This is a genomic window from Kitasatospora sp. NPDC057904 (assembly GCF_042887925.1).
Taxonomy (GTDB): domain Bacteria; phylum Actinomycetota; class Actinomycetes; order Streptomycetales; family Streptomycetaceae; genus Kitasatospora.
In genome coordinates this window covers 1-57,671 of sequence record NZ_JBHVOL010000024.1, presented here as the reverse complement: position 1 = coordinate 57,671, position 57,671 = coordinate 1, and the positions used below count along the sequence as shown (strand labels likewise).

The 57,671-nt window shown below is 72.0% G+C and carries 48 protein-coding genes and 1 tRNA gene (1 of these 49 running past the window's edge); 13 read left to right on the top strand and 36 right to left on the bottom strand.

All coding sequences use genetic code 11. The annotated features are described in order from the left end of the window. The 5 genes from ACFVSN_RS37635 to ACFVSN_RS37615 form a co-directional block, all read left to right on the top strand. Positions 1-710, top strand: partial view of an ABC transporter permease gene (locus ACFVSN_RS37635; protein WP_387957918.1) — the end only. The gene continues 919 nt to the left of window position 1, outside the view; 710 of the gene's 1,629 nt are visible here — the last part of the coding sequence; its start codon lies beyond the left edge, outside the window; the stop codon is at positions 708-710. Between the two features lie 130 nt (positions 711-840). Continuing rightward, complete coding sequence (locus tag ACFVSN_RS37630) at positions 841-1,404, top strand: hypothetical protein (RefSeq protein WP_380435654.1); 564 nt, start codon at positions 841-843, stop codon at positions 1,402-1,404. A gap of 165 nt (positions 1,405-1,569) precedes the next feature. Continuing rightward, on the top strand, positions 1,570-2,397 hold the full coding sequence (locus ACFVSN_RS37625; protein WP_387957916.1) for a CPBP family intramembrane glutamic endopeptidase: 828 nt from the start codon (positions 1,570-1,572) through the stop codon (positions 2,395-2,397). Position 2,398: 1 nt separating this feature from the next. Then, positions 2,399-3,757 carry a histidine kinase gene (locus tag ACFVSN_RS37620; protein WP_387957914.1) on the top strand — a complete coding sequence of 453 codons (1,359 nt, stop codon included), beginning with the start codon at positions 2,399-2,401 and terminating at the stop codon, positions 3,755-3,757. After that, positions 3,709-4,377, top strand: coding sequence for a response regulator (locus ACFVSN_RS37615; protein WP_380435648.1), 669 nt, complete (start codon positions 3,709-3,711; stop codon positions 4,375-4,377). The genes ACFVSN_RS37620 and ACFVSN_RS37615 overlap by 49 nt, the downstream gene beginning before the upstream one ends. A 211-nt stretch (positions 4,378-4,588) precedes the next feature. Here ACFVSN_RS37615 and ACFVSN_RS37610 read toward each other — a convergent pair whose 3' ends face one another. Then, on the bottom strand, positions 4,589-4,903 hold the full coding sequence (locus ACFVSN_RS37610; RefSeq protein ID WP_387957912.1) for a hypothetical protein: 315 nt from the start codon (positions 4,901-4,903) through the stop codon (positions 4,589-4,591). Between the two features lie 161 nt (positions 4,904-5,064). Between ACFVSN_RS37610 and ACFVSN_RS37605 the strand changes: the two genes are divergently transcribed. Next, positions 5,065-5,430, top strand: coding sequence for a hypothetical protein (locus ACFVSN_RS37605; protein WP_387957910.1), 366 nt, complete (start codon positions 5,065-5,067; stop codon positions 5,428-5,430). A 98-nt stretch (positions 5,431-5,528) separates the two neighbouring features. Here the strand turns inward: ACFVSN_RS37605 and ACFVSN_RS37600 are convergent, their stop codons facing one another. Next, positions 5,529-5,717, bottom strand: a complete 189-nt coding sequence (locus ACFVSN_RS37600) for a hypothetical protein (RefSeq protein ID WP_380504131.1) — start codon at positions 5,715-5,717, stop codon at positions 5,529-5,531. A gap of 386 nt (positions 5,718-6,103) precedes the next feature. Here ACFVSN_RS37600 and ACFVSN_RS37595 point away from each other — a divergent pair, with 386 nt between their 5' ends. Then, the gene (locus tag ACFVSN_RS37595) at positions 6,104-9,037 is read left to right on the top strand and encodes a BTAD domain-containing putative transcriptional regulator (RefSeq protein WP_387957908.1); all 2,934 of its coding nucleotides are present in this window, start codon (positions 6,104-6,106) and stop codon (positions 9,035-9,037) included. 17 nt (positions 9,038-9,054) lie between these two features. Here ACFVSN_RS37595 and ACFVSN_RS37590 read toward each other — a convergent pair whose 3' ends face one another. From ACFVSN_RS37590 to ACFVSN_RS37530, 13 genes are all read right to left on the bottom strand, one after another. Then, positions 9,055-9,207: a hypothetical protein gene (locus ACFVSN_RS37590; RefSeq protein WP_380435638.1), complete on the bottom strand. Its 153-nt coding sequence runs from the start codon at positions 9,205-9,207 to the stop codon at positions 9,055-9,057. A 416-nt stretch (positions 9,208-9,623) separates the two neighbouring features. Continuing rightward, the gene (locus tag ACFVSN_RS37585; RefSeq protein WP_380435636.1) at positions 9,624-10,676 is read right to left on the bottom strand and encodes an aspartate-semialdehyde dehydrogenase; all 1,053 of its coding nucleotides are present in this window, start codon (positions 10,674-10,676) and stop codon (positions 9,624-9,626) included. A 165-nt stretch (positions 10,677-10,841) separates the two neighbouring features. Next, positions 10,842-12,059, bottom strand: coding sequence for an ATP-grasp domain-containing protein (locus tag ACFVSN_RS37580; RefSeq protein WP_380435634.1), 1,218 nt, complete (start codon positions 12,057-12,059; stop codon positions 10,842-10,844). Further along, positions 12,056-12,577 carry a flavin reductase family protein gene (locus ACFVSN_RS37575; RefSeq protein WP_380504175.1) on the bottom strand — a complete coding sequence of 174 codons (522 nt, stop codon included), beginning with the start codon at positions 12,575-12,577 and terminating at the stop codon, positions 12,056-12,058. The genes ACFVSN_RS37580 and ACFVSN_RS37575 overlap by 4 nt, the downstream gene beginning before the upstream one ends. Next, positions 12,564-13,826 (bottom strand): methylaspartate mutase, encoded by a 1,263-nt coding sequence (locus ACFVSN_RS37570; RefSeq protein ID WP_380435630.1) that lies wholly within the window; start codon positions 13,824-13,826, stop codon positions 12,564-12,566. Before ACFVSN_RS37570 ends, ACFVSN_RS37575 begins: the two co-directional genes overlap by 14 nt. Positions 13,827-13,839: 13 nt before the next feature. Next, a complete protein-coding gene (locus ACFVSN_RS37565; RefSeq protein WP_387957906.1) occupies positions 13,840-14,340 on the bottom strand; it encodes a cobalamin-dependent protein in 501 nt (166 codons plus the stop codon). 135 nt (positions 14,341-14,475) lie between these two features. Then, complete coding sequence (locus ACFVSN_RS37560) at positions 14,476-15,726, bottom strand: MFS transporter (protein ID WP_380435626.1); 1,251 nt, start codon at positions 15,724-15,726, stop codon at positions 14,476-14,478. Between the two features lie 13 nt (positions 15,727-15,739). Further along, positions 15,740-16,981, bottom strand: coding sequence for an acetyl-CoA carboxylase biotin carboxylase subunit family protein (locus ACFVSN_RS37555; protein WP_387957904.1), 1,242 nt, complete (start codon positions 16,979-16,981; stop codon positions 15,740-15,742). 48 nt (positions 16,982-17,029) lie between these two features. After that, positions 17,030-18,100, bottom strand: a complete 1,071-nt coding sequence (locus ACFVSN_RS37550; protein WP_380435622.1) for an LLM class flavin-dependent oxidoreductase — start codon at positions 18,098-18,100, stop codon at positions 17,030-17,032. 11 nt (positions 18,101-18,111) lie between these two features. Then, positions 18,112-19,287 carry a hypothetical protein gene (locus tag ACFVSN_RS37545; RefSeq protein ID WP_387957902.1) on the bottom strand — a complete coding sequence of 392 codons (1,176 nt, stop codon included), beginning with the start codon at positions 19,285-19,287 and terminating at the stop codon, positions 18,112-18,114. After that, positions 19,277-20,497, bottom strand: a complete 1,221-nt coding sequence (locus tag ACFVSN_RS37540; protein WP_387957900.1) for a hypothetical protein — start codon at positions 20,495-20,497, stop codon at positions 19,277-19,279. The genes ACFVSN_RS37545 and ACFVSN_RS37540 overlap by 11 nt, the downstream gene beginning before the upstream one ends. Further along, positions 20,494-21,897, bottom strand: coding sequence for a diaminobutyrate--2-oxoglutarate transaminase family protein (locus ACFVSN_RS37535; protein ID WP_380504113.1), 1,404 nt, complete (start codon positions 21,895-21,897; stop codon positions 20,494-20,496). The genes ACFVSN_RS37540 and ACFVSN_RS37535 overlap by 4 nt, the downstream gene beginning before the upstream one ends. A 130-nt stretch (positions 21,898-22,027) precedes the next feature. Then, positions 22,028-23,314, bottom strand: a complete 1,287-nt coding sequence (locus ACFVSN_RS37530) for an acetyl-CoA carboxylase biotin carboxylase subunit family protein (RefSeq protein ID WP_387957898.1) — start codon at positions 23,312-23,314, stop codon at positions 22,028-22,030. Between the two features lie 371 nt (positions 23,315-23,685). Here ACFVSN_RS37530 and ACFVSN_RS37525 point away from each other — a divergent pair, with 371 nt between their 5' ends. Further along, entirely contained in the window at positions 23,686-23,838 is a 153-nt protein-coding gene (locus ACFVSN_RS37525) for a hypothetical protein (protein ID WP_387957897.1), read from the top strand. A gap of 46 nt (positions 23,839-23,884) precedes the next feature. Here the strand turns inward: ACFVSN_RS37525 and ACFVSN_RS37520 are convergent. From ACFVSN_RS37520 to bldG, 13 genes are all read right to left on the bottom strand, one after another. After that, positions 23,885-23,961 (bottom strand) — tRNA-Thr (locus ACFVSN_RS37520). Between the two features lie 80 nt (positions 23,962-24,041). Continuing rightward, positions 24,042-24,701, bottom strand: a complete 660-nt coding sequence (gene leuE / locus ACFVSN_RS37515; protein ID WP_387957895.1) for a leucine efflux protein LeuE — start codon at positions 24,699-24,701, stop codon at positions 24,042-24,044. A 102-nt stretch (positions 24,702-24,803) separates the two neighbouring features. After that, positions 24,804-26,396 (bottom strand): alpha/beta hydrolase, encoded by a 1,593-nt coding sequence (locus tag ACFVSN_RS37510; RefSeq protein ID WP_380504077.1) that lies wholly within the window; start codon positions 26,394-26,396, stop codon positions 24,804-24,806. A gap of 82 nt (positions 26,397-26,478) precedes the next feature. After that, the gene (locus ACFVSN_RS37505; RefSeq protein ID WP_387957892.1) at positions 26,479-27,624 is read right to left on the bottom strand and encodes a hypothetical protein; all 1,146 of its coding nucleotides are present in this window, start codon (positions 27,622-27,624) and stop codon (positions 26,479-26,481) included. Between the two features lie 223 nt (positions 27,625-27,847). Further along, positions 27,848-29,059, bottom strand: coding sequence for a DNA polymerase III subunit delta' (locus ACFVSN_RS37500; protein ID WP_380496686.1), 1,212 nt, complete (start codon positions 29,057-29,059; stop codon positions 27,848-27,850). A gap of 374 nt (positions 29,060-29,433) precedes the next feature. Then, entirely contained in the window at positions 29,434-32,838 is a 3,405-nt protein-coding gene (tmk, locus tag ACFVSN_RS37495) for a dTMP kinase (RefSeq protein ID WP_387957890.1), read from the bottom strand. Positions 32,839-33,098: 260 nt separating this feature from the next. After that, positions 33,099-35,993, bottom strand: a complete 2,895-nt coding sequence (gene topA / locus ACFVSN_RS37490; protein ID WP_387957888.1) for a type I DNA topoisomerase — start codon at positions 35,991-35,993, stop codon at positions 33,099-33,101. A gap of 367 nt (positions 35,994-36,360) precedes the next feature. Further along, positions 36,361-36,819 carry a DUF3592 domain-containing protein gene (locus ACFVSN_RS37485; protein ID WP_387957886.1) on the bottom strand — a complete coding sequence of 153 codons (459 nt, stop codon included), beginning with the start codon at positions 36,817-36,819 and terminating at the stop codon, positions 36,361-36,363. A gap of 214 nt (positions 36,820-37,033) precedes the next feature. Next, positions 37,034-38,566: a methyltransferase gene (locus ACFVSN_RS37480; RefSeq protein ID WP_380445073.1), complete on the bottom strand. Its 1,533-nt coding sequence runs from the start codon at positions 38,564-38,566 to the stop codon at positions 37,034-37,036. Positions 38,567-38,647: 81 nt separating this feature from the next. After that, a complete protein-coding gene (locus ACFVSN_RS37475; RefSeq protein WP_380499073.1) occupies positions 38,648-39,418 on the bottom strand; it encodes a hypothetical protein in 771 nt (256 codons plus the stop codon). 198 nt (positions 39,419-39,616) lie between these two features. Further along, a complete protein-coding gene (locus ACFVSN_RS37470) occupies positions 39,617-39,985 on the bottom strand; it encodes a cyclophilin-like fold protein (RefSeq protein WP_380499072.1) in 369 nt (122 codons plus the stop codon). A gap of 224 nt (positions 39,986-40,209) precedes the next feature. Then, positions 40,210-40,629, bottom strand: coding sequence for an ATP-binding protein (locus ACFVSN_RS37465; RefSeq protein ID WP_380445076.1), 420 nt, complete (start codon positions 40,627-40,629; stop codon positions 40,210-40,212). A gap of 158 nt (positions 40,630-40,787) precedes the next feature. Beyond that, positions 40,788-41,129: an anti-sigma factor antagonist BldG gene (bldG, locus tag ACFVSN_RS37460; protein ID WP_049659132.1), complete on the bottom strand. Its 342-nt coding sequence runs from the start codon at positions 41,127-41,129 to the stop codon at positions 40,788-40,790. Between the two features lie 223 nt (positions 41,130-41,352). Between bldG and ACFVSN_RS37455 the strand changes: the two genes are divergently transcribed. After that, positions 41,353-43,710, top strand: a complete 2,358-nt coding sequence (locus ACFVSN_RS37455; RefSeq protein ID WP_387957883.1) for a DEAD/DEAH box helicase — start codon at positions 41,353-41,355, stop codon at positions 43,708-43,710. Here the strand turns inward: ACFVSN_RS37455 and ACFVSN_RS37450 are convergent. The 7 genes from ACFVSN_RS37450 to ssd all read right to left on the bottom strand — a co-directional run bounded on the left by ACFVSN_RS37450 (position 43,705) and on the right by ssd (position 49,514). Beyond that, complete coding sequence (locus ACFVSN_RS37450; RefSeq protein WP_387593370.1) at positions 43,705-44,169, bottom strand: Rv3654c family TadE-like protein; 465 nt, start codon at positions 44,167-44,169, stop codon at positions 43,705-43,707. The two genes, ACFVSN_RS37455 and ACFVSN_RS37450, sit on opposite strands and share 6 nt — an antisense overlap. Beyond that, on the bottom strand, positions 44,157-44,558 hold the full coding sequence (locus tag ACFVSN_RS37445) for a TadE family type IV pilus minor pilin (RefSeq protein ID WP_380445079.1): 402 nt from the start codon (positions 44,556-44,558) through the stop codon (positions 44,157-44,159). The genes ACFVSN_RS37450 and ACFVSN_RS37445 overlap by 13 nt, the downstream gene beginning before the upstream one ends. Further along, entirely contained in the window at positions 44,548-44,820 is a 273-nt protein-coding gene (locus ACFVSN_RS37440; protein WP_380445080.1) for a DUF4244 domain-containing protein, read from the bottom strand. The genes ACFVSN_RS37445 and ACFVSN_RS37440 overlap by 11 nt, the downstream gene beginning before the upstream one ends. Before the next feature lie 124 nt (positions 44,821-44,944). Further along, positions 44,945-45,505, bottom strand: coding sequence for a type II secretion system F family protein (locus ACFVSN_RS37435; protein ID WP_380499067.1), 561 nt, complete (start codon positions 45,503-45,505; stop codon positions 44,945-44,947). Positions 45,506-45,708: 203 nt separating this feature from the next. Next, positions 45,709-46,851, bottom strand: a complete 1,143-nt coding sequence (locus ACFVSN_RS37430) for a type II secretion system F family protein (protein ID WP_387957879.1) — start codon at positions 46,849-46,851, stop codon at positions 45,709-45,711. Between the two features lie 159 nt (positions 46,852-47,010). Then, entirely contained in the window at positions 47,011-48,318 is a 1,308-nt protein-coding gene (locus tag ACFVSN_RS37425) for a TadA family conjugal transfer-associated ATPase (protein WP_387593384.1), read from the bottom strand. Positions 48,319-48,389: 71 nt separating this feature from the next. Then, complete coding sequence (gene ssd, locus ACFVSN_RS37420) at positions 48,390-49,514, bottom strand: septum site-determining protein Ssd (protein ID WP_380499064.1); 1,125 nt, start codon at positions 49,512-49,514, stop codon at positions 48,390-48,392. Between the two features lie 713 nt (positions 49,515-50,227). Here ssd and ACFVSN_RS37415 point away from each other — a divergent pair. Then, positions 50,228-51,127 carry an HAD family hydrolase gene (locus ACFVSN_RS37415; RefSeq protein WP_380445085.1) on the top strand — a complete coding sequence of 300 codons (900 nt, stop codon included), beginning with the start codon at positions 50,228-50,230 and terminating at the stop codon, positions 51,125-51,127. 431 nt (positions 51,128-51,558) lie between these two features. On the opposite strand, the gene ACFVSN_RS37410 is transcribed toward ACFVSN_RS37415, so the two are convergent. After that, positions 51,559-52,449 (bottom strand): oxidoreductase, encoded by an 891-nt coding sequence (locus ACFVSN_RS37410; RefSeq protein ID WP_387957877.1) that lies wholly within the window; start codon positions 52,447-52,449, stop codon positions 51,559-51,561. Positions 52,450-52,682: 233 nt separating this feature from the next. Between ACFVSN_RS37410 and ACFVSN_RS37405 the strand changes: the two genes are divergently transcribed. The 3 genes from ACFVSN_RS37405 to ACFVSN_RS37395 all read left to right on the top strand — a co-directional run. Continuing rightward, complete coding sequence (locus ACFVSN_RS37405; RefSeq protein WP_380445087.1) at positions 52,683-53,690, top strand: ATP-binding protein; 1,008 nt, start codon at positions 52,683-52,685, stop codon at positions 53,688-53,690. Between the two features lie 440 nt (positions 53,691-54,130). After that, positions 54,131-56,584 (top strand): SulP family inorganic anion transporter, encoded by a 2,454-nt coding sequence (locus ACFVSN_RS37400; protein WP_387957875.1) that lies wholly within the window; start codon positions 54,131-54,133, stop codon positions 56,582-56,584. Positions 56,585-56,916: 332 nt separating this feature from the next. Then, positions 56,917-57,671: AMP-binding protein (locus tag ACFVSN_RS37395; RefSeq protein WP_387593392.1), on the top strand; the 755-nt coding region annotated here is incomplete at its 3' end.

Here is a 57,671-nt window from a genome sequence, read left to right as displayed (position 1 = left end):
CCGGCTCCCCTGCCTCCCCCGGCGCGCCCGCGTCCGGTCCTACTGCCTCCGGACCGGCCGCATTCGACCTCGACCCGGCCCGGATGACCCCGGCGGAAACGGCGCCCTCCCGGGCCGGCGGCACCCTGCTCGCCGCCACCGCCGGCGAGTTGCGCGTGCTCGTCCAGGGCCGGCGCCTGTGGTGGGCCGGCACGCTCGGACTCGCCCTGCTCGCAGCCGTCACCCGGCCCGACGGCCCGACCCACGCGGTGCTGCCGTTCGCGATGCTCTGGCCGGTGCTGCTCTGGTCCCGGATGGGCCACCGGACGGACGGCGGCAGCGTCGGCGAGCTGCTCGCCGCCTGCCCGGCCCCCGCCCGTCGGCTGCTGGCCGGCCTGCTCGCCGGGGTCGTCCTGGCGCTCGCCGTCGCCGCCGCCCCGATCGCCCGGCTGCTCGCCGCCGGGCAGCTCCGGGCCGTCGCGGCCGCGCTCGCCGGGGTGCTGCTGGTGCCCGCCCTGGCGCTGCTCTGCGGCAGCGTCACCCGCGGCCCGCGGCTGTTCCAGTCGCTCTACCCGATGCTCTGGTACGGCATGGTCAACCACCTCGCCGGGCTCGACTTCCTCGGCGTCGACCCCGATCGCGGCCCCGCCCCGGCCGCCGTCGCCGCCACGGCGGCCGCCCTCGCCCTGGGCGCGCTCGCTCTGGAGGCGATACGGGAGTCCACCCGGTGAGCGGGCGGTTCCCCCGCGCGGGGGAGGCGGTCCGTCCTCGGGGTGGAGGCCCAAGTCCAGTCCTTCCAGGGATCTTTGACGTGCCGAGGGGAGCGAGTCCCGTTCCCCTCACCGATCCGGAGGAACGACCATGCGCAAGCTCATCGCCGGCCTCGCGCTCACCACCGCCGCGGCCGCCGTCGCCGCGGTGACCACCGCCCCGGCCCAGGCCGCCGAGGCCGCCCACCCGCGCCACCAGCACCTGCACGCCTGGACGCTCCTCAACTACCGCGGCCCCGGGCCCCTCCCGAACGAACGGTTCACCGCACAGGTCGACGCCCGCACCACCACCGGCCACGACGCGCGCGGCCACGCCACCGTCCAGCACGTCTTCCCCGACAAGTCGGCCGTGCGGGCCGAGATCGCCGTCGACTGCCTCGTCACCGGCGCCGACGGCGCCGTCACCGTGACCGGCCCGATCGAGTCGCTCCACTTCACCGTCCCCGCGGGCCAGGAGGAGCCGAAGCCCGCCCCGAGCACCTGGCACCCCGAGACCGGCCTCACCTTCTACCCCGCCGACGCGAGCGGGGAGCAGCGGGTCGGCTGGGCGGGCGCCGACGCGCTCGACTACAGCGCCCCGGCCCGGGGCGCCAAGTGCCGGGCCACCGCACCCGACTCGTGGGTGTTCCGGGGCGGCTACACCCTCCGCGGCTGAGCGGGGGTGCAGCTGGCTGCACCCCGGCCGGACAGCTGCACGCAATGGCCTCCGGTCCACGCACCGGAATCGTCGTCTCCGAGAGGTACGGGCCGCTCGGAGGCCCGTACGGCACACAGGACGACGATCACCTAGGGGGCGTACGACATGCGGACGGAGAAGGCAGTGACAGCGGGCAAGGTGGCGTGGAAGGCGGAGGCGGGCGTGTTCCTCGCCGTCGCGTTCCTCGCGGCGGGGGCCCTCGGTGCGGCCCAACCCGCCACCGGCATACCGACGGTGGTCATCCAGCTGACGCAGTTCGGTCCCGCCCTCGGGGTGGCGGCCGTGGCCCTGCTGTGGCCGTCCCGGATCCGGCGTCGGCTCTCCGGTGCCCTGCCCGCCCGCCGGGCCGTCGACCCGGCGGGGTCGACGGCCCGGCGCCACGCCCGCGGCGCCGGGCTGCTGCTCAGCGCCGTGCTGATCATCGCGCTGGGCGCCGGCGCGTACGCGTGGGTGGAAGGCGTCCTCCGGGTCACCGATCCGGGCACGCTGGGCAGCCCGTTCGCGCTCATCGTGGCGGCGCAGCTGGTCGGCGCGTGCGGGGAGGAGATCGGGTGGCGCTGCCTGCTCCAGCCGCTCCTGCGGACGAGGTTCGGCCCGTTCACGTCCTCGGTCGCGATCGGGCTGCTCTGGGGCGCGTGGCACGTGCAGGTCTTCGGCCAGGACCCGGCCTACGCGGGCGGGTTCCTGCTGGCCACCGTGGCGATGTCGGTCGTCCTCGGGCTCGGCCTGGAGCGCGCCGGAGCCAACCGCCTCCTGCTCGCAGGCGGCTTCCACACCCTGGTCAACCTGGGCATGCTGCTGTTCATGGACGACGGCTCCGGCAGCGCTCCGGCCGCCGACGCCGACCTGTCCATGGTGCTGTTCGGCCTGGCCGCCCTGGTCACGGCCGTCCCGTGGGTCATCCGTGAACTGACGGCCGATATCCTGCCGATCGCGGACGGGGCCCGCTGACATGCGCGCCGACATGCGGGCCGACATGCGCGCCGACATCGGCGCCGACCGACGATCCGGGGGAGAGCACGTGCTGACGGCTCGGGGGGCGGTGCGCCCGCTCGTCGACCGCGCGACCGCCCTCGGCCGCTGCCAACTGCTCTCGCTGAACGGCCTCCTCGTCTCCGCGACCGGCTCGCTCGTCGTGGGCGCGCTCCTGCTGCTCCCCGTCGGCGCGGGCCTCCCGCTGCTGCCGCGCGCCGCGGCGGCCCTGCGCACGCTCTCCGACCGGTACCGGTCCTGGACCACCCGGTGGAGCGGCACACCCATCAGCCCGCCCGGACCGCTCGGCGGCCACGGCACCGGCCGCCGGACCGGGGCGGCCCGTGTCCTCGGCGACGACGGCTTCTGGCACGACCTCCGGTGGGCCTGGCTGGAGCCGCTGGTCGGCGGGCTGCTCGTGGCCGGCCCGCTCGCGCTCGTCGACTTCGGGCTGTTCGGCGTACTCGTCCAGCCGTTCGTCTGGCGCCGTCTCGGCCCCGACAACTGGTACGCCTTCGTCCCCGTCGAGTCCACCGCCACGATGCTGGCCGCCGCCGGCCTCGGCCTCGGGTCGATCGCGGCCGGACTCCTCCTCGCCCCCGCCACCCTCGACCTCCACGCCACCTGGAGCCGGCGCATGCTCTCCGCACCGCACACCGCAGAACTCGTCCGCCGCATCGAGCACCTCACCGGCACCCGGGCCGACGCCCTCGACGCCCAGGCCGCCGAACTCCAGCGCATCGAGCGGGACCTGCACGACGGCGCCCAGGCCCGGCTGGTCGCCCTCGGCCTCACCCTCGACCGGGCCACCCGCCTCCTCGACACCGACCCGCGGGCCGGCCGCGAGCTCCTCCTCGACGTCCGGGCCGCCTCCGCCCGCGCCCTGCAGGACCTCCGCGACCTCGTCCACGGCATCCACCCGCCGATCCTCACCGACCGGGGCCTCGGCGACGCCGTCCGCTCCCTCGCCCTCGACAGCCACCTCGACGTCCTCGTCGAGAACGGCCTGCCCGGCCGCCTCCCGACCCCCGTCGAGTCCGCCGCCTACTTCGCCGTCGCCGAACTGCTCGCCAACGCCGGCAAACACGCGGACGCCCACGAGGTCCGCATCCGTCTCGTCCACACCGACGGCGTCCTGCGCGTCACCGTCACCGACGACGGCCACGGCGGCGCCGACCCCGCCCGCGGCGGCGGCCTGCACGGCATCCGGCGCAGGATCGGCAGCTTCGACGGAACCCTCGCCCTGCAGAGCCCGCCCGGCGGGCCGACCACCGCCACCCTGGAGATACCGTGCGCGTCGTCATCGCCGAAGACCTCTTCCTCCTCCGGGACGGCCTGATCCGGACCCTCCAGGACCACGGGTTCGAGGTCGTCGCCGCCGTCGACAACAGCCCCGAACTCCTGCGCGCCCTCCGCGAACACGAACCCGACGTCGCGGTCGTCGACATCCGCCTGCCCCCGACGTTCACCGACGAGGGCCTCAAGGCCACCCTCGAAGCCCGCCGCGCCCGCCCCGGCCTGCCGGTGCTGATCCTGTCCCAGTACGTCGACCAGCTCTACGCCCACGAGCTGCTCGCCGGCGGCCGGGGCGCCATCGGCTACCTCCTCAAGGACCGCGTCACCCACACCGCCCAGTTCGTCGCCGCCGTCCGCACGGTCGCCGCCGGCGGCACCGTCATGGACCCCCAGGTCATCGCCAAGCTCCTCGCCCGCAGCGACGCCCGCGGCACCACCGCCGCCCTCACCCCGCGCGAACACGACGTCCTCGAACTCATGGCCGAGGGCCGCTCCAACGCCGCCATCATGCACACCCTGCACATCAGCGAGAGCGCGGTGGCCAAGCACACGGCCAACATCTTCGCCAAGCTCGGCATCGAGGCCTCCGCCGACGACAACCGCCGCGTCCTCGCGGTCCTCGCCTACCTGAAGAACGCCGAACGGATCACCCAACCGTCCTGACCCTCCGCCCGTCCGACCGCGCGGAAGCCGCCCCAGCCACCAACCGGCGTCGGGCCCTCCCCCTCCCCGCTTTCACCCAGAAGCCCTCACGATCACTCAACCCCGCAAACCGAAAGGGGCCCCGATTGGCGGAACGTCTTGTCCGATTCCCACAATGCGCCAATCGGCCGATGGAAGCCAACCGCCGGAAAGGCCACCCGAGAGAGGGCCCTTACGAAAGGCCGGGTGCCCTCTCCCTTACAGCCCAGAAGCGTTCAGGTGCCATCGCGATCGCGAATGAGCTTGGTAATCGGCACCACTCTTGGCCGGCCCCACCGCTGACCCCGAATTTGAGCCCGTGGCGATATATCTCGGGAATCCAATAGCGATCGTTCTCGCGGAAGAGCGCGCCACTGGCTTCGAGCAGTCGAGTATCCGCCGGCTCCAGCTGAACGGACTCCAGCGCGAAGGGGACTTTGCGAACTTCATCCGGCAGGTCTCGCCGATCGCGGAACAGCTTGCCGACCGGAGCGTTCTCCAGCTCCATGGCGGCGATCTTCTGCGCGCTGCAGGTCGGAAGGGCTCGGCGCATCGCCGGCGGCGTCAGCAGTCGATCCGACCAGCGCTTCGGGTCGCCCACAGAGTCCTCGACCGCCTCACCTGGGAAGACGACGATGTCGCGAGCCTGAATCCGCGCTCGTACGCGCGATGACGTTCCAGGAACTGCTGGGCGTTCTGCTGAACGGAGTTGAGCAGAAGGTCGCGCTGGATGAACGCCACCAGGCCCAGCGGGCGCCCTCGAATCGAGCGAAGCCATTCGGGGCAACCGGTCAAGAGCGCCCTCAGAGCACGCTGCTGAACAGCATCGTTACTGAACTGTTGAAACGGGTCCTCAAGACCATCGATGACAAAAGTCGCCCGCCGGCTCCGTGCGAGGCCAGTGAGTTCCGGTTCGGCAGTTTCAGGCGTAGTACCTCGGAGACCCGCGGCCCTGGCGAGACAGGCCGGCCAGACGCGACGCCAACCAACCTCACCCAGGTCCGCACTCAGCGCTTCCGTGACAAGATCACGTAGCTCAAGGAATGCAGCGGGCTCGGCTCCGGTCAGCTTTCGGGCTGATGGCCGCTGCACCCTCGACCTCGGCGCCCACAACGGGGCCCGACGTTGAGCGGTCAGCTCTGATTCTCGTCGCGGTGGCCCTCTTCGGCGCGGGGGCCCACCGCGCGGGCCGGCTCCTCCATCGTCAGCTCCACGCGCCGGCCTTCGGCGACCCGGCGCTCCACCGTCTCCTCGTCCGGCCACTGGTCGGGCTGTGCGCCGACTCCCCACTGGCCGTCGGCCACCATCGCGATGTCGCCCACGGCAGACGTCCTTGCCGAAAATCGACTACGCACTTCGGCATGTCACATGCCAAAGTACGCATGTCGGGAAGACCGCAGCTCAACGAAGGGATCCGTCCAACCGTGAGCACCTCTGCCACCCTCCTGCCCGCCGTTGTCCGTCCCAAGGCGGACGCTCTCACCTGGGCCTAAGGTGCTGTTGACCAGCGCGGCAGATGGCTTATGATCCCCAAACCAAGCCTTTGACCTTGGGTATTCTGATGGGCGATAGAGGATCGATGACAGTCGCAGACTCGGGAAAGGATGGGTTTCCGTCCGTACAGGAACTCCGGTTCCATGTACTCGGCTCGCTTGAGGTATGGGCCGGCGGCATACGAGTGCGTCTCGGCGGAACCATCCAAGAGCGAGTGCTGGCCACCCTGCTCCTCGAACCCGGGCGGGTAGTACCGATTGCCAGACTGGTCGAGGCCGTCTGGGCGGAGGACCCTCCTGCGACTGCGTCGCACCAGGTGCGCAAGGCCGTCGCCGATCTCCGCCGACGCCTGCCGTCCGGTCGAGAGATGATCAGCACGGACGGCCCGGGCTACCGGGTGATCGCGTCGGTCAGCCAACTCGATCTTCTCGACTTCAACGCACGGATCCAGACAGCGGCACAAGCCATGGGCGTCGGGAGGCTGACCGATGCCTGCGCAGAGCTGCAGGGTGCTCTCGATCTGTGGCGGGGACCCGTCCTCGCGGGTGAGGGCGGCCCGGTGATCTGCCGCGCGGCAACTGCGCTGGAGGAGCGCCGTCTCACCGCAGCCGAACAGCTCCACGAACTGCGCCTCGAGCTCGGCGCAAGCAGCGAGCTTGTCGCGAGTCTGCGGGCACTCGTCGATGCACACCCCTTGCGTGAGACGCTGCGCGGCCAACTCATGCTCGCCCTGTACCGCTCGGGACGACAGGCGGACGCCCTGGAGGAGTACGGGAAGGTACGCGAGTTGCTCGCCGACGAGCTCGGCATCGATCCGGGGTCTCGACTGGTCAAGCTGCACGAGGGGATCCTGCGGGAGGGTCCGGAGCTGACAGCCCCGCAGGGTGGGCCGCCCGCCGCCGCCTCCGGAATGCCGGCCGAGCAACGCGGTCCGGTCTCCACACTGCCGTATGCGCTGCCGGATTTCACGGGCCGGGCCAAGGAGCTGGCAATCCTGCTCAGCCGGGTCCGGGCCGAGAGATTGCCGGATGAGCACGGCGCCCGGGTCGTAGCCATCGACGGGATGGGCGGCGCGGGCAAGACCTCATTGGCCGTACGCGCCGCTCACCAGCTGACCGAGGAGTTCCCCGACGGGCAACTCTATGTGGACCTGCGCGGGTTCACCCCTGGTGAGCAGCTCCCCATACCGGCATCGACAGCACTGGACATCCTGCTGCGCGCGATCGGTACGCCGAGCGAGCAGATACCCGAGGACCTGCCTGGCCGCACCGCCACATGGGGGTCCGCACTGGCGGGGCGCCGGATGCTACTACTCCTCGACAACGCCTCCGACGCCGCTCAAATCCAGCCGCTGTTGGCGGCTCCCCCCGGCTGCCTTGTGCTCATCACCAGCCGGGTGCGGTTGCTCGACCTCGACGGCATCGAGTGGATCTCCCTGGGGCTGATGCCCCCCGAGGACAGTGCCACGCTGGTGGCACGGACGCTGGGCCCGGCCCGTGTGCAAGCCGAACCGGAGGCGGCCGCCGAGCTCGCCGAGCTGTGCGGCCATCTCCCCCTGGCGCTGCGTATCGCCACCGCACGGCTGCGCAACCGGCCCCGGTGGACCGTGCGGCATCTCGTCGAGCGACTGCAGGACGAGAGCCGCCGGATGGACGAGCTGAGCTCGGGCGAACGCAGCGTCGCAGTGACGCTTCAGTTGTCATATCTGGCCATGGACAACAGGCACCGCGCCGCGTTCCGCGTCCTCGGGTTGCACCCCGGTGATGGCATCGACGCACACTCGGCGGCCGCGCTGCTCGACACCGATGTCCGGGACGCCGAGGACATTCTGGAACTTCTGCTCGACGTACATCTGCTCCAACAGCCCGGATTGGGCGAGTACACCTTCCACGACCTCGTCCGCAGCTTCGCCCAGGGCCAGCACGGACCGATGACGGAACAGACCGACGCGGACGCCGTCCAGCGGTTGCTCAGCTACTACCTGACAGCCACCAACGTGGCCTGCGACGTACTGTTCCCAGGCCGTACCGCCCGCTCAACCGGGATCCCTCCGTATCAGGGAGAGCTCCCGGAACTGACGGAAGAGAAGATCGTCAGCCTCTGGTTCCGTCGCGAACATCAGCGGCTGCTGGCGGTCGTGGACCTGGCCGATCGGCTCGGCTACGACCGGCACACCGGCTGGCTGGTCCGCGACCTGGTCTTCCATCTGAACGCGGGTGGTCATTTCGAAGAGTTCCGAGCACTCGGCCGCCTCGCGGTCCAAGCCGCGCGCCGGCTCGACGATCCGGTCCTGTTGAGTATCAGCCTGTCCAGTCTTGGCGCCGCTTGCTGGAAGCTCGGCTACTTCGAGGAGGGCATCAACGTCGCCCGCGAGGGACGCGAGATCGCGGTACGCCTCGGCGACCGTGACGCCGAGGCGAACAGTGAGTCCACTCTCGGGCTGCTCATGTCGATGCTGGGGCGGTACAACAAGGCCCTTCCTCTGTTGGAGCACGCGGTCGAACTGGCCAGGGAACTTGGCACCGCCCGCGCTGAAGCGGAGACTCAGACGAATCTCAGCTCGCTGTACGCACGATGGGGCCGCTATCCGGAGGCCGCGGCGTCCGCCCTCCGGGCCCTTGAGCTGGAGCGGGACACCGCGAACCCGGTCAACGAGACCATGGCTCTGGCCGATCTGGCTTTCGCCCAGCTGGGCATGGGTCAGTACGTGGATGCCGAGGCGAGTCTGCGACGGGCCCGCGAGTTGTGCGACGAGAGCGCGCCCCAGGGCGATGTCGCCCTGGTGCTGGCTCTGTCCGCCGAGGTAGCGCACCGTCTCGGCGACAGTGACGCGGTGTCCGAGCTCGCGGAACGTGCCCAGATCCTCGCACGGTCCGGTGGTACGCCGGTCCGCCAGGCGAAGGCCGAGAACATCCTCGGTCGGCTGCATACCGCACAAGGGCGGTACACATCGGCGACGGCGCTGCACGCCCACGCGCTTGAGGTCGCCTCGGCCATCCAATTCCGCTCTGAGCAGGCATCCGCGTACCTGGGTCTGGCCCAAGCGGCCGCGGGACTTGGCGACGGCGCGACGGCTGGGAAGAACCATCTGGCAGCAGCCGAGTTGTTCGACCTCATGGAGATTCCGGAGGCCGGCCGCAGTCATTGAGGAAGGTGGCGCGGACCTCATGGCGTGGAGGTTGCCGGCCCCTTGTTGTCCGCGAGGATCTGCTGCCCGGCTGACTGGCCGGTTGCGGCGACCTGCACGGTCGCGCCGAGCCCGAGCGCCAGGATGGCAGCCGCCAGGATTCCAGTCAGTCTGATCAGCTTGGTGTGCATGGTCCGTCCCCCTGTGAGCATACGGGCGGATAAGGCGCCGCGTGGCATTGTATCCGTGTCCGTGTTCGACATCCGTGATGGTGTCGCAGGCCGATCCCGGAACGTTCCCGCCTGCATACCTTGGAGGGAAGCACCTGGTTGAGGCTTCCCCGGGATGCGGAGGAGCCGCTCACGAGTGGGTCTCGGCCGGCGGGAGACGCCGGGGCAGCAGTGGATCGGGGAGGGATCAGAGACGATGCCTCGGCAGGCACGGCTTCCAGTCGGATCACGGGGCGTCGAGAACTCCATGATCTTGGAAGCCCGTGCCTGTTGCGCTCCCGGCCCCCTCAAGCCGGCAGACCGTCACGAACCGGACGGCACAGAACTACGCCGAAGCCCTGAGCCAGACCCTGCGCGGTGTGGCGCTCTACGCCCTACTACGCGTTGAGCAAGTTCGCCGCGACCAGCTCGGCGAGTTGGACCGCGTTGAGGGCCGCACCCTTTCGCAGGTTGTCGTTGCTGATGAAGAGTATGAGGCCACGCCCCTCCTCGACGCTCTGATCCTGGCGAATCCTGCCCACGAAACTAGCGTCCTGGCCGCAGGCTTGGAGCGGGGTCGGAATGTCGGACAGCTGGACACCAGGGGCATGCTCAAGCAACACGGATGCGCGTTCAGCGGAGATAGGACGGGCGAACTCCGCATGCACCGCGAGGGAATGGCCGGTAAAGACCGGGACCCGGACACAGGTCCCGGCGACACGCAGAGACGGCAGGCCGAGAATCTTCCTGCTCTCATTGCGCAGCTTCTGCTCCTCGTCGGTCTCGGCGGATCCGTCGGTCACAATCGAACCGGCCATCGGCACGGCGTTGAAGGCGATGGTCCTGGCGAATTTCACCGGAGGCGGGAAGTCCACCGCCGCCCCGTCGATCGCCAAGCCGGCTGCTCGGTCGATCACTCCGCTCACCTGAGACCTGAGCTCTTCCACTCCGGCGACCCCGCCGCCGGACACCGCTTGGTAGGTGCTCACGGTGAGCCGCACCAGACCAGCCTCGTCATGCAACGGCTTGATCACCGGCATCGCGGCCATCGTCGTGCAGTTGGGATTGGCTATGATGCCGCGTCGCGCCTCGGACACGGCTTCCGGGTTGACCTCACTGACCACCAGCGGCACATCGGGATCCATCCGAAACGCCGAGGAGTTGTCGATGACGACGGCTCCGGCCGCCGCGAACCGGGGTGCCAGTTGCAGTGCTGTCGCTCCTCCGGCGGAGAAGATGACGACGTCCAGGCCGGATGGGTCTGCCGTTTCGGCGTTTTCCACCACGATGCTGTCGTCGCCCCATGGAAGCCGCACACCCGCCGATTTCGCGGAGGCAAAGAAGCGCAGCTGTCCGATCGGGAAAGCACGCTGTCGAAGGATGCTGCGGATCACTACTCCGACTTGCCCGGTCGCGCCCACTACGCCGACTCGGAGACCGTGGGTGGTCATGACTTCCCTACTTTCTTGTCTTGGGTTCGAACTGGTCACTCGTAAGAACAGCGGCGGTCAATGTCCTGTGGGTCATGATTCGCGACGGAGCATGCCATCAAGCCGCACCGTCTGTTACAACTACGGCTTGATGGCAGCACTGGAAAGCCTTTCGGCTATTCAGGGTTACACGTCGTTTACAGCGGTGTTGGTCTGCGCGGAATGCGGCGAAACGGTGGTAACGACCAGTGTCTGCTGGACGAACGCGATGGCACTCTCGAGCTCGGGGGAGGACGGAGCGGCCAGCACGACCTCGCCCGTCCGATGACCCGAACTCCGCACCGCCAGGACCGTGTCCCCGGGCTCGACCTCCACGCCCGCCTGGAGCACCGACGGGTGACTTCGCACTGCGTCCAGACCGCGGATGTCCTGCACCACACCCGGTTCCGAGATCGTGAAGATGCTGGCGGCATGCCGGAACGGGCCGACCGGCGGCTGGGGCAGCGGCATCCCCACCGCCATCCGGACCACCATCTCGTACCAGTCGATGCCGTACGTGGCACCGAGGAGATCCATCAGATAGTCGCCTGGAGTCCGGACCGCAACCTCGATGGGAACCGGCCCAGCGGCGGAGAGGCGAAACTCCATGTGCACCAAGCCGGTCCGTATCCCCATGGCGCGCAGCACCCGGGCACCGGTATCGGCTACCTGCCTGGCACTCGGTTCCGGCAGGTGTACGCCGGTGCGATGACCCACCTCGACGAACTGGGGCGGCCCGGTGGTCTCCTTGGCGGTGACGTTGGCAAACCACACCTCGCCGTCGCGGACCAGTGCCTCCCAGCTGTACTCCGGGCCGTCGATCGCCTCCTCCACGATGACCCGCTCACCGGCGCGGGCCTGCGCCACGGCACGGAAGCTCTCGGCATCGGTCACCAGTTCCACACCGGCGCTGCCGGCGGAGGACAGCGGCTTGACGATCACCGGCCAGCGCTCGGCGGCCCAGGCCATCTCCTCGGCGAGGGAGTCGGTCACGGTGTACGCCGGCTGAGTGATCCCGGCCGCGGTGAACAGCGCTCGTTGCAGCGCCTTGTTCCGAGAAGCCGTCGCGGCGTGCAAGGACGGCCCGGGGAGACCGAACCGATCCTGGATCATGGCCGCGGCGATGACCTGGGGCTCGTTGAAGGCGATGACTCCGTCGAACGGGCCGTCCTGAAGGGCGAGGCAGGCACCCTCCATCCAGTGCTCGTCGAGCTCGCCCCGGGCCTGCGCCACACTCGCCGTTCCCGTCACCCGATCGGCACGGGAGGCCGCCTCGACAGCATGGACGCTCACCCCGAGTCGACCTGCGGCGGCGACGTACGGCCGACCCATCTGGCCGACCCCTATGAGAAGGAGCTTCTTCACAGGGCTCCCTCCAACACGGGCAGCGACGCGTCATGGTGAGACGACCAGGCGCTGTATTCGCCGCGGCGATACATCAGCGGGACGCGGGGGAAGACAGCCGTGCCTTCCACCCGGGCGATGAAGAGCCAGTGGTCGTCAGCACGGGTGGTGCTGACGATCCGGCACTCGGCGTAGCCCAGGGCGATGTCCGTCAGGAGCGGCGCCCCTGCCGCGAGGGCGGAGGGCTCCCAATCCACGTGCGCGAACTTGTCGGTTGCCTTGCTCGCGAACAGCTCCGATGCCGCCTGGCCTTCCACCGAGAGGAAGTTCACCGCGAACGCCTGCGAGGCGACGATTGCCGGCAGCGTCCGCGAGCCCGCACCCACCGAAATCAGTAGCGATGGCGTCGCTGCCGACACCGCGCACACCGCATTGCTGGTGAAACCGAACGGGGTGTTGCCCGCACCCATCGCAGTCACGATTGCGACCGGGGAGGGAAAGGAACCGAAGAGTTCCCTGAAGCGGTCAGAACTTTCCATCATCGCCCTTCTCTCTGTTTGGCTGACCGTGGTCATAGCGATGGGCGACATGATTCAACATGCGATAGAGCTCGCTCGACTGGAGCTGCCCCCTCGCATTCTGCCGCACCGATCCCCGGAATGGTAGATTCCCAATGTCGCCCCACTTGAGAGCACCCTGATCGTCCAGCACACACGTTGTCCTGTTCTGGTTATCGGCGTGCAGACAAAAGGGAATGTCGAGCAATCCCAACGCGAAGGCACGGGTCAGCGCCGCGCCAACGTCGGCGTCCAGATTGAGGACTCCTTCGATCAAGCATCGGGCTTCTTCCATTATTTCATCGAAGTATTCCTTTTCCTGCGGGACGGCAGCTGCCGGCGGCCCACCGGCGGCAGCGGATGCCACCCGCAGCGCGTCCAGGTTCTCCGCCACGCTCGGTATCTGCCACGCCTCGGACACCGTTTTCACGATGAGGCGTTCACAGCGCGTATCACGGGCCAGCCGCGCGCTGCTGCGAATCAGCTCCGTGGCACCGTCAGGAGTACTCGGGAACAGCCCCATGTAGGTGTAGAGGACGACATGCCACGTGACCGAAGGAAGATATTCCTGCGCCAATGCCCGCAGCACGCGCACAGCCGCTCTGTCCTGATCGTCGTGCGTCCCCTGGGCGTAGCTCAGCGACATGGACCGCACGCCGTGCTGTGCGAAGAACAGTCCTTCGAGCACCGTCATGGCGATCAGCAGCGACGGCGGGCACAACTGCCCCAGCAGGCACCCTCCGAAGCTCTCGATGTGCCCGTGCTCCACCTCGCCGACGAGGTAGCGGCAACTCTCGGCCCACGCCGACACCGCATGCTCGAGCGGGAGACGGCTGTACGGCATGCAGTAGGAGACCGGCCCGCCCTCCGTCGTGTCCAGGCCGGCGAGCACCAAGCTCTCGATCACCCGCAACGGCAGGGCAGTGCCGTGCCGGACTTGAATGGGGAACCCGGGCCCGTACAGTCCGGCGAGCATTTCTCGGGTTTCTTCCACCGGGTGGGAGACGATGGGGTACCCGTTGAGTTCCTCCCCCGCCCGCAGCCGCTCGATCGAGCTCACATGGTCGCCGACGCGGGTATAGCTGTCGACGGTGATGGTTCCGACGACCGGGATATCGAGGTCATGTACGTCGCGCAGGCCCGCGCGCATCGTGGCGATATTGCCGAACCCCATCCGGGGCTGCACCACCAGGGTTTCACGTCGGCGAGCGTCGGCGATGAACCGATCCATGTAGCCGGACATGCTACTGGGCCACGGACAGGCTGGCGGCGTACCCGTCCCACGGCGCGACCACCGGAACGCCGGGCTGCCAGGCAGCGAACCCGTAACGGGCGCCGAAAGCCAGGAATTCCCGGAAGCGATCGACGGCATTCTCGCCCAGGAAGACGTCGGTGCAGCCCTGGGAGAGCAATTCCCGGCGCACCCGGTCATTGTCCGACGGTGCCGTGGTGAGTTTGCCGCCCGCAACGCAAGGAACGTTGACGCCGGCGCGCTTGAGCTCCGTCAGCACGACGCTGGTGCCGTAGTAGCCATGACCGTTGACGCTGGAAACCACGAGCAGATCCGGCTGAAAGTCGTTGACCTCCTTGACGACCAGGTCCGCGGGCGTGCAGCCGCCCAGATTGCGAACCTCCCCGCCGTTCTCGGCAATGAACTTCTCCAGAAAGATGAGGTTCCAGAAATGCGAGTCGGATTCGACAGTGGTCAGCAGGCAGCGAAATACTCCGCCTTCCCCAATGCTCATGGTACGGGCTTTCTCCTATGTGGAAAGTGCGAAACTGAGCGAACATGCCGTCAGCAACGAATGAAATGAGCCGACCCCATCAAGCGCGACCGCGGAGATCCCGATCGATGGCTGCAGCCGGCGGCTGGACGTCGCCTAGCTGTTCAATGCGCGATGGAAGGAACGCATCGTCAGCGGGAACAGGACAGCGGCGACTCCACTCAGCGCGATCGCGGAAACCGCGATCAGCGACTGCGGCCCGAGACTGGAGCCGAGGCCGGCCAGCAGCAGTCCACCGAGCGGTGCCGCCAGGAGATTGATCATGTAGAACGGCCCCATGACCTTGCCCAGGTGCTCCGGCGCGATCACCCTGATCCGCTGGGTGCGGTTGTAGACGTTGAAGTAGGTCACCCCGACCATCGCCATGACGAGAGCCGGACCGTAGATCAGCAGCGACGGCGCGAAGCCGAGCACCACCAGACAGGCACACAGGACGGCGAGTCCGACCACCCCGACCACCCTGACGCTGAACAAGCGCAGCAGGAACGGGATGGCCAACAGGTTGACCAGCCCGACCACGCCGATACAGACGTTCAGGAGAGCGAATGCCGATTCCGGGCCGGCGAACACGTCGGTCACCAACGCCGCATTGGCGCTGAGCGCCGTGCCGAAGACCAGGTTGATCGAGAAGTTCAGACCGGCCAGCAGGACCAACGGCCTGCTCCTGGCCAGAAGCTTCCAGCCCAGGCCGAGCTCGGCCATGGTCTCCCTCGCGGTGCCGGGCTTTGCGGCCCGCGGTCCGCGGGGTATCGGCAGCCAGCAGCAGGCAGCGGCCATGAACACCGCTCCGGCGACGCCGAGGAGCATGGTCTTGTCGAAGAACATCACGCCCAGCAGCGCGAGCGCGGGGCCGACGGCCATCGCCGAAACCTCCATGCTCTGGACCAGCCCCTGCGTTTTCGGCAGGTCCTCGCCCGTGGCCACTTGTGGCACGACCTTCTCGATCGCCATCTGAACCGGCGCCATGAGCAGGGTGAGGAGCGCTCCGCAGGACATCAGGATCGGGGTCTGCCAGTCCGACAGCAGCAGGCAGCCGGCCAGGGCAAGGACGAGAACGACCGACCGGCCGGCGGTGACGACGGAGAACAGCCGGGGACCCCCGTCCCGGTCGGCTATCAACCCCGCGAACGGATAGGCCAGCAACGCCGGAAGCCATTCGATGGCATAGGCGAGGCCCAGGAAGCCGACATCGTTCGTCTTCTGGAAGACGAGCAGGGGAATGGCGAAGGCCACGACCTGTTCTGCCACGGCGACCAGCAGGACCCCGGTCAGGAAGAGGGGGCGTTGCCGGCCGGCGCGCTTCGCCACTGCCGGAATCGGCGTGACGGTCTTTACTGGCGACGACATCTCTCTCCCCCCTTCACGCCGGAAGCAGACTGGTCTCGATACGGAAGTTCTCAATGATGTACTGAATGTCCGCTTCGACCTGTGCTTCGTCCCCGACGAGGATGTACCGCCCGCTGTGGATGGCGTCATAACTGCCGTCCGGGTCCAGCACCTCCCCCGGGCTGGGCACGAGTTCGCGCCAGACCGTCGGGACCGAGGACCGCATCGAGGTCCGATGGAGCACCTTGGCAGGGAGCTGGTCACGCTTGGGAATGATCAGCCAGCCACCGGACGGGTCCGACGTCTTGGCCGGGAGGGAAACGGGCTCTCCGCAGATCGCCTTCAGCCAGACCCAGCTCAAGTTGACGCCGAAGAGCCGGTTGATGAGATGCGGCACCTCGGCACCGCCGACCCGCCCGGCGATCTCCAGGAAGACGATCTCCTCGTCCTTGGTCACGAAGAGTTCCAGGTGAATCGCCATCGACCTCATGTCGAGCGCGGCGACACAGGCCCGGACGAACTCTTCGACCCTTTCCCTCAGCGCGGATTCCTGCACGACCACGGAACCGAGTGGTGCTCCCGACGTCTCGAAAGCAAGGCAGTCGTTGATGTAGCGGGACACCACCTGGAAGGGCACCCGCGCCTCGTGGTCGGCGAATCCGTCCACGTGGTAGACGGTCCCGTCGATCAATTCCTCGATCTGGTAGTCGGCACTGTCGACGCTCGCCAGCCACGACCGGAGCGACGCTTCGTCCGCCACGCGGTGTACGCCCTTGCTGGCCGCCCCGGCGACCGGCTTGAGGATCAGGGGATAGCCGATGTCCCGGGCGATCCGGGTGGTCGTCTCCACATCCGAGCAAGGGGCGAACCGAGGCACCCGTACACCCGCGTCGGCGAGGAGCTGCTTCATGGTCAGCTTGTTCCGATAGGTACTGACCTCCGCCGGGCGCGGACCGGGGATCTCCAGTTCCTCGCGGACCTGGGCGGCCACGTCCAGCAGATACTCCGACAACGCCACCAGCTGATCGACGGGTCCGACGCGATCGGCTATTGCCCGTACGGCGGCACACACCGCGGCGAGATCCGTCAGATCTTCGAGCATGACGAAATCCGCGATGTGCGAACGATCGGCAAGGACTCCGGTAGCCCCTTCCGCGTCGACCACATAGCTGATCCGGTGCCGGTCATGGTCGAGATCCTCGAATCGCTCAAGTTCGTTGTCCCAGCGCCGTTCGTCGGAGAACCTGGGCCAGCGGTTGAGAACCACGATGTGCATGGGGATCCCTCTTTCAGTGAGTTGATTTCAGCGGGCTCGAGCGAGCAGTCATGACTGCGGCTGCGCGTCACGCTCCAGCTCACGGATGAGGGGCACCACGTGGGTGAAGAAGGTCCTCATCTCAGGCCGGGTCGGCCAGCCGGAGAAGATGAACTCGCTGATGCCGGCGAGCTTGTACTGGAAGAGGTAGTCGGCCACCTCCTGGTAGCTGCCGACCAAGCACAGCGCCGGGCCTCCGCGGTAGGGGACGGCGCCGGTGTAGATGTAGGGCGAGAGCCAGTTTCCGTTCGCCTGATCGGCGAGCCGGAAGGAGGACTTCACCGCCTCGGAGTCGACGTTCTTGACGAATTCGCGGATCCACGCTTCGTGTTCGAGGTCGGGATCGCCCATCAGCTCGGCGAGTTCGGCCAGCGCCTCCTCGCGGGTCTCCCGGGCGAGCACATGCATCCGGGTGCCGACCCGGCAGCCCCCCTCGATCAACGGCAGGCTCGCCTGCCGCATCCCTTCCGGGGTGTCGGCGTAACGCATCCAGCAGTCGCCGTAGCTGAGGGCGGTCTGCTGCGCCACCTCCGAGGCACCGCTGATGTAGATCTGGGGACGCTTGCCACCCTTGTAGCCGAGGTGCAGTTCCGCGTCCTTGATCGAGTAGTGCTGCCCGTCGAAGGTCTGCGGGACCTCGCCCTCCCAGAATTCCCGGAGGATGTGGAGGAACTCACCCGCCCTGGCGTACCGCTGGTCGTGGTCCAGGAAATCACCGTAGCCGGCCTGCTCGGCCACCGAGATCCCGGCGACCACGTTGAGGGAGAGGCGGTCGTCGGACATCCAGGAAAGGGTGTTGACGATCTGCGTGAAGAGCGTCGGCGAAAGGAGCCCCGGGCGGTACGCGAGCATGAACTTCACCCGCTCCGTCTGCTGGGTGAGGGCCGCGATGATCGGCACGGGATCCGGCAGGTAGTGCCCGATCCCGAACAGGAGGCTGTCGACGCCGAGTTCCTCGGCCTCCTTGACGAAGTCGGTGATCTCGCCCATGTCCAGGGCGCCCAGCTTGTACTTCTCCGTGGGCTTGGCCTGGCCGCCCCCGTCCGTCGGTACGTCCCAATGAATGCGCAGCGGTTCCACTGTTGTTCTCCTCACTCCGAAAGGTTTACGGGTCGGTGTCCGGCGGAGCCGATGAGCAGCCCGCTGTTGGCCGAGCGGGCCTTCGGTGCGAGGCGCGCCGGATCCGTGGAACCGGGCTGCTGATACAGCCGGGCGTGTTCGCGCCGGACCTGGGCGTCCACCTCGTCCAGTGGGGCCAACCACCGCCGGGCGGTGCCGTCCGGTTCGACGACCGACATCAACCCGGTTCCGTGCACGGCCTCGGCCATGACCCCGGCGCCGGCCAGGGCTTCGGCCACACCACGCTGGTCACCTGTGAACGCCAGGACGGGCTCGGCGGAGGGCACTGCCACGGCGACGAGTCCCGTCTCCCGCATCAGCGTGGCGACCTGGTCGGGATCGACACCGGTCGCGAGCCGGAAGACCTGGGCCTTCCGGTCACCGACCACCGCGGTCGTGCCCGCCCCCGGACCCACGACGGTTCCTCGGTCGTCGCCCAGGGACCGGCACGCGATGGCGACGCCGTACCGCCTGGCCGCCGCCACCGACCCGCCGAACAGGACCTTGGCCCCGCTGTCCGACATCGCTTCGCACTGCGCGTAGGACAGCTCCGGCATCAGCCGAGCCGCGGGTTCGGTGTAGGGGTCGGTGGTGTACACACCGGGGACATCGGAGTAGATCTCACACTCGGTGACGCCGAGTGCCCCGGCGATGGCGACCGCGGTGAGGTCCGAGCTGTTGCGGCCGAGCATGGTGATGCGGCCATCGGGCCGTACCGCCTGGCCACCGGCCAGCACGACGACCTGATGCTCGGTCAGCGCCTTGAGCACGGGCGCGGGGTCGATCGTGACGATCCTCGATCGGGTGGCGGTGTCATCACCGACGATGCCCAGCTGGTGCGCCCAGAGGTCGATCGCCGTACTCCCCTGTGCGTGCAGGGCGGCCCGGAGCAGAGTGGCGCTCAGCATTTCGGCGGTGGCCAGCGCCTGGTCCTGCACCTCCGGCTTCAGGTCCGGATCAACCGCCAACGCCGCCTCGAGCAGACGTCCGGTGGAGCCGGACATCCCGCTCACCACGGCGATCACCCCGGTGCGGCCATCGCCGGTCAGCTCGATCAGATGAGCAGCGACCCGGGCGTAGTCCGCCAGCTCCACGAAGGATGATCCACCGAACTTGACGACACGCAGGTGCTGGGGGTCACGCGGCATCGTTCACCATCCTCGACGACGAGTTCGCTGCCTGCGCGCCCTCGGACGTGCGCCTCTTCTCGCCGCCGAGCCCCCATTCGGTGGGCTTCTCCTGGCTCAGAATCGTGAACACCCGGCCGATGGCATCGCCCATCCCCCAGACGTCGGTGTACGCGGGCCACTTGGGGTGTCCGGCGTCGATGTCGTGCTGACGGGCGTACGCCGCGCGGACCCACTCCTTGGTCGAGGGCCGCCGGTGGTGGAAGTCGTGCTGAGCGAGATCGCCGGGTACGACGAGGACTCGAGCCGGGATGTGGTAGCAGACGAGGCGGGCGCCCCATCGGAACCAGGCGCGGAACGCGGCGGCCCCGCCGAGGCCCACCGGCGGCAGCGGATCACCGCAGAACCGTCCCCAGGAATGCGACACGTGGAAGGCCCGGCCGCTCAGGCTGCCGTCCTTGGCCTTGAACCAGGCGTGCTCGCTGAGGAACTCCAGCAGCGCGACGACGTGGTAGATCGGGAGCATCGGGACCAGCACGGCGACGGTGAACTCCCACCACACCCCCTGCCAGGTCACCACGCCGAGAACGGCGGCCAGGTAGGCGAACCCCATGACCCGTCGGTACGGCGCACAGCGGACGAGGTTCTGGGCCAGCCGGGTGTACAGGAACTCGGCGTGGAACCGCGGGGACACGATCATCAGAGCCAGCCGGCGCCGCAACGCCCGGGTGGTCATCCCGGGCCGGAAACCGAGCATGAGCAGGTGCTGGATGGTGGGATCGGCGAGGGTCGCGAAGGTTTCCTTGCGATGGTGGAGATTGACGTGGTCCTCGTAGTACTGATCCGCGTCGTCGGTGCAGACGAGCGTGGACAGCACTTGGTGGATCAGTCGGTCCTGCCGTATCCGCCCGGTGAAACGGGTGTGGATGGCGTGGTGCGCGATCACTGTCGAGCACACGCGCGCCGCGGACGCGGTGAGGCACCAGGCCAAGGGCAGCAGTGCGAGCGTCCAGAGCGGACCCCGTGCGACGATCCACCAGGCACTGCCGATACCGGCCGCGAGTGCGACGAGGTCGCAGATCAGGTACGTGACGGGGTTCAGGCGAACCAGTGGCTGCTGGCCGGGGAGCGCCTTACCGGTGATCCAGGTCCAGCCGTGTTGCGTCCACCGGGGGAAGCGCTGATAGGAAGCCCTGATCTCTTCCGAACGTGCTGCGGATGTCGCCGTCATACGTGGATCCCTTCCTTCTCGTGACTACCGTCTTGGCGGCCGACGGGGGCACCGAGCGCTTCGGCGCTCACTTCGGCGAAGGCCGCGCCCAGGATGTCCAGGGCCTCCTGGGCTTCCCCGCGGCTGAGGTTCAGGGGCGGCAGGAACCGGGCGACACAGTCGTCCCGTCCTGCGAGCTCGAAGAGCAGCCCCCGGCGGAGCGCAGCCATCCGGACCCGGCCGGCGACCTCGCTCGCGGTCCAGCTACCGAGCGGATTCAGCTCGACACCGAGCATCAGCCCGCGCCCCCGGACCTCGCCGATCATGGGGCCGATGGCGTGGTTCAGCTGCAGCGCGTCCAGTCCCGCCCGGAGGAACTCCCCGATCTCGCGCACATGCGCCAGCACGTCATCACGCTCGACGATCCGCATGAGGGCGGCACCCGCGGCGAAGGCGAGCTGGTTGCCGCGGAAGGTTCCGGTGTGCGCGCCGGGCGCCCAACCGTCCAGCCGCTCGTCGTAGATGATGACCGAGGCCGGGTGGCCGCCGCCCAGGGCCTTGGACGAGACGATGACGTCGGGTTCGATCCCGTACTGCTCGAAGGCGTACCACGTACCCGTCCGCCCGCAGCCGGTCTGCACTTCGTCGACCACCAGCGGGATGTTCCGCTCGCGCGTGATCCGGCGGAGCTCGGTGACGAACTCGGCCCGGGCCGGGACCACCCCGCCTTCGCCCTGGACCATCTCGAGCACCACAGCGGCCGGGAGACGCACGCCGCCGTTCGGATCAGCCAGCAGATTCTCCAGGTAGCGCACGCAGTTGACCTGGCAGCTGTCCGGGTTCAGAGACAGCGGGCACTTGAAGCAGTACGAGTACGGGAAGAACGTCGTACCGGGCAGCAGGTTGTGCAGGTGCTCCTTCGAGCCACGCAGCCCGGTGATCGCAAGCGTGCTCTGCGTGCTGCCGTGAAAGCCGCCGTGGAACGAGATCACATCCGCCCGCCCGGTCGCGGTCTTGCAGAGCTTCAGCGCGGCATCGATTCCGTCCGCACCGGTCGGCCCGCAGAAGTGGATCTTCATTCGGTCCCGCATTGCCTCGGGCAGCATCCCGAGGAGCCGGGTGGAGAATTCCGACTTCGCTTCGGTGGGGAAGTCGAGCATGTGGGTGGCGACATTCAGCTGAGCCTGTGCTGCGGCGATCAGTTCGGGATTGCCGTGGCCGAGAGCCAGCACGCCGGCCCCGCTCAGAAAGTCGAGGAACCGGTTTCCGTCGACGTCGTGCAGATAGGAACCCTGTCCGCCGGCGACCGCGATCGGCGTGTGTCGCGGATAGGTACGGGCCGAGGACTCATCCCGCTCCTGCTGCTCCAGCAACCGCCGCGAAGCGGGCCCCGGGAGACTGGTGACAACGGACGCACTCACGACGAATTCCTTTCGCCCCACTCAGGAGCCGGGTTTGACTGCTTGATGCCCTGGTCGAGAGGGGCGACGAATGCGAAGTGGAGCGCGTCGCGCGCAATCTCGATGAGCCGTTCCGCTCTGCTTTCCGCTGTCACGGTTCGACGCTGAAGAGGTTCTCGCTGTGTGCCGCCGCCAGCTCCGCCACCCGCGCCTGGAATTCCTGGGAGTCACCAGGACCGCGCCCGTGCTCGAAGCACTCGATGAGGCCCTCGCGCCCCAGGTAGTCGGTCGGCGGGCGGGAGTGGTCGCCGGGCTTCGCCGTCACATAGAGCGCGCGCTCGACCGGATCGAACCCCTGCGGCCGGTGTACACCGGTGATCGTGCCGCCGGCGGCCTTGAGGAAGCTGATCGCCGCGATCCCTTGCGGCGTGTCGGGGATCTGCGGCAGCTCTTCGATCGTCCGGCGGTACGCCGCGATGTGCAGGTCGTACGGGCTGAAGCCGTAGACCCGGTCGATGAGGTCCATGATGCCGTCGCCGCCGGGGCGGGCCCCGACCTCGACCACGCTCAACTCGTCCCCGTTGACCAGGATCTCGACGTGGGCGATGCCGCGGTCGATGTGGAGCGCCTCGCAGGCCTTGAGCGCGAGCTCGCGCAGTGCGGCGTTGCCGGTCTCCCGGCTCGGCACCAGCTGGCCGGTCTCGGCGAAGTACGGGGGTGCGCTCTTGCTCTTGTCGGTGACGGCCAGCACCGCGCGGCTGCCCTCGTAGTTGATGACCTCGACGGAGACCTCGTGCGTCGAGACGAAGTACTCCTCCACCTGGAAACGTCCGTCAGTGAGGTCGAAGGTCCCGGCGACCTCCATGAGCGAGGAACGGCAGTGCTCATAGGCGTCGTCGAGTTCGTCAGCCGCGTTGACCCTGATGATCCCGACGCTCCCGGCGAAGTCCCTCGGCTTCAGCACCAGGGGGAACTCCAGCTCCGCGGCTATTGCTCGCAGCTCCTCGGCGGTGGAGAACAACCGGTGCCGGGCGCAGGGAACACCGGCTTCCTCAAACGCCACCTTCATCGTGTGCTTGTCCCGCGAGAGCCGGAGCGCTTCGTCGGAGAGCGCCGGCAACCCGTAGTGGTGGGCGATCGTCACCGAGGCCTGCAGGGTCATCTCGTAGATGGGAACCACCGCGTCCGGCTTCAGGCCGGTCTGCCGCTCGAATTCCTCCACTGCCTTCAGCGCGGACTTGGCGTGGTAGGGACTGGCCGGGAGGACGTGGTCGAAATACCGGTTCGCACCGGAAACGGGATCCTCCGTCATACCAATCACCGGGCCGGGATAGGCACGCAGGGCGGAAACGATGGCTCGCTCACGCAACATCAGATCGGCACCGAGCAGCAGAAGGTACCGGTCCCCGTTAGCGTGGGCACGCTGCAAACTGAACATGGACTTCCTTAGCGCTTCGTCACCATGACGTGGCGAGGGTCTCAGCGCTGGTTCCCGAAACGTTCCCCCTCTGGTACTCAGGGCTTCGGCGCAGTCGCGTGACGTCCGTTTTGTGATCACGCGAGGCCGAGGAGGACGAGGGGCCGGGTCCGAGGAAGGCCAGGAAGTGTCCGCCCTGCTGTTCGTAGCGGACGGTCGGACGGCGGTAGCCGAACAGCCAGGCGGTGCCTGCCCAGGCGCTCCTTGGACTCCACGCCCGGCCGCGTGCACGTTCGCCCCGGAGGCGGCGACCACCAGGGGCAGGCCCTGGGCATCGCAGGCCACGTGGATTTTTCTAGTGGTTGTCGCAACGCTCCTGTTCGGGGAGTGCGATGGACTTCGGGATTTGGGTGGATCGACGGCCCCAGGGCCGGGTGAAGCCGGTGCGGGAGCGGGAGGCGTACTCGCGGCTCGTGCAGCAGGGCGTGAGCAACACCGAGGCGTGCCGGATCGTGGGCGTGGACCGCAGGACCAGCCAGCACTGAAAACCACGAAGGCCCAGGTCAGACGATGTCTGCCCTGGGCCTTCCATGGAGCCGCCTGCGGGATTCGAACCCGCGACCTACGCATTACGAGTGCGTTGCTCTGGCCAACTGAGCTAAGGCGGCGTCGCTGCCCTACGCGCTGGCAACGCGGGCCAGTCTACACAGGTTCGCGGGTGATCCGTAACGGGATATCGCGGCGGGAGTCAGGCGGAGGAGACGGCGAGCTTGGCGGCGAAGCCGGCGAAGAGGACGGCGACCCCGCTGGTGAGGGTGGCGGAGAGACGCTTGCGGCGGCGGAAGGCGGTGGCGAGGGTGGTGCCGGCGAAGATCAGCAGGGTGAGGTAGAGGAAGCTGAAGGTCTGCAGGATCCCGCCGAGCAGGGCGAAGGAGAACGCCGGCTGGCCGTAGGACGGGTCGACGAACTGCGTGAAAAATGACAAGAGGAACAGGATCGCCTTCGGGTTCAGCAGGCTGATCACGAGCGCGCGCCGGAACGGCCGCTCGACGGTCCCGGTCGTCTGCTCGTCCGCCGTCGCGCCGGCGTCGGCGGCGGCGCGGTGTTCGCGCCACAGCTGGCGGGCCGCGCGGAGCATGCCGAAGCCGATCCAGAGCAGGTAGGCCGCGCCGCCGAACTTGACCACCGCGAAGACGGCCGGGTTGGCCTTCAGCAGCGAGGCGGCGCCCAGCGAGGTGAGGCTGATGAGGGTGAAGTCGCCGACGAAGACGCCGGCGGCGGCCCGGTAGCCGGTCCGGACGCCCTTGCGGGCGGCGACGGACAGCACGTACAGGGAGTTGGGGCCGGGCAGCAGGACGATGACGAGGGCGCCGATGACGTACGTCGCCAGGTTGTTGACACCGAGCACGGTGCGCTCCGGGGAGAGAAGGGGGCGGGGAGGCGCTCATCGTAACGTCGTACCGGTGATCGATTGAAGCTGAAACTACCTGGTGGGACGGCCCTTGATCGTCTACCGGCCGCAGCGCTTGCCCTGCTCCGGCGGTTCACCGGTCAGCAGGTAACGGTTGACCGCGCCGTCCACGCACGCGTTGTGCCGCCCGTACGCGGTGTGGCCGTCCCCGTCGTAGGTGAGCAGCCGCCCGGACTCCAGCTGGCCCGCCAGCGCCTGGGCCCACGCGTACGGCGTGGCGGGGTCGCGGGTGGTGCCCACGACGACGATCGGGGCGGCGCCCGCGGCCCGGACGGTGTGCGCCGAGCCGGTGGCCTTGACCGGCCAGTAGGCGCAGGTCAGCGCCATCCACGCCATGTCGCGCCCGAAGTGCGGCGAGGCGTGCTCGAAGTCCGGCACCGCCCGCCGGACGTCCTCCGGGCCGGCGAAGGGCGCGGGCAGGTCGAGGCAGTTCACGGCCGTGTTGGCGAACATCAGGTTGGGGTAGGAGCCGTCCGGCTCGCGCCCGTAGTACGAGTCCGAGAGCTTCAGCAGGCCGGTGCCGTCCCCGGCCGCGGCGTCGGTGAGCGCGCCGCGCAGCTTGGGCCACAGGAAGTCGGCGTACATCGCTTCGAGGACGCCCGTGGTGGCCTGGGCGTGGCTGAGGCGGCGGCCGCCGTCGGTGGTGGCCAGCGGCTGGGCGCGGACGGCCGCCAGCAGGGCCGCGAGCCGGTCGCCGGCCTCCTGCTCGGTGCGGCCGAGCGGGCAGTCGTCGCGCCGGGCGCAGTCCTTGGCGAAGGCCGCCCAGGCGGTCTCGAAACCGCCGGCCTGGGTCCGGTTGCCGGCCACGGAGTCGAGGGACGGGTCCATCGCGCCGTCCAGGACGAGCCGCCCGACCCGCCCGGGGAAGAGCCCGGCGTACGTGGCACCCAGGAACGTGCCGTAGGACTTGCCGACGTAGCTGAGCCGCTCGTCGCCGAGGAGCGCGCGCAGCACGTCCATGTCGCGGGCGGCCTCGACGGTGCTGACGTGGCCGAGCGCCGCGCCGGCGCGCTCCCGGCAGCCCTCGGCGAACTCCTTGTCGGCGGCCACCAGGGCGTCGACCTCGCGCTGGTCGGCGGGGGTGAAGCCGACGGACGTGAAGGCGTCCATCCGGTCACCGCTCAGACAGGTGACGGGGCTGCTGCGGCCGACGCCGCGCGGGTCTAGCCCGACGAGGTCGTACCGGGCGCGGACCCCGCCGTCGTACGTCCGGGCGGCGGCCTCCACGTACTCGACCGCCGACCCGCCGGGCCCGCCCGGGTTGAGCAGCAACGAGCCGATCCGGCCCCCGGCCTGCGAGGCCGCCGCGCCGGGGATCGCGGGGGCGCGGACGGCCGTCAGGGCGAGGTCGCCGTCAGCGGGCCGACCGTAGTCGACCGGCACCTTGAAGGTGGTGCACTCGAACCCGTCGTCGCACGGCTGCCACGCGAGCCGCTGTGCGTAGTACGCACCGAGCTCGGCGGGCACCTCGGCGGGCAGCGGCTCCAGCGCCGTGACCTCGGCGGGCGGCGAACCCGGCGAAGACGCGGCCTCCGCCCCGCCGCCCGAACCGGGCACGCCCGCACTGCACCCGCCCGCCAGCAGCCCGGCCGCGACGAGCGCTGCGGCCAGTACCCGCCCGGTGGCCTTCATCCGGATCCCTTCGATTCGATTCGATCCGCTCGACTTCGCTGGGACCGTCCGACCACCGGCGACTGCCCGCCGAAGGCGCAGCTCAGGAGGCCTTCCCCAGCGTGTCGGCCAGGTACTGCGCCGCCTGCCGCACGAGCCGCAGCCGCTCGCGGTCGGGCGTGAAGTCCTGCACGTTGTCCGAGATCCGCACGTCCGCCTTGGCCGCGGGACCGGCCCCGCCGTGCAGCGCGGCCTGGAGCTTGCGCGCCGCGTCGAGCCCGGCGGCGTCCGCCTTCGCGGCGGCGAGCATCAGCTTCGCCGTCGTCCCCGTGGGCGCCTCCGCGCCGGCCTGGGTGAGCGCGGCGGCGTCGTACCGCCCGGAGACGGCCGCCGCGGCGCCGTACAGGTCCGGGCGGGCCAGCCCGGCCGCCGCGGCGCACGGCGCACCGCCCTCGACCCCGAGGGTGCCCCAGGAGGCCGGGCCGGGCGGCAGGGCGCGGAAGGTGGCGGCGATGGTGGTGCGCAGCGCCGCGTCGTCGGCGACGGCCTGCGGGGCGGCGGCGACGAGGTCGCAGGGGTGCGCGGTGCCGTTCGGCGCCTCGGGGGCGACCAGGATGAACGGCCGCGCCTTGCCGGTCTGCAGGGCCGCGCCGATGCCCTCGAAGACGTCCGGGACCTCGGCGTCGGCGGTCTTGCGCGGGGTCGCGGCCTGCATCACGACGACCGGGAAGCGGGCGTTCGGCTCCTTGGCGTACTGCGGCGGCAGCCAGACCCGGACGTTGCGCGGCTTGCCGTCGGGACCGAGCACGGCGGACTGCAGCAGTTCCCCGCCGCCCGGGTGGCCGACGCTGTCGAACCGGCTCGGCACGGCGGCCGGCGACGTCGCCGCCGCGGCCTGGGCCACGGCGGCCTCGGCCGTGGGCGGCACCGCCTGCTGCCGGGGGCCGGCGCCCTGCGCACCGCCCGCGGCGGCCGCGTCCACGGCGGGCTCCGCGCGCTCCGCCGGCTCCTCAGCGGTCCGGGTCATGCCGCCGAACGCGCCGAAGGCGGTGAGCAGCGTCAGCGCCGTGACGCACACCCCGCAGACCATCGCCCCGGCCGCCCGCAGCAGCATCGGCCACCGGTCACCGGCCAGCTCGTACGCCTGGGCGGCCCGCAGGTCGCGCCAGCGCAGGTGGGCCCCGCGGGCCAGCCAGAGGCCGCCGAGGGCAGCCGCCAGCAGGGGGATGACGAGGAGCGAGCGGACCACGGAACGCACCACCTAGGGCGGAGGACCGGACGACCGGGGCGGACCCGGCGCCGTACGGGACGCGACGGCCCCGGCACCGGGGCGCAGTCGGCCCCCAGCGTGCGGGACGACCCGGCGGTCACACGCGGGTGTGCCCGGCGCGTACCGACCGTTCACTCGAAGGTGGGACACCGGGGTAGGGCGGGAAGCGGAACGCGCCCGCCCCTGGACCGCCCCGCGCGCCTCAGCCCGCGCGCAGCGCCACCGTCATCGCCTCGACCGCGAGCAGCGGGTCGACGTTGCGGTCCAGCGCCCGCCGGCAGGCGAGCACCGCCTCGATGCGGCGCAGCGTGCCCTCCGCGGGGCCCGCCTGGGCGACCCGGTTCAGCGCCTGCCGCTGGTCCTCGTTGGCCAGCGCGCCGGTGGAGCCGAGCTGCAGCGCGAGCACGTCGCGGTAGAAGCCGAGCAGGTCGAGCAGCGCGACACCGAGGGTCTCGCGGCGGGTGCGGGTGGCCCGGCTCTTCTGCCGCTTCTCCAGTTCCTTGACCGCACCGGCCATGCCGCGCGGCGCCTTGCCGCCCTCGGCGGCGCCGTAGACGGCCTTCAGGTCGTCGGTCTCCTTGGCGTCCTGCGTCTCGGCGAGCGCCTCGGCGTCGGCCTTGGCCGTGTCCACCAGGCGCTGGGCCGCGGCGAGGCAGCCGCCGATGTCGGAGACCTCCAGGGGGATCCGCAGCACCTCGGTGCGCCGGGTCCTGGCCTGGTCGTCAACGGCCAGGCGGCGCGAGCGCTCGACGTCGCCCTGCCCGGCGAGCGCGGCCAGGCGCGCCGTGTCCGGGTCGACGCCGTCGCGGCGGACCAGCATGTCGGCGACCGCCTCGGCGGCCGGGGTGCGCAGGACGAGCAGGCGGCAGCGCGAGCGGATGGTCGGCAGCACGTCCTGGACGGAGGGCGCGCAGAGCAGCCAGACCGTACGGGGGGAGGGCTCCTCGACGCCCTTGAGCAGCGCGTTCGCGGCGGCCTCGGTGAGCCGGTGCGCGGCGTCCACGAGGATCACCGACCAGCGCCCGCCGGTCGGGTAGCTGGAGGCGCGCAGCACGAGGTCGCGCATGTCGCCGACACCGATCGACAGCCCGTCGGTCCGGACGTACTTCACGTCCGCGTGGCTGCCGGCCAGCACGGTGTGGCAGCCATCGCAGAACCCGCACCCGGGCGTGCCGCCGAGCGCGAGGTCCGGACTGGTGCACTGGAGCGCCGCGGCGAACGACCGCGCGGCCGTGACCTGCCCGGCCCCGGGCGGCCCGGTGAACAGCCAGGCGTGCGTCATCAGGGAGGCGTTGGCCCCCTCCGCCGGCCCGGCGCCACGGCCGGCCGTCACCATCGCCCCGGCCGCCTTGGCGGCGGCGGTCAGCTGCTCGACCACCCGTTCCTGGCCCACCAGGTCGTCCCAGACGGCCACTGCTGCTCCCAAGCTCCGTACGGCTGCGCTCCGCCGTCGAGCATACGTGCCCGCCCGGACACCCACTGCGCCGTCCGCGCGACACCCCACCCAGCACCACCGCACCCACCTAACCCCCCTTTCCCCCCGACCCCACCCAAGGCGAGAGGGTCGGGCTGCGGGAGGGGGTGGCGGAGGGGGTGGCCGCGGAGAGGGGCGTGACGGGTGATTTTCAGACTGCCAACGGTCTTAACCACCCACCCACAGAGTCGGCAGTCGGAAAATCATCCAGCCCCCGGAGCGGCCACCCCCTCCGCCACCCCCGGCACCCCCCACCCACCCGAAAGCCCACGCCCCGCCCCCAAGCCCCGCGCAGCGGAACCCGCAGCGCAGGATCAGCTCCGGCGCCCCCAGCGGCGCCCCTTGCCCTTGCCCTGGTCGTCACCATCGCCCTCGGAACCGGTGCCCGCGCCCGCACCCGCGCCACCACTCGGAACCTGCGGGTCCTGGCCGGGTCCGCCGCCCCGCTCCCAGTGAGACCACTCGTCGCGCGAGCCGAGCAACGTGTCGGTGAGGCTCGGGAGGTCGTCCATCGGCGTCTCCTCGGCCCAGTCCGGCCGCCGGCGCGGCTCTGCGGCGTCGGCCGGGGCCTGCCCCTCGCCGACCACCGGAAGCTCGCGGGTGGTGTCCGCGGGCTCCTCGCGCCACAGGCCCGGGGGAACCCGGTCCTCGGCCCGGCCGGGCGCGACCTTGGGCAGCACTGCGGTCCGGTCGGTCTCGTCGGCCGGCACCTTCGGCAGCACGGCGGTCTCGTCCGCCGCGGCGGGGCCGCCCGGCACCCGGGGCAGCACAGCGGTCTGGTCCGCCGAAACGGGCGGAACAGGCGGAGCGGGCGGAGCAGCCGGAACCGCCGGAAGCTTCGCAGTCTGCTCCGCAGCCGACTGCCGATCCCGCAAGGACAGCTCACGGGTGGTCTCGTCGACCTCCTCGGCCGAACCCCGAGCACCCGAACCCTGAGCACCCAAGCCCGTAGGCGCCCGCAGCTGAGTGGTAGCCGCGTCCTCCGCACGCCCCACCGCCGTCTCGGCCGCAGCGGAAGCCGCAGCAGCGGCCTCCGCAGCCGCAGCGAGCGCGGCCGCCTGGGCCAGCCGGGCCTCCTCGGCGCGCTGCAGCGCCTCCTCCGCACGGCGGCGCTGCTCCTCGCGCTGGAGCTCCCGCTGCCGCTGGAGTTCCGCCTGCGCGACCGCCTCGGCGGCGAGCCGCTTGCGCTCGGCGGCCTCGGCGGCGAGCCGGGCCTCCTCCTCGGCCTTGCAGCGCGCCTCTTCCTCGGCCCGTCGGCGGGCTTCCTCCTCGGCGCGGCGCCGCGCCTCCTCCTCGGCCTTGCGGCGGGCCTCGGCGGCGACCCGCTCGGCCTCCTCCTTGGCCAGCCGCTCCTTCTCCGCCTGCTCGGCCCGCAGCTGCTCCAGGAGCTCCTGCCGCTTGCGCTCGGCGGCCTCCGCCTCGGCCTTCTTGCGGGCCTCCTCGGCGGCGCGCCGTTCGGCCTCCTCCCGCGCGAGCCGCTCCTGCTCGACGCGGGCGGCCTTCTCCTTCTCGGAGAGGGGCAGCTCGCGGTCGAGCCGGTGGCGGATCGCGGTGGTGACGAAGCCGGGCGCCTGGCTGCCGTCGACGACCAGGTAGCGCGCCGGGTCGGCCGCCGCGAGGGCGAGGAAACCGGCCCGGACCCGCTGGTGGAATTCGGTCGGCTCGGACTCCAGCCGGTCCAGCGCCTCGGTGAAGCGCTCCCGGGCCTTGGTCGGGTCGACGTCCAGGACGACGGTCAGGTCGGGCACCAGACCGCCGGTGGCCCAGCGGGAGATCCGGGCGACCTCGGTCGCGGCGAGGTCGCGCCCGGCGCCCTGGTAGGCGATGGAGGAGTCCATGTACCGGTCGGTGATGACGACGGCGCCGCGCGCGAGGGCGGGACGGATGACGTTCTCGACGTGCTCGGCGCGGTCGGCCGCGTAGATCAGGGCCTCGGCGCGGTGGGAGAGGCCGGTGTTGCCGACGTCCAGGACGAGGCCGCGCAGCCGCTGCCCGACCGGGCTGCCACCGGGCTCGCGGGTCAGCACGACCTCGTGGCCCTTGCCGCGGATCCATTCGGCGAGCGCCTGGGCCTGGGTGGACTTGCCGGCGCCGTCGCCGCCCTCCAGGGCGATGAAGAAACCGGTGCCGGTGGTGCGGTGCGCCGCCGGGCCGCTGCCGCCGCGCACGGCGTCGACCAGGTCGCGCCCGAACGGGGCGGTGCCGCGCCGGTCGTCGGTCTTGACCAGCACGACGGCGGCCAGCACCAGGGTGAGCAGGCCGGCGGTGGCGACGGCGAGGGCCGCGCCACCGTGAATGAAGGTGAACGAGCCGGGCTCGACCGTGCCGTACTCGACGTCGCCGTAGGCGCCGGCGATCAGCGGGACGGCGACCAGCGCGGCGCCGACGACGGCCCGCAGCACCGCGTACAGGTGCTCGGTGACCTTCGGCAGCCGGGCCTCCTCGACCTCCTGGGCGAGCAGGGTGCGCCCGGCCGAGACGACGATCCCGGCGGCGAGGCCGGCCAGCACGGTGAGCAGGAGGACCAGGACGTAGTCGAGCACGAGCCCGGCCAGGATCAGGGTCACGCCCTCGGTGATCAGCGCCAGCGCGAGCAGCCGGCGGCGGGAGAGGGCGGGCAGGGTGGCCCGGGTGAGCCGGACGCCGGCGGCCGGCGCGCCGGTGGCGGCGAGCACGAGCAGGCCGTAGCCGATCGGCCCGGCCCGGTGCTCGACGGCGGTGAGCAGCGCGAGGGCGGCGACGCCGGCCATCGAGGCGTAGGCGGCGGCGACGGCGAAGGTGAAGTAGGGGGCGCCGCCCGTGCGGCCCTTCTTGAGGGCGGGGCCGGGGGTGGCGTCGGTCGGGGCGCGCAGGCCCTGCAGCGGTGAGTACGGGGCGGCGGTGACCGGGCCGAGGGCCAGCTGCTGGAGGTAGCCGCGGACGGCGGAGGCGGTGAACAGGCCGGCCGCGCCGAGGGCGGCGAAGGTCACCTGGTGGGCCCGGAGCCAGTCCGAGCCGAGCGCCGCGAAGATGTTGTTGAGCAGGGTGAGGCCGACCAGGCCGACGGCGGCGAGCGGCAGGCAGACCCAGCCGGTGAACCGGTCGACGCTCCGGACGGTCTCCAGGTGGGCCGCGGACGGCCGCTGCTCGGCGAGGGGGGCGTACGGGTCGGCCGGCGGCAGCAGGCCGGGGACGGCCGCGTCCTTGGCGACGGCCCACACGCGCTCGGCGGCGCCGGTCACGAAGACGGTGGCGAGCAGGACGTACGTGGCGGCGCCGGACGGCTTCGGGCCGGAGCCGAGCCACACGATCCACCACGGCGCGACGCCGATCAGCAGGGCGCGCAGCGCGTCGGCGCCGAACAGCGTCCAGCGCCGGTCCAGCTTGCCGGCGACCAGCCGGTGCACCGGTCCGAGCAGCAGGACGCCGGCGATCAGGGTGGCCGCCAGCCGGGCGGCGAAGACCCCGGCGACGGCGAAGGCCAGGCTGCGCGGCAGCTCGCCGAACCCGCCGCCGAGGGCGGCCGCGATCACGGTGAGCGCGAGCAGCACCAGCAGGCCGAGCCGGTCGGCGGTGCCGCCGATCAGCTGGTTGGTCCACAGCCGCCGGTAGGACCGCGTGCGCAGCAGCGCGCGGGCCCGCTCCACCGGGGTACCGGCGGGCGCGACCTCGGGCAGGTCGGGCATGGCGGCTCTGGCGGCCGGGGCGGCGCTGGGGGTGGGCTGCTCCTCGCTCGTCATACGGTCAGCGTAGCGGTCGGGGGTTGGCCGGAAAGAGACGAACGACGTTCCGGATCGGGCTCATCACCGGGTTGTGACGATCCCCGCACACACACCCGCCGTCCCCGAACGGCCCCGCCACCGCCCTCGCACGGCCCACGCCCCCTCCGCGAACGGTCCCGGCCCCCTCCCCCGAACGGCCCACACGACCTTCCCCGGACACGCCTCGGGCCCGCACCCCCGGTGAAGGGGGCACGGGCCCGGGAGCCGCCGTCGGAGGATCAGCCCTCGTCGGTGGCCGTGGCCTTGCTCGTGGCGGTCTTGCTCGCGGCGGTCTTGCTCGCGGTGGTCTTCTTCGCCGCCGTCTTCTTCGCCGCGGCCGTGGTGGTCTTGGCCGCCGTCTTCTTCGCGGCCGTCTTCTTGGCGGCGGCCGTGGTGGTCTTCTTGGCCGCCGTCTTGGTGGCGGTCGCCTTCTTCGCCGGGGCCTTCTTCGCGGTCTTCTTCACCGGCCCGCGCGCCCGCTTCTCGGCGAGGAGCTCGTAGCCGCGCTCCGGCGTGATCGAGGCGACGTCGTCGTCCTTGCGCAGCGTGGCGTTGGTCTCGCCGTCCGTCACGTACGGTCCGAAGCGGCCGTCCTTGACCACGACCGGGCGCTCGCTGACCGGGTCGGTGCCGAGCTCGCGCAGCGGCGGGGCCGCGGCGGCCCGGCCGCGCTGCTTGGGCTGCGCGTAGATCGCCAGCGCCTCGTCGAGGGTGATCGTGAAGAGCTGGTCCTCGCTCGTGAGCGAGCGCGAGTCGGTGCCGCGCTTGAGGTACGGGCCGTAGCGGCCGTTCTGCGCGGTGATCTCGACGCCCTCGGCGTCCGCCCCGACCACGCGCGGCAGCGAGAGCAGCCGCAGCGCGTCCTCCAGGGTGACGGTGTCCAGCGACATCGTCTGGAACAGCGAGGCGGTGCGCGGCTTGACCGCGTTCTTGCCGGTCTTCGGCGTGCCCTCGGGCAGGATCTCGGTCACGTACGGGCCGTAGCGGCCGTCCTTGGCGACCAGCATGTTGCCGCTGACGGGGTCCTGGCCGAGCTCGAAGTCACCGCTGGGCTTGGCCAGCAGCTCCTCGGCCAGCTCGACGGTGAGCTCGTCCGGCGGCAGGTCGTCCGGGATGTCGGCGCGCTGGCCGGGCTCGCCCTCGACGGCGGAGGCGCGCTCGACGTACGGGCCGTAGCGGCCGACGCGCAGCGTGATGTCGTCGCTGATCCGGAACGAGCTGATCTCGCGGGCGTCGATCGCGCCGAGGTCGGTGACGAGCTCCTTCAAGCCGCCCAGGTGGTCGCCGTCGCCGTTGCCGGCGTCGGCGGCGCGCCCGGTCTCGACGCCCTCGCCCTCGCCGAAGTAGAAGCGCTTCAGCCACGGCACGGACTGCGCCTCACCGGCGGCGATCCGGTCGAGGTCGTCCTCCATCTTCGCGGTGAAGTCGTAGTCGACCAGTCGGCCGAAGTGCTTCTCCAGCAGGTTGACCACGGCGAAGGAGAGGAAGGAGGGGACCAGCGCCGTCCCCTTCTTGAAGACGTACCGGCGCTGGATGATCGTGTCGATGATCGACGCGTACGTGGAGGGGCGGCCGATCTCCCGGTCCTCCAGCTCCTTGACCAGCGAGGCCTCGGTGTAGCGCGCCGGCGGCTTGGTCGCGTGGCCCTCGGAGGTGAGCTGCTCGGCGGCCAGCGGGTCGCCCTGGACGACCTGCGGCAGCCTGCGCTCGCGGTCGTCGAGCTCGGCGTTCGGGTCGTCCGCGCCCTCGACGTAGGCCTTGAGGAAGCCGTGGAAGGTGATGATCTTGCCGGAGGCGGAGAACTCGACGTCCCGGCCGTCGGCGGAGGTGCCGCCGACCCGGACGGTGACGGACTGGCCGACCGCGTCCTTCATCTGGGAGGCGACGGTGCGCATCCAGATCAGCTCGTACAGCCGGAAGTCGTCGCCGCTCAGGCCGGTCTCGGCCGGGGTGCGGAAGCGGTCGCCGGAGGGGCGGACGGCCTCGTGCGCCTCCTGGGCGTTCTTGACCTTGCTGGCGTAGGTGCGCGGGGCGTCCGGCAGGTAGTCGGCGCCGTACAGCTGGGTGACCTGGGCGCGGGCGGCGGAGATCGCGGTGTCCGACAGCGTGGTCGAGTCGGTGCGCATATAGGTGATGAAGCCGTTCTCGTACAGCTTCTGGGCCACCTGCATGGTCCGCTTGGCGCCGAAGCCCAGCTTGCGGCTGGCCTCCTGCTGGAGCGTGGTGGTGCGGAACGGCGCGTACGGCGAGCGGCGGTAGGGCTTGGACTCGACGCTGCGGACGCCGAACGAGGTCCGCTCCAGGGCGACGACCAGCTGGCGGGCGGCCTGCTCGTCCAGGTGGAGCGTGTTGGTGCTGCCGGCCTTCAGCCGGCCGTCCGAACCGAAGTCGCGGCCGCTGGCGATCCGCTTGCCGTCGACGCTCGACAGCCGGGCGCCGAAGGTCTCCGGGTTGGCCGCGTCGGCCGGGGTGCGGCCGGTGCTGAAGGTGCCGACGAGGTCCCAGTAGGACGCGCTGCGGAAGGCCATCCGCTCGCGCTCGCGCTCGACCACCAGGCGGGTCGCGACGGACTGCACGCGGCCGGCCGAGAGCTTCGGCATGACCTTCTTCCACAGCACCGGCGAGACCTCGAAGCCGTAGAGGCGGTCGAGGATGCGACGGGTCTCCTGGGCGTCGACCAGGCGCTGGTTCAGCTCGCGCGGGTTGGCCACCGCCTCCTGGATCGCGGTCTTGGTGATCTCGTGGAACACCATGCGGTGCACCGGCACCTTGGGCTTCAGGACCTGCTGGAGGTGCCACGCGATGGCCTCGCCCTCGCGGTCCTCATCGGTGGCGAGGAAGAGCTCGTCGGACTCCGCGAGCAGCGACTTCAACTTGCTGACCTGGGACTTCTTGTCCGCGTTGACCACGTAGATGGGAGCGAAGTCGTGGTCCACGTCCACCCCGAGGCGGCGCACCTCGCCGGTGTACTTGTCCGGCACCTCGGCCGCGGTGCTGGGCAGGTCGCGGATGTGCCCGACGCTCGCCTCGACGATGTAGCCGGGGCCAAGGTAGCCCTTGATCGTCTTCGCCTTGGCCGGCGACTCGACAATGACGAGTCGCTGTCCGTGCGCGGTCTCGCTGCTCGGGGACACCTTCGCTCTTCTCTCCCGGTCGTTATGTGAGCTGGTCGGCGCCGGCAGCACGGGCTGCGCTCCGCCCGACCCCTCCACCGTCCCGGGGCTGCCGCTGAACGACGACCCCACCAGCGGAGTGTGACCGTACCCCGGCCACCCTTGTCAAACGGACGGATCCCGCGTTTTCACTTGCCAGGCCCACCGACGCCACTCGAACGGTAACCCGATGATGGAGCATCGCGCCCCGTGGAGGGGGGCATCGGCGGGTTCCGGAGGATGGAATGACGGATTTCAAGATCTGTCAACGGAGTATCCGCGGAGCGCGGGGCTCCGGATGGTGCGGTCCGCCGGGGCGGCCGACCGAACCGGCCGCGGCCCTGCGGATTCAGCCGACGACGGCCGCCAGCAGGCCCGCCCCGGCCGCCAGGCAGCAGGTGCCGAGCGCACTCCACAGCAGGTCCGCCACCACCGGGCGGCTGATCTCCCCCGCCGCCAGCACGACCCGGTCCGGGCGGCGCGGGTCGTAACAGATCCGGACGGACGTGCCGGGGGCGAAGCGGACGGGACGGCGCAGCGGCGTGTGGCCGCGCGGACGGGCGAGCACCCGCTCGGCGCACCGCCCCGGCCCGGGGCCGCCGACCGACGGCAGCGCCGAGAAGGCGAGCAGCGGCGCGCTGTCGAGCTCGCCGCGCGCGTCGTCCTCGGCGACCACGACGGCCTCGGCCGGCACCCCCCGGCGGCGGACCCGGTGGCGAAGGCGCACTTCGGCGGCGCACCAGAGCAGCAGCGCGCCACCGAACAGGGCGAGCACCAGCCCGCCCACGACCGCCGTCGTCCTGTCCACCCCTCGCCCCCCGGCTCCCCAGCTCTGTCCACAGCCTGTGGACAGAGCTTCGCAGCGGGCGGCCAACGCGGGACGGCCGCCGGGAGGCCGACGGACGAACCGGGGACTACCGGGAGGTGAACCGGGCGCCCGCCCGGTCCGGGAGGCAGGCGCCCGTCCCGTCCTGGCAGGCGGGTGCCCCTCCCGCTCGGGCAGTGGGCGCCGGGGCTTCGGCTCAGGCGACGGGGCGGATGAAGCCCTGCTCGGTCAGCAGCCGCAGCGACTCCGGCACGCGGTCCCGCAGGACGACCCGGTCCTCGCCGAGCAACTGGGCGATGGCGTCCACGATCTCGCCCGCCGACAGCGTCCCGTCACAGACGCCGACGAAGCCCGCACCGACGGTGTCCACCTTGGTGGCCCGCCGCATGCCGCGGTTGTGACGCAGGATCACGTGCTCCGGGTCCTCCGCGCCGGGCGCGCCGACCTGCTCCTGGACGACCTCGTCGGCCAGCACGTACCGGGCCGCGAGCAGGCCCGCGTCGTCGTGCGAGCGCAGGAAGTCCTGCCGGTCGAACCACTCCTCGATGTGCGGACCGAGCGGCTGCTCCACCGGGTGCGGCCACTCCTCCACCCGGACCGTCGGACGCTCGGCGCCGCTCGCCCGCAGGGTGATCCAGCCCATGCCGATGCCCTCGACCCGGCCCGCCTCGAAGGCGTCCAACCACTCGCCGTAACGGGCCTGGTAGTCGCCGCCCGGACCGCGGTGGTCGCCGCCGTCGCGCAGCCACAACTCGGCGTACTGGGCGACGTCCTGGACCTCGCGCTGGACGATCCAGGCGTCCAGCCCGGTGCCCGCGACCCAGCCGGCCAGCCGCTCGTGCCAGTCCTCGCCCTTGACGTGCTGCCAATTGGCCAGCAACTGGCAGTAGCCGCCCGGCTCCAGGTGGGCAGCCGCGGAACGGACCAGGGTGCGGCACAGGTCGTCGCCGGCCATGCCGCCGTCGCGGTAGGTGAACCGGCCGGCCGGCGAGATCACGAACGGCGGGTTGGAGACGATCAGGTCGAACTTCCGCTCCCCGACCGGCTCGAAGAGGCTCCCGGCAGCGGCCTCGGTGTTGTCGAAACCGGACAGCGCCAGGGTCAGCTCGGAGAAGCGCAGCGCGCGCGGGTTGAGGTCGGTGGCGGTCACCTTCTGAGCGTGCCGGGCCGCGTGCAGCGCCTGCACGCCGGAGCCCGAACCGAGGTCCAGCGCGGCGCGGACGGGCCGGCGCACGGTGATGTTGGCCAGCGTCGTGGAGGCGCCGCCGACCCCGAGCACCAGGTCCCTGCGGGCCACGCCGTGCGCCGTCTCGCCGGAGCCGATGCCGCCCGCGCCGCCCACCGCGCAGCCCAGGTCGGAGACCACCCAGGCGTCCGAACTGGGCAGCCCGGCGACCTCGTTGGCGTAGGGGCGGACGTCCACGGTGGCACGCACCAGGTCGCCGTCCGGGCGCAGCCAGCCGTCCGCGAGGCAGTCCTCGACCGGCAGCGCGGCCGCGGCCGCCTTGTAGGGCACCGGCTGCTGGAGCAAGAACAGCCGGACCAGCGTCTCCAGCGGGCCGTCGCCGCGGGTCGCGCGCAGCGCCGGAACCGCCTCGCTGCGGGCCAGCGCCGCGTAGCCGGTGGGCCCGAGCAGGTCGAGGCAGCCGTCGGCGGTGAACGAGGCGGCGAGCAGCGCCTCGCGCAGCTTGGCGAGGCGGGTGGGGTCGAGAACGGGGCTACTGATCACCCCGCCATTGTCCCCCGGGCCGCGGGCGCACCCGCCGTGCCCGGGCCGGGCGCGACGGGTGTGCCTCGGGCGTGCGGCGGGTCAGCTCGCGCTGGGCGCGGGCGCGGACGGGGCGGCGGCCGGCGTGGTGGCGGGCGTGGCCGCCGGGCCGGCGCTGCCCGTCGCGGACGGGGCCGGGGTGCCGCCGGGCGCGGCGGAGGGGGCGCCGGTCGCGCCGTCGGTCGGTGCGGCGGTGCCCGGAGCCGTCGCCGGGGCCGTGCCGCCGCCGCTCGGAGCGGGAGTGGCCGACCCGGCGCTCGGGGCGGCGGTGGCCGCGGAGGGCTTGCAGCCGTCCTGCTTGGCCATGGCCGCACCGAGGTCGCCGCGCTGGAGCTTGCCCTGCGCCTGGGTGGACAGCGTGGCCAGCTGCTGCACCTGGTCGGCGACGCTGCGCAGCCCGTCCGCGAACTTGGACTGGTCGGCGCTGGACAGCGCGTCCAGCTTCTTCTGGACGTCCAGATAGCCGTCGGCCGCCTTGTTCAGCTCGGCGACGGTGTCCTTCTGCAGGTTGGCGCCGTCGTCGACCTTCGGCGCCCCCGCCGCGTCGATCGCCTTCGCGATGTCCTGGTTGGTCTTGGCGAGACGCCCGACGTCGGCGGAGAGCCGCTTCTGCAGGTCGGCCGGGGCCTCGCCGGTCTTCACCTGGCCGGTGTCGGCGAGCGCGCTCTGGGCCTGGGCGATCGGGTCCTTGGCCGCGCCGCAGACGTTCGACGCCCAGGACTCCAGCTGCTTGCTGTTGTCGTCGCCGCAGCCGACGGCTCCGAACGCGAGCAGCACGCCGAGGGCGGGTACGGCCAGCAGTCGCTTGTTCACCGGGAGAAGCCTTTCGGTTCGGTCGTCTTCGGTCGTCGAACCTACACGCCGCCGATCCGCTCCCCGGTTCCCGGCCGCCCTGGCCGGGTTCGAGCCCGACGAAGGCTCGCCTCGGGCACGCCCCAGGCCTCGCTCAGCCCGAAACCGGTACGCACCCGGCCCTGACCCGGCCCTGACCCGGTACGTACCGGCCCGAACTCAGGCGCGCTCGACGCGGATCGGGTCCCCCGGCCGGACCGTCCGCAGCACCTGGGCGTCGCCGTCCAGCGCGCCGAGGATGTTGCAGGGGCTGGCCAGCCGGCACTCGTCACCGCGCGAGATCGGCGTCGGCCCGTACGGCAGGGCGAGGCTGTCGCCGTCCGTCCAGAACGCCACCGTGCCCGGCTCGACGACCTGTTCGGCGTCGTCCTCCCGCAGCACGCTGACCGGCGTCCCGAAGTAGACCTCCTCGCCCCAGGTGCTGGCCGAGGAGCCGATCGGCAGCTCGGCCCAGAGCGCCTCGGCGGTGGGGGTAGCCCGCAGGGTGGCGGTCGCCTGACCGGCCGGCCACAGAATGCGTATCCGCATGGTCGTCCTCTTCCGCGACAGGTCCGATCGTCGATCGTGGATGGTCGATCGTCGATCGGACCCGGTCGTGCCGGAAGCAGCGAACCGCCGGATTCAACAGTTTGTCAACGGGATCCCGAGGAATGGACGCACGGCGTCACGGGGCTGCGGCGTCACAGCACTGCGGCCACGCAGGCTCAGGGGTCCGCCCGGCAAAGCCGGAGACCGTCCGGTCCTCCAGGTCCTCAGACCGCGAGGGCATCGACCGAAACCGGCCAGCTCATCCGGATCAGGCCACCGTCCGTGCCGTTGGTGACCTCCAGGTCCTCGACCAGGCCGGTGATCACCGCCAGGCCCAGGGTGTCCTCGTCCGGATCGCCGCCCTCGGCCGCGCCGGAGGCCGGAACGGCGGACGGGCCCGCCTCGTCCTCGACCTCGATGAGGAAACGCTTCTCCTGATCGGTCAGCGCGACCCTGACGGTGCCGCCGATGCCGCCGCGCTGGTGCAGCCCGACCGCGCGGGAGCACGCCTCACCGACCGCGAGCCGTACCTCGTCGAGCACCGACTCGTCGACGCCGGCCCGTCTGGCGACTGCCGCGGCGACCAGTCGGGCCGTGCGGACGTGCTCGGGAAGCGCGCTGAATCGAAGTTCGACGGTTGCCATCTCTCCCCCTCGGGGTGCTCCGACCGGGGCCGACGCCGCGGCCCCTGCGGGCCGGCCGAACCGGCCCCGGTGCGGCCGGGGACGACCGGGGCGAGGCGCCCCGACCGTCCCGACCGCGTGGATCGGGCGGGCCGGCCACCAGGACCGGCCCGGCCGCATCAGTCGGTCGCGTTGACCGCGTCGTCCACCGAGGTGTGGATCGGGAAGACCTTGGTCAGGCCGGTGATGCGGAAGATCTTCAGGATGCGCTCCTGGTTGCAGACCAGGCGCAGCGAGCCCTCGTGGGCACGCACCCGCTTCAGACCGCCCACCAGTACGCCCAGACCGGTCGAGTCGAGGAAGTCCACGCCCTCCATGTCGACGACGAGGTGGTACTTGCCGTCGTTGACGAGCTCGACCAGCTGCTCCCGCAGCTTCGGGGCGGTGTACACATCGATCTCGCCGCCAACCTCGACGACCGTGCGATCGCCGACTGAACGGGTCGACAGGGACAGGTCCACGGAACCTCCAGCACCTTGCCTTGCTACGTCATGTGCGTTCCTCGGCCGGACGGCCGCCACCGCATGGTCGCGAGCCCCGGGCGCGCCCAGCCAACGCGTGGCAAGCCTCGGCGCTGCGACCCACGGCCATACGGCCGTCACGGCCACATTCAACCACCTGCGACCATGCCCGCACGATGGCTTACGACGATTCTCCGTCACGCCGGTGACACACTGGGTCCCCATGCCGCCCCGACACAGCCTGCCCGAGGCACTGCTCACGACCCTGTCCACCACCAGGGGGCGGTCCGACCGGCTCACCCATACGGAGCACCTTCCCGCCCGACCTGCGCGTTATGCGCCTTGGCCGGACTCGATCCGCGCCGAGATCACGGCCGCCGCGCGCGCCGTCGGCGTGGAACAGCCCTGGGCGCACCAGGCGGAAGCCATGAACCTGGCCAAAACCGGCCAGACTGTGGTGATCGCCACAGGCACCGCCTCGGGCAAGTCGCTCGGCTACCTGGCCCCGGTCCTGAGCGATCTGCTGGACGGCACCGAGGCCCGCAACGGCCGCGGCGCGACCGCCCTCTACCTCGCCCCGACCAAGGCGCTCGCCGCCGACCAGCGCCGCCGCGCCGCCGAACTCGCGCCGCCCCGGGTCCGGGCCGCCCTCTACGACGGCGACACCCCGCCCGAGGAGCGCGAGTGGGTCCGCCAGTACGCCTCCTACGTGCTCACCAACCCGGACATGCTGCACCGGGGCATCCTGCCCGCCCATGCCCGCTGGTCTTCATTTTTCAAGGTGCTGCGCTACGTGGTCGTCGACGAGTGCCACAGCTACCGGGGCGTGTTCGGCTCGCACGTCGCCCAGGTCCTGCGGCGGCTGCGCCGCATCTGCGCCCGCTACGGTTCGTCACCCACCTTCCTGCTCGCCTCCGCCACCACCGCCGACCCGGCCGCCACCGCGGGGCGGCTGACCGGCCTGCCCGCCGTCGCCGTCACCGATGACGCCTCGCCGCGCGGACCGATGGTCTTCGGCCTCTGGGAGCCGCCGCTGACCGAGAACGTCGGCGAGCACGGCGCACCCGTCCGCCGCACCGCCACCGCCGAGGCGGCCTACCTGCTCACCGACCTCGTCGAGCAGCAGACCCGCACCGTCGTGTTCGTCCGCTCCCGGCGGGCCGCCGAACTCGTCGCCCTGCAGGCCCAGGACCAGCTCGGCCGACCGCTCGCCGAGCGGGTGGCCGCCTACCGCGGCGGCTACCTCGCCGACGAACGCCGAGCCCTGGAACGTGCCCTGCACAGTGGTCGGCTCCTCGGCCTCGCCTCCACCTCCGCTCTCGAACTGGGCGTCGACGTCTCCGGCCTCGACGCCGTCCTGATGGCCGGCTACCCCGGCACCCGGGCCTCGCTGTGGCAGCAGGCGGGCCGGGCCGGACGCGAGGCCCAGGGCGCGCTCGCCGTCCTGATCGCCCGGGACGACCCGCTGGACACCTACCTGGTGCACCACCCCGAGGCGCTGTTCGCGGCGCCCGTCGAGGCCACCGTGCTCGACCCCGACAACCCGCACGTCCTCGCCCCGCACCTGTGCGCGGCCGCAGCCGAACTCCCGCTCACCGACGCCGACCTGGAGCTGTTCGGCCCCTCCACCGCACCCCTGCTGCCCGTCCTGGAACGCCGCGGCCTGCTGCGCCGGCGCAGCGACGGCTCCTGGTACTGGACCCGCCGCGAACGCGCGGCCGACGCCGTCGACCTGCGCGGCAACGGCGGCAGCCCGGTGCAGATCGTCGAGGCCGCCACCGGCCGGCTGCTCGGCACGGTGGACGCCTCCGCCTCCCACACGACCGTCCACACCGGTGCCGTCCACCTGCACCAGGGGCGCACGTTCCTGGTCCGCGAGCTCGACCTGGAGAACTCCGTCGCCCTGGTCGACGCGGCCGACCCGCCGTACACCACGGCTGCCCGGGACATCACCTCCATCTCCGTGCTCGACACCGACACCACCGTCCGCTGGGGCGAGGGCCGGCTCAGCTTCGGTTCGGTGGAGGTGGTCAACCAGGTGGTCGGCTACCTCCGGAAACGGATCTCCACCGGGGAGATCATGGGCGAGAGCAAGCTCGACCTGCCGCCCCGCACACTGCGCACCCGGGCGGTCTGGTGGTCCGTCACCGAGGACCAGCTGCTCGACGCGGACATCCCGCTCGACCGGCTGCCCGGCGCCGCCCACGCCGCCGAGCACGCCTCGATCGGACTGCTGCCGCTGTTCGCCACCTGCGACCGCTGGGACATCGGCGGCGTCTCCGTCCCGCTGCACCCCGACACCGAGCTGCCCACCGTCTTCGTCTACGACGGCCACCCGGGCGGGGCCGGCTTCGCCGAACGCGGCTTCCAGCGGGCCGTCCAGTGGCTGACGGCCACCCGCGAGGCGATCGCCGCCTGCGAGTGCGAGCGCGGCTGCCCGTCCTGCGTGCAGTCGCCCAAGTGCGGCAACGGGAACGACCCGCTGGACAAGACCGCGGCCGTCCGGCTCCTGGACGTCCTGCTGGCCGGCGCCCCGAAGGCGGCGGACGGGGCTCCCGCCCCCACCGACACGGACTCATGAACCCTCCTCCACCGGGGTGACCGCAGCCCGGATCGGTCCGGCGCGGGCCCGCGCTCGCGCCGGACCGACCGGAAGCCGCACCGGCAGCCCCGCGACGGGCACCTCGGCCACCACCTCGACGGCGTCGTCGTCCCGGTCCAGCACGCAGGACACCAGGCCCGCGCCCTGCGCGGCGACGATCCCAGCCGCCCGACCGCACCCGCCGTCCGGGTCCAGCAAGAGCCGGTCCGCCGCCGCGAGGGCCGCGAGATCGGCCGCCGCCTCGGCCCGGTGCCGGGCGGCGACGACCGCACCGACCGCCATCGTCGCCGCGAACACCGAGCAGCCGAGCATCGCGAAGGCCACCAGCCAGACCGTCGCCGAGCCGGTGTCCGCAGCCCCGCCGAGCCCGCGCGCCGCAGCGACCCGGGACCGCGCGCCCACGATCGCCGGCACCAGCCGGCGGGTCAGGACGGCCATGCCGTTCCTCCTCCCACCAACGTGTCCTCCCGCGCCGCCACCGCGACGGCGCTCAGCCGCACCGAGAGCAGGCCTCCGAGCCTGCCGGGCGCGCCGCAGGGCGCGTCCACCGTGACCCGCACGGTGTCGGCCGCCAGGGCGACCTCAACCTGTGCCCCGGGCGGGGCCGCCTCACGGGCGACCACAACGGCGTCGGTCTCCCCGCGGGCCGCGGCCCGGGCGCCGACCCGGGCCGCGTCCACGCACCGGATCTGGGCCGCCGCGGCGAGCACGCCCCAGATCAGCAAGGCCGCGAGCAGGACCAACGCCGGCATGGCCACCGCCGTCTCCGCCGTCACGAACCCCGCGTCACCGCGTGCCCTGCCGCGCCGACACCCGCTACGTCGCATGGAGCGCCCGCTCCAGCAGATCGGTCAGCGCCCCGGTGACGGTCGCGCTGGTCACCACCTTGTAGAGCCCGGCCGCGAACGCGCACGCGCCCAGCGTGCCGACCGCGTACTCCGCCGTGGTCATCCCGGCGTCCGAGCGGCCCCTGGCCCGAACCACCCGCCGGACCCGGCGCGCGGTCCAGCGTCCCCGGCGCCTCCACACGCCCGGCAACGGCCGGGCCGGAAGGGCGTTCACGAGCCTGGGCGCGATCACAACAGCCATGGTTTTCTCCTCATCGGTTTCGGTTGCACGCGATGCACGCGATGCGTTGCGATGCGTGCGATGGATTCGGCGGACTCAGTGGATTCGGCGAACTCGGTGGATTCGGCGGGGCTGCCGGGGCCCCTCACACCGCAAGTGCGAACCGGCTGGTCAGCCCCACGACGACCGGCACGACACCGATCAGCACGAACGCCGGAAGGAAGCAGAGCCCGAGCGGCGCGGTGGCCAGTACCCCCGCCCTGCGGACCCGGGCGTGGGCCGCCCTGCCCGCAGCCGTCCGCCGTGCGTGGGCGAGTCCGATCAGGGACCCGGCCACCGGGGAGCCCCCGAGGCTCGTACGGACCATGCAGCGGACCAGCGGTGCCAGCGAGGGGTGCTGGTCGCCCAGCCGGTCCCAGCACAGCTCCGGCGGTGCGCCCAGGGCCAGTTCGGCCCCGATCGCCACCAACCGGGGTCCCATCGGAGCGTCCACGCTCCGCCCGACCGCCATGACCGCCACGGAAGGCGAGGCAGCCGAGCCGAGGCAGGCCGCCAGCAGCTCGGCGCTCAGCGGGAGTTGCCGGGTGAGCAACTCCTCCGTCAGCTCGGTCCGCCGATCGGCCGGTGACCGCGCTCGTGCAAGCGCCTGGTAAGCGCCCACCGCCAGTACCACCCCCAGCAGCAGCCCGAGGCCACCGCCGAGCACCAGAGCCGCTCCAGCGCCCGCCAGTGCCGCCATCACCGACCGCCGGAGCACCCCGGCCCCACCCGCCTCCCGCGCCAACGGCGCCGGCCGCGCCGCGGGAACCCGACCGAAGAGCCTGACCGAGGCTCGGCGCCGCCTCACCCACCGGCGCCCCGGCACAACTCCCGCCGCCACAGCGGCCATCAGGACCGCCACACCCCACATCACCCGGCCACCGCCTCTGCCCTGGCGCTCCTGCTACTCACCGGCCTGCGCCAGGCCCGGCGGCGTGGCAGGCCGCTCAACGCCCGCCCGACGCCCCGGACTCCCCACTCGCCACGTACTCGCCCGGAGCGGCGTGTGGCGGCCTTCAGGGCCCGGGCGCCCGCCCGCCCGGTTCTCGGCGCCCACGGCGCCCACAGCCCCCTCGGCACCCATGAGCCCGGAAGAGCAGCGCCGCGCTCCGGGCCTGCGGGGCCCTCCAAGCCGCCCCGAGCCGCCGCCCGCACGATCCGAGCCGTCCAGGCCACGCCCAGCCCCTCCAGCACGGCACCCACCGCGAGGCAGCCGAGCCCGGCAGACGTGTGCAGGAGGACGTCCACCGGCCTCGCCCCCATCGCAGTGCCCAGTAGCAGCCCGGCCGCCGGCAACATCGCCAGGACAGCGATCGTCGTTCGAGGCCCCGCCAGTTCACCGGCGATCTCCTCGGCCAGGGCCTGCTCGCCGCGCAGCGCCTCCGCGACCCGGTCCAGCGCGGCGGCCAGCCCCGCGCCCCCGTCGGACGCCACCCGCCAACAGGCCGCGATCGCCGCCGCCCCGCTCCCGCCCGGCAGTTCGGCGAGCAGGTGCAGCGCACCGGGAACGTCGCCCCCGTAGCGGCCGGCCGCCAGCCGCGCCACCGGCTCCTCACCCAGCCTGCGCAGGGCATCCGGGTCGGCCGCGGTGCGCGCCGTCACCACGTGGAGCGCCTGCTCCGGTGTCGACCCACTGCGCAACTCCCCTGCCAGCCCGGCGCAGAGCTCGATCACACCGGCTGCCCGGCACCTTGCCCGCGCCGCCACGGCCCGCCGCAGACGCCACCTCCGGAGCGGCACCACGGCGAGGGCACCGACGAGCACCGGCACCGGCGAGGCTGTCACGTACCCGGCCGCCAATCCCACCGGGAGGAGCAGCAGTTCGGGAACCAGCCACTGCGGCGGCCCGAGTGCACCCACCGGCCTCATGGGAGGCACCGGCGGCCCGGCGCCCGCCAGCACCAGCCTGGAACGCCGCCCGCCCGGCAGCTGCTGCTGCACCACGTGCCACCCGCCGAGCGCGACCACGCACAGCGCAGCGGCCCACCACAACGAGATCTGACCGTCGATCATCTCGTGAACCTCCTTGTCATCGACGTCGTCCACGTCGTCCACGTCATCGGCCTTTCCGGCCCCAGTCCCCCAGCAGCGCGAGGGCACCCACCGAGAGCACGCTCAGCAGCAGGACGAAGCCGAGTTCCGCCGCTCGCGCACTCGCCCCCGCGAGCCCTGTCACGGCGGACCCGCCGAGAGCGTGACGCCGCGCGCCGCCAGCAACCCGAGCAGTCGCTCCCAGCCCGCCTTCGGGGCCATTCGGCCCTCCGCCGTGAACTCCACCGCCGGGATGGTCACGGCCAGGCCCTCGCGGTCCCCCGCCAGCGTGTGGATCTCGGCCACCCGGCGCCGCCCCGAGCCCGGCTCCCGGACCAGGTGCACCACCAGGTCGAGTGCGGCGCGCAACTGGCTGTGCAGCGACGGCCGGTCGAGCCCGGCGAGCGAGCCCAGCGCCTCCAGCCGCACCGGCACGTCCGCCGCCGTGTTGGCGTGGACCGTCCCGCAGCCGCCCTCGTGGCCGGTGTTCAGCGCGGCCAGCAGGTCCGACACCTCGGCCCCGCGCACCTCGCCGATGACCAGGCGGTCGGGCCGCATCCGCAGCGCCTGCCGGACGAGGTCCCTGAGGGTGAGCTCGCCGAGCCCCTCCTGGTTGGGCGGTCTGCTCTGCAGCCGGACCACGTGCGGATGGGCCGGTCGCAGCTCGGCGGAGTCCTCGGCGACCACGATCCGCTCGTCCGGGCCGACGAGGCCGAGCAGGGCCGCGAGGAGCGTGGTCTTGCCCGTCCCCGTGCCGCCGGAGACCAGGAGCGACAGCCGCGCCCGCACGATGCCGGCCAGCAGGCCGGCGCCCTCGGGTGGCAGCGTCCCGCCCGCCACCAGCTCGGCGAGCGTGAACGGCCGGGGCCGGCAGACCCGCAGCGAGATGTGCGTGCAGCCGGCCGCGATCGGCGGCAGCACGGCGTGCAGCCTGGTGCCGTCCGGGAGCCGGGCGTCCACCCAGGGGCGGGCGTCGTCCAGCCGCCGCCCCGCCGCGGTGGCCAGCCGGTGCGCCAGCCGCCTGACCGCCTCGGCGTCGGCGAAGCGGACCCCGGTGGCGCGGTGCAGGCCGCCGCCACGGTCGACCCACACCTCCCCCGGCCCGTTCACCAGGACGTCCGTGACGTCGGGCGCCGCCAGCAGCCGGTCCAGCGGGCCCGCACCCACCAGTTCGGCGCGCAGGGAGCGCACGGTGTCCAGGACCTCGTCCCCGCCGAGCGGCGGCCGGGTGGCCCGCAGCGCGGCGGCGACGGATCCCTCCGTCGGGGCGGCGCCCGACTCGGCCAGCCGCAGCCGGACCGCGTCCAGCAGCGCCGCAGTCCGCTCCTCCCGGGCCGTCCGCCCGTAGGGGCACGGACGGGACTGTTCCGGCGGCCCGTCGGGTGGCGGGACGCTCCGGAGCAGCCGGTGCTCCCGCGCACCGCCGCCCCGGCCGGGCGAGCCGCCCATCCCGCCGGCTCCGGCGGAAGCGCCGGTGCCACCCGAGCCGGACCCGATCCCCGTTCTGCGCAGACGGACCATCAGTACACACCTCCTCCGACCGCCGGCACCGGCGGCAGCACTTCGTCCAGGAAGGTCGCGCAGAAGCGCGCGAGCGGGCCGTTGTCCCGCGTCCCGGGCGGCACGCCCTTCTCGACGTCCTCGACCAGCCCGGGCTCCGGCTCCAGTTCTCCCGCGAGCTCCAACCGCAGCCCGCGGGCGATCCGCCCGGCCGGGAGGCCGCGCGCCCGCAGCGGGCGCACCACCGCCCGGACGTCCCCGAGTCGCATCCGGACCGCCGCCGCGACCCGGTCGGCGGCGGCCACCGCCCGCAGTTCGGCCGGGACCACCAGCAGCGCCAGGTCCGACTGCTCCAGCGCCTGCCCGGCCGCCGCGTCGAGGTGGCGCGCCACGTCGACCACGACGAGCCCGCCGCGCCGTCTGGAGGCGGCCAGGACGCTGCGCATGGCCTCGGGCGGCACGGCCAGCGTGTCGCCGCGGTCCCACGACAGGCAGGACAGTCTGGACGGCCGTTTGAGCGCCGGCAGCGCCCGGGCCAGTTCGGTCCCGCTGACCCGGCCGCGCGAGCCGGCCAGATCGGGCCAGCGCAGCCCGCGGGCCGTCTCTCCGCCCAGCAGGATGTCCAGGCCGCCGCCCAACGGATCCCCGTCGATCAGCATCGTCCGCCGGCCGGACCGCGCCGCGGTGACCGCGAGGGCGCACGCCAGGGTGGAGGCCCCTGCGCCGCCGCGGCCGCCGAGCACGGCGACGGTGAGCGCCGGGGGCCCGACGCCCTCGGCCGCGTCGGCGATCCGGTCGAGCAGCCAGGCCTCGGCGTCGGGGAGGAACAGCACGTGCTCGGCGCCGAGTTGGACGGCTCTGACCCATACCTCCGGGTCGTCCAGGTCCAGCCCCAGCAGCAGGACCCCGGCACGACGGGGCAGCCCGGCGCACCGGGCCACCTGGTCGTCCCCGACCAGGACCAGCGAGGAACTCTCCCAGAGCCCGCGCGGCGGCGGGGCGCCCCGGATCAGCTGCGGCTCGGTGCCCGCGGCCGCGCAGAGCCGCACCAGGTGCTCGGCGAGGCGCTCGTCCTCGGTGAGGACCAGCGGCCCGGTGGCTCCGGGCCCCTCGACGGTGGTGTGGCCGGTGATCGGCGTCGACATGGTGCTCTCCCCTCCGCGCCGTCGACCGCTGTTCACGGCCGACGGCGCACGTCCGACGGTTGGGACGGACGGCCGCCCGGGAGGGCCCGGGAGAGGCCCTGAGGGAGGCCCCGGCGACCGCCGCCGAACCTCACGGTGGGGGCTGATCGGGATTCCGTCATCGGGCTTCCGAATCCCTGTGGACAACTCGGCGCCTGTGGATAAATGCGTTCACCCGGGCGGGGGGCTAATGAGCCAAGAATTGACGAACCGGGATCACGGAGATGAACCGGGGACTCCGGTCGCACTTACCGCGCGACCTCGTCGGACTCCTCTCGCGGAGCCGTCCGGCATCCCGGACCGCCGCGACGGGGGCGGCAAGTGGCCATCGGCAGGCATGAGCAAATGGCGACGCAGAGTGACGAAAGATGGTGGGCGGGCCCCGCTGCCGACACCCCCTGTACACCGCGGGCGGCCGGCCGGGCACACTCGCCGTGAAGGGCCTTCAAGCCCTGAAAATGGCCCCGGACGTGCGACGACCCCCGCCGGGGGGGAGAGCGGGGGTCGTCTATCCACAGCCCGACTCGGGGGGGAGGAGCCGGACCGGGTTAGCACGGTCGCGAACGATCCGTGACTTCCATGGTGTACCCGAGAGGCCAGAAACACAAACCCGCACGCCCGCGAGTACGCCGAATGGCGGGGTGTTTTTGCAGCTCCCTCTATCCTCGGTTCCCGTGGACACCACCGAGAACGCCGACGACCGCGCCGACCACTCCGCGGGCGGCGCCACCGGGCCCGCCGACGCTCCCGCCCCCGCGCACCCCCGGCCGGGCGGCACCCGCACGGCGGCCTTCTTCGACCTGGACAAGACCATCATCGCCAAGTCGAGCGCACTGGCCTTCAGCCGACCCTTCTACCAGGGCGGCCTGATCAACCGTCGGGCCGTACTGCGCAGCGCGTACGCCCAGTTCGTGTTCCTCGTCGGCGGCGCGGACCACGACCAGATGGAGAAGATGCGCGAGTACCTCTCCTCGCTCATCCGGGGCTGGAACGTGCAGCAGGTCCGCGAGATCGTCGCCGAGACGCTGCACAACCTGATCGACCCGATCATCTACGACGAGGCCGCCTCGCTGATCGAGCAGCACCACGCGGCCGGCCGGGACGTGGTGATCGTCAGCAGCTCGGGCTCCGAGGTGGTCGAGCCGATCGGCGCCCTGCTCGGCGCGGACCACGTGATTGCCACCCGGCTGAAGATCGAGGACGGCTGCTACACCGGCGAGATCGAGTACTACGCCTACGCCGAGAACAAGGCCTCCGCCATCCGGGAGTTGGCCGGGACCGAGGGTTACGACCTGACCCAGTCCTACGCCTACAGCGACTCCTCCACCGACCTGCCGCTGCTGGAGGCCGTCGGCCACCCGTCCGCCGTCAACCCGGACCGCGCGCTGCGGAAGGAGGCGGCGGCCCGGGAGTGGCCGGTGCTGGTCTTCGACAAGCCGGTGGAACTGCGGCGGCGGCTCCCGGAGTTCTCCGCCCCGAGCGGCTCGGTGCTCACCGCCGTGGCGGTCGGGACGGCCGTGCTGACCGCCGGCGTGATCTGGTACCTGGCCCGGCGCCGGCGGCCGACCGCCTGACGCCCGGGCCCGGAGCCGTTCGGGAGCGGCTCCGGAACGGTTCCGGGCCCGATTCGAAGCCGGCAACTCTCCGCGTTTGGGACAAAACGGGCAATTGCCGCAGACTTCTCGTTTCGGGTTCCCCTTTCGCCCGAAACGCGATACAAAGGAAACACGGCCCGCGAGACCCGGTCAGGACCGAAGAGGTCAAACCGACAACGCAGTTCAGGCCCCACGGACCGCGCGTACACGTAGCCGAGCACCCACATGCAGCCGACCCGCTGTCGGGCCGCCGGACCAGACGAACGGGCAGGATCCCCGTCTGATCGGCACTTCCGGTGCATGCTTGGTCACCCGGCACTTGTACCAGCGGCGGCACCCGGCAGGTTCGGGTGCCGCCGCATCTCCGCGTCCGGACAAGACCGCTCCGGCGTCCGGACGAGACCGTTCGGTCAGACCATTCCCCGCTGCATCGCCTCGCAGACCGCCGTGCTCTCCCGCACGCCGAGCCGCAACGCCCGGCCGCAGTGCGCGATCCAGGCCCCCATGCCCTCCGCCGTCCCGGACAGGTAGCCGGCCAGCGCCCGCCGGTAGGCGTCCGTCCCGAGCTCGGCGAGGCCGACCTCGGCCGGGCAGATCGACTTCGGGTCGAGGCCCTCGGCGATCAGCACGATCCGCTGGGCGGCCCGCGCGATCACCCCGTTGTGGGCGCCGAACGGACGCAGCGCGAGCAGTTCCCCGTGGACCACCGACGCGACCACGAGGGCCGGCGTCCCGATGCCCTGCCCCTCCGCCCGCGCGACCAGGAGGCGCGAGAGCTGGTCGAGGCGCGCGGCGACCTCCTCGGCCGCGGGCGCGGGCGGCAGCACCGGCAGCGGGGCGTCCACCACGACGGCCTCGACGCTCTCCACCGGCTCCAGGTCGAGCGGGAACAGCTCCTCCGCCGTCTCGCCCGCACGCCGCGGACGACCCGCGGACGGGTCGGCGTCGCCGACCGCGAGCAGGTGCAGCCGGGCCAGCACCTGGAGCGGCGAGTGCCGCCAGATGCTGAGCATCTGGCCGGCCTCGGCGGCGATCCGCAGGGCGGCGCCGACCGTACGGGCCCCGTCGTCCGCGCCGAAGTCACTGCGGCGCCGGACCTCCTCCAGCGGCCAGTCCGCCCCGGCCAGCGCCGCGGAGGCGCGGGCGCCGCGCAGCGCGGACTCGGAGGTGACCTCGGCCGCGCGGCGGCGCATCACCCGGTGGCCGTAGAGGCGGTCGACGGCCTTGCGCACCTCGGCCACCGCGTCGGGCACCCCGGGGAGCTGGGCCAGCGGGGCGAGGGGATCTGTTCCAGTGCTCACCTACCCGAGAGTAATGAACCGGCCGCCCCTCCCGGAACAGCAACCCCGCATCACCCGTTAGAGGCAATCCTCACTTCCCGTCCGCGGGGACGCCCAAACCCCGGCTAGCATGGCCACTATCGGAGACGATAACGATTTCCAGTTACGTCCCGGCGCCAGTTGAGCCCCCAGGGCGGGACCCGGGGGCGGAACCCCCGGAGCGAGAGCCCCCGAGCGAGAGCCGGAGTCCCCAGATGAAGATCGCCTTCGTCGGAAAGGGCGGCAGCGGCAAGACGACGCTGTCCGCGCTGTTCATCCGCCACCTGGCCGCCACGGGCCGGCCGGTGATCGCCGTCGACGCCGACATCAACCAGCACCTGGGCCCCGCCCTGGGACTGACGGACGACCAGGCCGCCGCACTGCCCTCGCTCGGCGCGCACCTGCCGGAGATCAAGGAGTACCTGCGCGGCGGCAACCCGTTGATCGGCTCGGCGGACGAGATGATCAAAACCACGCCGCCCGGCCGGGGTTCGCGCCTGCTGCGCATCGTCGAGGAGAACCCGGTCTACGCCGCCTGCGCGCGGCCGATCGCCCTGGACGAGGGCTCGGTGCGGCTGCTCGCGACCGGCGCCTTCACCGAGGAGGACCTCGGGGTGGCCTGCTACCACTCCAAGGTCGGCGCGGTCGAGCTGCTGCTCAACCACCTGGTGGACGGCCGCGACGAGTACCTCGTCACCGACATGACGGCGGGCTCCGACTCCTTCGCCTCCGGCCTGTTCACCCGCTTCGACCTGACCTTCCTGGTCGCCGAGCCGACCCGCAAGGGCGTCTCGGTCTACCGCCAGTACAAGGACTACGCCCGCGACTTCGGCGTGCACCTGCGGGTGATCGGCAACAAGGTGCAGGGCCCGGACGACCTGGCGTTCCTGCGCCGCGAGGTCGGCGACGACCTGCTCACGACCTTCGGGCACTCGGACTGGGTGCGGCGCCTGGAGCAGGGCGGCGAGCCGCCGCTGAGGACGCTGGAGCCGGCCAACCGGGCCGTGCTGGAGCAGTTGCTGACCGAGGTCGACGCCGCCCACGAGCGGCGCGACGCGCGCCGCTACACCGACCAGGCCGTCCTCTTCCACCTGCGGAACGCGGAGAGCTGGGCCAGCGCCAAGGTGGGCGTCGACCTCGCGACCCAGGTCGACCACGGTTTCGTGCTCGGCGAGTTCGCCCACGACGGCGGGCGGCCCGCCACGGCCGGCGCGCCCGCCTGACGAACCGGCCGGACCGAGCCGCCGCACGGCACCGGAACGGGCCGTGCCCTCCCCCACCCCGGGGAAGGGCACGGCCCGTTCGACGTGTCCGGGGTGCCCACCAGCAGATTTGCGGCGGTTCGAACACCACCCAATGGGGTGAATCAGGGGCTTTTCCCCTTCCGCCGCGGGTGGCCGCGTGCAAAGCTTTCATTACCCTCGGTTTACCGAGTCTTGATGGTCCGTCCCGACGGCCCTCTGCGAGGCCTCCCGCTCCTCGCCGAGGCCCCTGGCGGGCCCCGATGGTCGAGGTCCGGCCGGTGACACCCGCATTCCCCGCCGCGCCCGCACCATCCCGCCACACCGTCGCGACCCACGACAGCCGATCCGCCCCGGAGCCCCACGACCGGACTCGCCGCCGGACCTGACTGCGTTCGTTCCCCCGGACAGACGGGAAGACAATGACCCTCGACATCTCCAGCGCCCCCATCGCCTCCGACACGACCGACCACGCGCCGCCGGGTCCGGGATCCGGCCCCCGCGTCCGGTGGATGCAGGACCTCTCGGCCTCCCTGGTGGTCTTCCTGATCGCCGTGCCGTTCTCCCTCGGCATCGCGCTCGCGACCGGAGCCCCGCTCACCGCGGGCCTCGCCGCGGCCGCCGTCGGCGGCATCGTCGTCGGGCTGCTCGGGGGCACGCCCCTCCAGGTCAGCGGCCCCTCGGCCGCGCTGACCGTGATCACCGCCGGGCTGATCGCCCAGTACGGCTGGCGGGCCACCTGTGCCATCACGCTCGCGGCCGGGCTGCTCCAACTCCTCCTCGGCGCACGCCGGGTGGCCCGGACGGCGCTCGCCGTCTCGCCCGCCATCGTGCACGGCATGCTCGCCGGGGTCGGACTCGCCATCGCGATCGCCCAGCTGCACGTCGTGCTCGGCGGCTCCCCGCAGAGCTCCGCGATCGCCAACATCCTGGCGCTGCCGGGGCAGTTGGCCGGTCCACACCCGCCCGCCGTGCTGATCGGGTCGGTGACCGTGGCCGTCCTGCTCGGCTGGCCGCGGCTCGGCCGAATCCCGGGCCGCGCCGGCGAGTTGGGCGCGAAGCTGGCCAGGGTGCCCGGACCGCTGGCCGCCATCGCCGCCGCCACGGCGCTCGCCACCGCGACGAACCTGCCGCTCGCCCACATCGAACTCCCCTCCTGGCAACCACACTCGTTCGTCCCCGCGCTCCCGCACGGGCCGCTCGCCGGCGTGGTCGCCGCCGTCCTCACCGTCACCGCGGTCGCGAGCGTCGAGTCGCTGCTCTCCGCCGTCGCGATCGACCGGATGTCCCGCCGCACCGGCGACCTCGACCGCGAACTGCGCGGCCAGGGCGTCGCCAACGTCGTCAGCGGCCTGGTCGGCGGACTCCCGATCGCCGGGGGCGCGGTCCGCAGCACCGCCAACGTGCGCGCGGGCGGGCAGAGCAGGTGGGCCTCGGTCCTGCACGGCGTCTGGGTGCTCGCGGCCGCCGTGGCACTGACCGGCGGGCTGCGCCGGATCCCGCTGGCCGCACTGGGCGCGCTGGTGCTGGTCGTCGGACTGCAGATGATGAGCTTCGCGCACATCCGCAAGGTCCACCGGCACCGCGAGTTCCCGGTCTACCTCACCACCGGGCTGGGCGTCGTGGTGTTCGGCGTGCTGTGGGGCGTGACGCTCGGCGCCGCCACCGCCGTCCTGCTCGCGCTCTACCGGCTCACCCGCGCCCATGTGGACGTGCTGGCCGGCCCCGACGGCTCGGTGACGGTCCAGACGCACGGCCCGCTCACCTTCACCGCCGTGCCCCGGCTGAGCCGGGCACTGGCCGGGATCCCCACCGACGCCGACGTGACGGTGGTCCACGACGGCTCCTTCCTGGACCACGCCGCGTACGAGACGCTGCACAGCTGGCGCTCCGGGCACCAGGCCGCGGGCGGACGGGTCTCGATGGTGACGCGGCGCCAGGACGACGAGGTGCTCGACCCCGACGGGACGGTCCGCGCCGGCAGCTCCCCGGGTCCGCACCGCTGCCGGGCCTGGACGCCCTGGGTGGGCCACCACTGCATCGAGCGGCAGGAGGACCCGCACGGCCGGCTGCTCGACGGCGTCCGGGTGTTCCAGCAGCACACCGCCCCGCTGATCCGGCCCGAGCTCGCCCGGCTGGCCCGGGAGGGCCAGACGCCCTCCCAGCTCTTCCTGACCTGCGCGGACTCCCGGATGGTCACCAGCATGATCACCAACAGCGGCCCGGGCGACCTCTTCACCGTCCGCAACGTCGGGAACCTCGTGCCGGCGCCGTTCGAGCCCGGCGCGGCCGACGACTCGGTGGCCGCCGCGGTGCAGTACGCCGTCGAGGCGCTGGAGGTGCGCTCGATCACCGTCTGCGGCCACTCCGGCTGCGGGGCGATGAAGGCCCTGCTGGACGGCGTCCACGAGCGCCCGGGCACACCGACCCCGCTGACCCGCTGGCTGCGCAACGGCCGCGGCTCGCTCGACCGGCTCCGGCGGGCCCCCGCCGAGTTCGCCGAACGGCCGGTGGTGGACCTCGCCGAGCAGCTCTGCATCACCAATGTCGTCCAGCAGCTGGACCAGCTGCTGGCGAACCCGGCGGTGGAGCGCCGGGTCGAGGAGGGCACCCTGCGCCTGGTCGGGATGTACTTCGACTTCGCGACCGCCCAGGCGTACGTGCTCGACCGCGAGGCCGGCACCTTCAGCCCGGTCCAGGCTCGTCCGGCCGAGGCAGGGCCCGCCAAAGCAAGGCCCGCCGAAGCAGGGCCGGCCGAGGCGCTCGCCGGCGCGGCACCGGGCGCACCGGCGGTGTGCCCGCCCGAAGGAGTGAATGGAATCACGGACCGGGTGTCCGCCGCCGGCAGTGAGGGGGATCCCCGTCTGGCCGCCTGAGAGCCGGGCCCGTGTCCCCGCCGGGCGGGCCGGGGCACGGGCCCACCCCCTCCGACCTCCTGCGACCTCCGCGGCTTCGGCGGCGGCGCCGCTCGACGGTCGGGCCGACCTTCCCGGTGGCCGCCGGGACGGCCGGCCCGACGGCCGCCGCGGGGGTCCGCAGGCCGCCCCTCCACGACGACGTCCGTTCGACTCTCGGTCAAAGGTCTACACCAATTCCCGGGTGCCTCTTGTCAAGTGGGCTCTTCGCCTGGTGAGCTGTGCGCTGGGACACACGGGACAATCCCCACGCACGGGATCGTCCCAGATCATGACTCGATGAGGAGTGCGTGTTGAGCAACGAGAGCCTGGCCAACCTGCTCAAGGAGGAGCGTCGTTTCGCTCCCCCGGCAGAGCTCGCCGCAGCGGCCAACGTCACCGCGGCCGCGTACGCGCAGGCCTCCGAGGACCGCCTGGGCTTCTGGGCCGAGCAGGCCCGCCGCCTGGACTGGGCCACCGAACCCACCCAGACCCTGGACTGGTCGAACCCCCCGTTCGCCACCTGGTTCGCCGACGGCACCCTCAACGTCGCCTACAACTGCGTCGACCGCCACGTCGAGAGCGGCCTCGGCGACCGCGTCGCCATCCACTTCGAAGGCGAACCCGGCGACAGCCGCTCCATCACCTACGCCCAGCTCAAGGACGAGGTCTCCCAGGCCGCCAACGCCCTGCTCGAACTCGGCGTCACCAAGGGCGACCGCGTCGCCATCTACCTCCCGATGATCGCCGAAGCCGTCATCGCCATGCTCGCCTGCGCCCGCATCGGCGCCACCCACTCCGTCGTCTTCGGCGGCTTCTCCGCCGACGCCGTCGCCTCCCGCATCCAGGACGCCCAGGCCAAACTCGTCATCACCGCCGACGGCGGCTACCGCCGCGGCAAGCCCACCGCCCTCAAACCCGCCATCGACGAGGCCCTCACCAAGGTGGACGGCGTCGACCACGTCCTCGTCGTACGCCGCACCGGCCAGGACACCACCCTCACCGAGGGCCGCGACGTGTGGTGGCACGAGATCACCGCCCGCCAGTCCACCCACCACACCCCCCAGGC

What these genes read in the sequence shown, in the direction of transcription:
- ACFVSN_RS37630 (WP_380435654.1), top strand. Translation starts at nt 841, where the DNA reads ATGCGCAAGCTCATCGCCGGCCTCGCGCTCACCACCGCCGCGGCCGCC.
- ACFVSN_RS37620 (WP_387957914.1), top strand. Translation starts at nt 2,399, where the DNA reads ATGCGCGCCGACATGCGGGCCGACATGCGCGCCGACATCGGCGCCGAC.
- ACFVSN_RS37610 (WP_387957912.1), bottom strand. Translation starts at nt 4,903, where the DNA reads ATGGAGCTGGAGAACGCTCCGGTCGGCAAGCTGTTCCGCGATCGGCGA.
- ACFVSN_RS37605 (WP_387957910.1), top strand. Translation starts at nt 5,065, where the DNA reads ATGACGTTCCAGGAACTGCTGGGCGTTCTGCTGAACGGAGTTGAGCAG.
- ACFVSN_RS37590 (WP_380435638.1), bottom strand. Translation starts at nt 9,207, where the DNA reads ATGCACACCAAGCTGATCAGACTGACTGGAATCCTGGCGGCTGCCATC.
- ACFVSN_RS37585 (WP_380435636.1), bottom strand. Translation starts at nt 10,676, where the DNA reads ATGACCACCCACGGTCTCCGAGTCGGCGTAGTGGGCGCGACCGGGCAA.
- ACFVSN_RS37575 (WP_380504175.1), bottom strand. Translation starts at nt 12,577, where the DNA reads ATGGAAAGTTCTGACCGCTTCAGGGAACTCTTCGGTTCCTTTCCCTCC.
- ACFVSN_RS37570 (WP_380435630.1), bottom strand. Translation starts at nt 13,826, where the DNA reads ATGGATCGGTTCATCGCCGACGCTCGCCGACGTGAAACCCTGGTGGTG.
- ACFVSN_RS37565 (WP_387957906.1), bottom strand. Translation starts at nt 14,340, where the DNA reads ATGAGCATTGGGGAAGGCGGAGTATTTCGCTGCCTGCTGACCACTGTC.
- ACFVSN_RS37560 (WP_380435626.1), bottom strand. Translation starts at nt 15,726, where the DNA reads ATGTCGTCGCCAGTAAAGACCGTCACGCCGATTCCGGCAGTGGCGAAG.
- ACFVSN_RS37555 (WP_387957904.1), bottom strand. Translation starts at nt 16,981, where the DNA reads ATGCACATCGTGGTTCTCAACCGCTGGCCCAGGTTCTCCGACGAACGG.
- ACFVSN_RS37545 (WP_387957902.1), bottom strand. Translation starts at nt 19,287, where the DNA reads ATGCCGCGTGACCCCCAGCACCTGCGTGTCGTCAAGTTCGGTGGATCA.
- ACFVSN_RS37540 (WP_387957900.1), bottom strand. Translation starts at nt 20,497, where the DNA reads ATGACGGCGACATCCGCAGCACGTTCGGAAGAGATCAGGGCTTCCTAT.
- ACFVSN_RS37530 (WP_387957898.1), bottom strand. Translation starts at nt 23,314, where the DNA reads ATGTTCAGTTTGCAGCGTGCCCACGCTAACGGGGACCGGTACCTTCTG.
- ACFVSN_RS37525 (WP_387957897.1), top strand. Translation starts at nt 23,686, where the DNA reads ATGGACTTCGGGATTTGGGTGGATCGACGGCCCCAGGGCCGGGTGAAG.
- ACFVSN_RS37510 (WP_380504077.1), bottom strand. Translation starts at nt 26,396, where the DNA reads ATGAAGGCCACCGGGCGGGTACTGGCCGCAGCGCTCGTCGCGGCCGGG.
- tmk (WP_387957890.1), bottom strand. Translation starts at nt 32,838, where the DNA reads ATGACGAGCGAGGAGCAGCCCACCCCCAGCGCCGCCCCGGCCGCCAGA.
- ACFVSN_RS37470 (WP_380499072.1), bottom strand. Translation starts at nt 39,985, where the DNA reads ATGCGGATACGCATTCTGTGGCCGGCCGGTCAGGCGACCGCCACCCTG.
- ACFVSN_RS37465 (WP_380445076.1), bottom strand. Translation starts at nt 40,629, where the DNA reads ATGGCAACCGTCGAACTTCGATTCAGCGCGCTTCCCGAGCACGTCCGC.
- ACFVSN_RS37455 (WP_387957883.1), top strand. Translation starts at nt 41,353, where the DNA reads ATGCCGCCCCGACACAGCCTGCCCGAGGCACTGCTCACGACCCTGTCC.
- ACFVSN_RS37450 (WP_387593370.1), bottom strand. Translation starts at nt 44,169, where the DNA reads ATGGCCGTCCTGACCCGCCGGCTGGTGCCGGCGATCGTGGGCGCGCGG.
- ACFVSN_RS37445 (WP_380445079.1), bottom strand. Translation starts at nt 44,558, where the DNA reads ATGCGACGTAGCGGGTGTCGGCGCGGCAGGGCACGCGGTGACGCGGGG.
- ACFVSN_RS37440 (WP_380445080.1), bottom strand. Translation starts at nt 44,820, where the DNA reads ATGGCTGTTGTGATCGCGCCCAGGCTCGTGAACGCCCTTCCGGCCCGG.
- ACFVSN_RS37430 (WP_387957879.1), bottom strand. Translation starts at nt 46,851, where the DNA reads ATGATCGACGGTCAGATCTCGTTGTGGTGGGCCGCTGCGCTGTGCGTG.
- ACFVSN_RS37425 (WP_387593384.1), bottom strand. Translation starts at nt 48,318, where the DNA reads ATGGGCGGCTCGCCCGGCCGGGGCGGCGGTGCGCGGGAGCACCGGCTG.
- ssd (WP_380499064.1), bottom strand. Translation starts at nt 49,514, where the DNA reads ATGTCGACGCCGATCACCGGCCACACCACCGTCGAGGGGCCCGGAGCC.
- ACFVSN_RS37405 (WP_380445087.1), top strand. Translation starts at nt 52,683, where the DNA reads ATGAAGATCGCCTTCGTCGGAAAGGGCGGCAGCGGCAAGACGACGCTG.
- ACFVSN_RS37400 (WP_387957875.1), top strand. Translation starts at nt 54,131, where the DNA reads ATGACCCTCGACATCTCCAGCGCCCCCATCGCCTCCGACACGACCGAC.